A 57457-nucleotide genomic window follows, 5' to 3' on the forward strand; every position below is an offset into this window, starting at 1 on the left:
CCGGCACGACCGACCCAGTCTACGCGGGGATCGGAAACCCCAAGAACGTTTATCAGCCTAAAGGTGATAGCGGGCTGATCGTCAACGGGCGTGTCGCTGTGTCCAATGTGCGGCTCGGTAATACGGGTGCGAAGGCCACGTTCTCGCTCTGGGCACGCAATCTGTTTGCCGAGCAGCATGTCTACTTCAAGACACTGGGCGTGACGACGGGCTTGCAGGGTTACTTCAACGAAGCGCGCCAGTTCGGCGGCCAGGTCGATCTGGCGTTCTGAGAGCGGGTGCCACCGGCGCTAATGGTGCTGAGGATTTGAGGCCCAGGGCCGGGGATGCCTCGCACCTTGGTCTGCAAGGTCTTACCGGCCTTACAGATAGGCAAGATGCGGCGTCTGGGGGGAATTGGAACAATCCCGACCGATGTGATGGGCGAAAATGCTCTCGCCTGCTCCTTCGCCATATGCCTGCGAAAGCGCGGAGGCAGGGAAGGGAATGCAGGCCTGAGAGTAGGGGGCTACACGGCAACGCTGGCCCGGAAAAACCGCCCCACAGGAAAAACCAACTCGAAGGAAAACCCGATCGGGGAAAACAGGCCTAGGGCACGTCTTCCGACATGGCCTCGGCCTGTTCCTTGAGGCGATGGAAGCTGCGGCGGCTGAACGGGAGCATCAGCAGATAGATGATGCCAGCCGCTGCCAGAGCAAGCCAGGGGTCGGCCAGAAGGATTGCCGCATAGAGCAACGTGCCGAGCATGAGCGGCAGCACGAAGGGCGACGGGATCTTGAAGTTCTTGAACGACCAGACCGGCAGTGTCGAAACCAGCAGGGCAGCTGTCAGGATCAAGAAACCGGCTGCCAGCAGGGGGGAGCGGGCAAGGGATTCAAGAACTGGCCAGTGCATCCTGTCGGCTTCCAGCCCGAGAAAGATGGGAAACAGCACGACACCCGCGCCGGCAGGTGCGGGTACCCCCGTGAAGAAGCTGTAGGAGTATTCCGGCTTCTCCTCGTCATCGAGGCTTGCATTGAAGCGCGCGAGACGCAGCGCCATGCACACAGTGAACAGAATGCAGGGCACAAAAGCGTAGCGCCCGCCATTGGCCTGCAATGTCCAGAGATAGAGCAGGAAAGGCGGCGCCACGCCAAAGCAGACGAAATCGGAGAGCGAGTCGAACTCGGCCCCGAAGCGCGATGTGCCATGCAGCAGACGGGCGATACGTCCGTCGAGCCCATCGATACAGGCCGCAATCACGAGTGCCGCAGCAGCATAGGCGAATTGCTGCTCCAGCCCGTACCGCATCCCGCTCAGCCCGGCGCACAGACCCAGCATGGTCAGCAGGTTCGGGATGAGCCTGTTGAAAGACGGGCCGCGGACGCGCACGCGGCGCGGCCGGATACGCCTCAGCCGACGCTTCCTGCGCCGGGGAGGCAGGCCGGCCTGCGCGTCTGCAGACGCAGTCTCCTGCGCCGTGTTGGCCTGAGCGTGACCTGTCGTTTCAACAGGACCGGGGAGCGTGTCTGACACGGGGCTTACAGGCTCAGAGATGGGCGATGACGGTTTCGCCACCGACCATGGTTTGTCCGGTGCTGACAAGCGGCGTCACGCCCGGCGGCAGATAGAGATCGGTGCGCGAACCAAAGCGGATCAGGCCAAAGCGATCACCCGGTTCCACAGCGCTGCCCTCGTCCACATAGCAGACGATACGACGTGCAATCAGCCCGGCGATCTGCACGATGGCCATGTGACGGCCATCCTCGAGCGTCAGGCGAACTTCGTTGCGTTCATTGAGGTCAGAGGCCTTGTCGAGGCTGGCATTGAGGAACTGCCCGGCGTGATAGGCAATTTTCGTGACCGTGCCGGCTGCGGGCATACGATTGATATGCACGTTCAGCACCGAAAGGAAGGTTGCCACGCGCCACACAGGCTCACTGCCCATACCCAGCGCTGCGGGTGGCGTCGCGAGTTCGACCGATACCACGCGACCATCTGCGGGGGCCAGGGCCAGATCGGTGCGCGCCGGCGGAAAACGCTTTGGATCGCGGAAGAAGTAAAGGCAGAATCCGAACCCGCCCAGAGCCACATTGCCAATCAGGCGCGTGGCGCGCCAGGGCGTTGCGCGGCCGAGCAGGGTCAACCCTCCCGTCAGTGCGAGAAAGGGGAAGGCAGCGCGGTGAGGCGGCGCCAGAACGGATTTGATCGATTGAATCAGGGACATGGGCGCAGTCTTACGACACCTTAGTTTTGGGTCAAGCTTTGCCTGTTTTCGGCCCTAGCTGCCCGGTTTTTCACTCAGGCTGTCACAGCTGCTGGCAGAGCTCGCCAATGTGGTGACGCGCCTGCCAAAAGCGAGCTTGGCGCGTTCAGCCTCAACCGGCATGCCGGAATAGAGATCCTTGCACGCATTCACCAGATGCACGCCCCCCAGCCTGCGCCCCAGCAATCCCGTCGCCCGATCGGCCATGAGAGCCGCCTGCTCACCCAGCTTCAGCAGCGCCAGAGGGGCGCTGAGCGCGGTGGCCGTGCTTTCGGCGCGAAACAGGGCGCGTTGCAGGGCGCGATCGAGCTGGCTGGCCGAAAACGGGCTGCCATGACCGAAAGGCGACGTATCGTCCTTGGCGGCAAGACCTGTCCGGTTCGGGACAACAAGAATCAGCCGGCCATGATCGGCAAGGACCTTCCAGACCATGCGCAGCAGGGGATGGGGGTTGGCCAGTTCGAGCCCATGCACCATCACTACCAGATCGATACCCAGATCATCGAAGGGCAGGGCATCGGACGCCACAAGGCATGAAGGCACGGCAAAGCCGCCATGATTGTCCAGCGGCGCGCGCCGGGTCAGCGGCGTGTCCAGCTGGGCCGACGCCACCCATCGTGCCCGTCCGAGCCCACGCCATTGGGACAGGAGAGGCTGCGCATAGCCAAGACCCAGAACGCGTAGCCCGGTCGGGTCGGGCAGCAGGCCTGCCAGTTGCGCCATGAGCAGAGCATTGACCTGATCGCCGCGCCGGCTGGCATAAAAGCCGGCAGCATCGGGAGGGACGAACTGGGGTGGGCGCTTGGGCATGGGGACACGCTAGACCGAACCTCCCTATTGGGCCAGAGGGGCTGATGATGCGTTCTCGATCAGCGAGGCGTAATATCTCTCTTAGCTAACGCCGGAACACACTGCAGGAACAGGAAAGCTGCACCATGAGCCTACAGATCAAAGCCGTACCTTTCGCACGCGATAATTATGCCTGGCTTCTGACCGACCCGCAGACAGGAATCGTTGCCGTCGTTGACCCCGGCGAGTCCGATCCGGTCGCGGAAGTGATTGGTGACGGTCGTCTCGACCTCATTCTTCTTACCCATCATCACGCCGATCATATTGGAGGCGCCGAGGCCTTGCGCCAGAAATACGGTGCCCGTATCGCCGGCGCGGAGGCAGATCAGGCCCGCTTGCCACCACTCGATCTGTTGTTGCATGACGAGGACCGTATTGCTGTGGGTCATGATTTGGGGAAGGTCATTGCCACCCCCGGTCATGCGCGTGGGCATATCTCCTTCTATTTCCGCTCTGTCCCCGCGCTGTTCTGTGGTGACACGTTGTTCAGCCTCGGGTGCGGTCGCCTTCTGGAGGGGACGGCGGAAGAGATGTTCACCAGCCTTCACCGCTTCGACCCCCTGCCGGATGACACGCTCGTGTATTGCGGTCATGAATACACGCAGAGCAATGCTGCTTTTGCGCTGAGTATCGACCCGACAAACGAGGCGCTGCGGCAGCGTGCTGCTGAAGTCGAGGCGCTTCGTGCCGAGGGACGCCCCAGCCTGCCGGTGCGGCTTGGGCTTGAGCGCGAGACCAATCCTTTCCTGCGTGCCCCTGACAGCAGTGAACTGGGCAGGCTGCGCCAGGCGAAGGACCACTTCTAAGAGACGGCTTCCTTATGGGGAGGTCGAGTCAGACAACAGACCGCTGGTACGCTGGCGAAAGGCAGATCAGGTGACGACTTTCAATCTGAACGATTACGATTTTGACGCCATCATCTTCGATTGCGATGGGACAATCGCGGACACGCTCCCCGTCCACTTCCTGACGTTTAAGGAAGCGCTGGCGGAGCAGGGGCAGGTTCTCACGTCAGAGTGGTACTACGCCCGCACCGGGCTTTCGAGCAGCAAGCTGTTCGACGCGTATGAGAAGGCGTTTGGTGTGACACTCGACCGGGCGGCGCTGCTTGCCCGTTGCCGTGTGCTCTACGAAGCCCATCTTGATGTGCTGCGTGAGCACAGTTTCACAGCCGAGATAGCCCGCAGCCATTTCGGCCACGTTCCGATGGCCGTGGCCTCGGCCGGGCTCAAATCGATCGTGACCGCGACACTGCGTACGCTCGATTTGCTGGAACTGTTCGATTGCGTGGTGACGGTGGAGGATGTGACCCATCCCAAACCGGCCCCTGATCTCTATCTGCTGGCCGCCAGCAAGCTCGGTGTCACCCCCTCACGCTGTCTCGTTTTCGAGGACACGGAGGAAGGGCTTGAGGCTGCCCATAATGCCGGGATGAGGGCTGTCGACGTGCGGCCTCATCTTACCATTGATGAAAAATGATGATCCTGAGCAGGGTTGCGACAATAGCCAGTGTCACGACCCCGCCTGCCCAGAGCCCGACAAACCAGCCGAGACGGGCAAGGAAGGAGGAGGAAGGGGCTGGAGAAGCAGGCATTGTCATAACTCCTCTGGCGAAGTGGCAGGCTGACCAGAAATAGCCTGACCGATGTTTAGAACATCTGAGCCCGGGCGATGAAAAGCCCGGGGGGCAGGCCCCTCATGAGATCCATGCCCGTTCAGGACCGGGTTGATCTCATGAGGGTGACATTGAGTCAGGCCCGGCCCGGCGTCAGTGGTAATGATGATCGGCGGTCACCGTGCCGCGGAACACCCAGTAGGAATAGATCGTATAGGCCAGGATGATTGGCAGCAGGATCGATGCGCCGACCAGCAGGAAAAGCTGGCTTTCCGGCGGCGAGGAAGCCGACCAGATCGTGACCGTGGGCGGCACGATATAGGGCCAGACATTGATGCCCAGACCCGAGAAGCACAGAAAGAACCAGCCCAGCGCGCAGAGGAACGGCGTGAGGCGCGTTGCCTGCTTGCGCAGCGACAGGAAGAACAGTGCAGCGAGCACGATCACCGCGACGGGTACGGGCGCAACCCAGACGATTTCAGGGAAATCGGTCCAGCGATGCATGTAATTGGCGTGCAGATAGGGCGTCCAGACCGACACGATGGCGATCAGCACCAGCATGCCGAGGCCCAGCGGCGCGGAGAGGCGCTGCATGACCGCCTTCAGATCGGTTTCCGTGCGCCAGACCAGCCAGGTTGCACCAAGCAGGGTGTAGCCAACCGCCACGGCAAAGCCGCAGAAGAGCGGGAAGGGGGCAACCCAGTCCCACGCACTGCCGACGAAGGTGTTGTTCTCGACCTTCACGCCCATGATGAGCTCACCCAGAATGATGCCCTGCATGACAGAGGCAACAAGTGAGCCGAAGCAAAAGGAGCGATCCCAGAACCCCATGCCGAAAATGCCGCTTGCCTTCACACGGAATTCAAACGCCACGCCACGCAGGATCAGCGCGAGCAGCATGAACAGGATCGGCAGGTAAAGCGCGGGGAGGATCGTGCCATAGGCGACGGGGAACACGCCATAAAGCGTAGCACCTCCGAAGATCATCCAGGTTTCGTTACCGTCCCAGACCGGGGCGATGGTGTTGACCATGACATCGCGATGTTCCTTGCGATGCTCGCCGAGGAACAGGATGCCAATGCCCAGATCGAACCCGTCGAGACAGACATAGATGAAGATGGCCAGAGCCGCGAGGGTTGCCCAGATGATGGGCAACCAATAGGCGAGGGTATTCATGGTAAACGCTTACTCCGCCGGGTGGTGAGAGACTTGGGTGATACCAGCGGCACGATGCGGCTGATCGCGCGGGGGCTCAGGCTCGTTCGAGCTGGGTTCCTTGGCAAAATCGCGCAGCAGGATGCCGATACCGGCGGTAAAGACGATGAAATAGACGATGACGAAGGCCACCATGGACATTTCCATGTTCGGCAGTGTCACGGGTGAGACGCTGTCGACGGTGCGCAGCAGCCCGTAGATTGTGAAGGGCTGGCGGCCCACTTCGGTCGTGACCCAGCCGCACAGCAGGGCGATGAACCCGGCAGGCGTCATGAGCAAGGCGCCGCGCAGCAGGATCGGGTTGGTATAGAACCCGCCCTTCCAGCGCAGGAACAGCGAGAAGAACCCAAGTAGGGCCATCAGGCTGCCAAGAGCCACCATCACGCGGAAGGTGTAGAACACCACATACATCGGCGCGCGCTGGTCTTTCGGGAAATCCTTGAGACCCGGTACCTTGCCGTCGAGGCTGTGCGTCAGGATCAGTGAGCCCACCAGCGGGATACCGATCTTGTAGCGTGTCACCTCATGTTCCATATCCGGCACGCCGAACAGCAATTCGGGCGCACGGCTCTCGCTCTCCCAGTCGCCTTCCATCGCCGCGATCTTGGCGGGCTGGTATTTCAGCGTGTTCAGGCCGTGGGCGTCACCCGCCAGGATCTGGAGCGGTGCCACGATGGCAGCCATCCACATCGCCATGGAGAACATGACCTTAACGGCATCGGTCGGCTGGCGCTTCTGACGCTTGGCCTTGAGAAGATGCCACGCGCCGACGCCACCCACGATGAACGCCACGCAAAGGAACGCGGCGAGCGCCATATGGACGAGGCGGAACGGGAAGGAGGGGTTGAAGACGATGGCGAACCAGTCGGCCGGCAGGAAGCGGCCTGTTGCGGCATCAATCTTGTAGCCCTGCGGTGTCTGCATCCAGGAATTGGAAGCCAGGATCCAGCTCATGGAGATCAATGTGCCGATCGAGACCATGCAGGTTGCAGCGAAATGCAGCCGCTTGCCCACGCGGTTGAGGCCGAACATCATGACGCCAAGGAACCCGGCCTCAAGAAAGAAGGCCGTCATGACCTCATAAGCCAGCATCGGGCCAAGGATCGGTCCGGCCTTTTGCGAGAATTGCGACCAGTTGGTGCCGAACTCATAGGACATGACGAGGCCGGAAACGACACCCATGGCAAACACCACGGAAAAGACGCGCAGCCAGTATTTGAAGAGGTCGAGATAGACGGGTTTGTCCGTCTTGAGCCAGAGCCCCTCGAGCACAGCCAGAAACGCGGCCAGGCCAATGGAGAAGGCGGGAAAGACGATATGGAATCCGACGGTAAACGCGAATTGCAATCGTGCGAGGAAGAGAGCACTCATGTCAGGCATTGCAGGGATCCGCGGCCATCAAGGCCAGTCGTGAAGGGGAATGGTTAACTGCCACCGCCCATAAGGCGTCAGCTTCCCCTCCGGTTCATCAATAATGCCCTGTTATTATCGCGGAAATGTGATTTTGCAATAAAATGTCATCGGGACCGAGCGGAATGGGAAGGTCCAGATGGTCCGGTATCCTTGCGGTTTGTTCATCAAGCCCCGCCAGAAGGCGCGCGTAGTCCGGGTTATTCCGCAGGGCTTGCGGTGTATGAGCGACCCAGTAACGGGCGAAGCCCTGCAAGCCGGTGAGATGGGCCCATACCGTGCCTTGTCCGGCATCTGAAAGGGTTCCGCGGGCAACAACAGAGAGGGGGCCGAGCGTGAAAGATGCCTCCTGAATTAAAAAGCGTTCATAACCCACATATTGGTTCAAACCGGCAGGACGGTCGCTCAGATCGTGTCCATCACTCGTCCGGTGCAGTGCGGCGAGAACGAGGTGGAAATACCGCGCTTCAGGCAGTGCAGCGCGGAGGTCCAGCAGGCTGGGCGTCAGGCTGCCGCTGCCCCGCGTGGCGCTCAGCTTAGGTTCTACCCTGTCTGCGCGCAGGTCCAGGCTCCATGCCAGAGAGGGGTCGGCGCTCCGCCCGCCGGGCAGGAACCGCGCGGTGATATCGCGTAGCGTGAGCGTGTCGATTCCCGATATCGGTAGCCCCGATGCCGTCACACCTGCCGTGCGATAGATGATCACCTGCCGCGACGGGTCGAACCAGCCCGATCCACCACCAGCACTGAGCACGACATCGCCACCGGGGCGCAGGATTTGTGCACCCTCATTCGTGAATGACGCTGCTAACGGATGCCTCCAGCCGGGTGTGATCGTAAGGGATCGCCCGGTCCAGCCCTCTCCGGAAGCACGGCCTATCAGGGGGGCAGTCAGCACGATGCGTGACCCCCACGGGCGCCATTGGCGTGCTTTCTCCTGCCACTCAAATTGCCAACCCTCTGCCCGCGCCGTCGCGGACAGCTTCACGATCTGTCGGTCGATCTGACTGATTCGATAGGCGTCCAGAACCTGTATCGAGAGTAACAGGGACGTAACACCGATTATGGTGAAGAAGAGCCCTTTCCTCATCTCGGATTGGTCCGATGAATACTGCGCAATTGGAAGGTTCTGTAGTCAGGTTTCACAGTTGTCGCGAGAAACTGCACATTTTATCCCCAAAGCTGAGAACGGATGGAATGAGGAAAAAAAAAGAGTCTGTTCCGCGGGGCTATGAAAGCGGAAGGGGCTGTGTTAGATGCCCCCTCCGCACCGTTCTTTGCGCCACAAGGCACGAAAAACCTAGCTTTTGCGGCGATTGTCTCTTGATTCGCTTTCTTGCCCGCCCCGGCTGGATCCTTTCAGGATCGTACCGGTTCAATGTGGGTTATGCACGGTGTTCCGCACAGGATTCCCCCTGATCAGCGTCCCAGGTCCACAGAGTTATCCACAGGGTGTGGCATATCGTGTGCCGCACAAAGCTTGTCCCAGGACCTATAGATCGAGTCGATCAGAGAGTGCCTCCCGGCATTCGCAGGCAGGGCCTCTCCTATGGCAATGATGATTTCGCCCGGAGTCATCAACCAGCCACGGCGCGGCCAGTGCAGCCCGGAATTGGTCGCGACAGGGATGACGGGTACAGCGGCCTGCTTGGCCAACGCGACTACGCCGGGCTGAAGGGGAACACGCTCGCCAGGGACGGTTCTTGTCCCTTCCGGGAAGATGATGATCTGTCGGCCTTCATCAAAATGCTCCTGCGTCGCCTTCATGAGGGCGCGGAGTGCCTTTGCGCCCGCTGCGCGCTCGACAGGCACCATGCCGGACAGGATCAGCATGGGACCGATGAACGGTATGCGGATGAGCTCCTGCTTGATGACATAGGCCGGCTGTTCGGCAATGGTCATCCAGATGAAGCCATCGAAGAAAGACTGATGCTGCGAGGCGACAAGGCACGCCCCGGAAGGCAGGTTCTCGCGGCCGATGACGGTGATGCGTATGCGACAGATCAGGCTCAGACCGCGCAAGGTGAGCGATGACCAGAGCTGGGCATAGCGCAGGGCCAGCTTTTGGCGTCGTAGGGCGCGTATGGGCATGGCGATCACACCCATGATCAGGGTGAGGATGATGAAATAGCTCATGAAAAGCCAGGCGCGTATCCGGATCATGCACTCCCCCAGTAGCGTCTCGAGAATCCGATGTTCACTAGAGCATCACGAGGCAGGAGGGAAACGGCACCGCGCGGGATTCGGGGCCGGAATCGGTTTTCACCCGGATGGGTTCATGACTGCGGAGTGAGATTGATTCCCCGCGAGAGGCCCAGATGAGAGCCAATCCATTTGGTGTATTCGTGCAGCAGTAAGCTGAATGTTGCGCGATTGGGGCTGCGTCTCAGCGCCGGTGAGCGGACAGGGTAGGGGTGGAGCGTGACCTCCGGTGCGGCGCGATGGATTTCAACCATAGCCCGTCGGATATGGTAGCCCGCCGTAACGACCAGTAGTGAGCGGATATGGTTCTGCGTGGCCCATTGAGCCGTCTCCGACCCGTTGCCGATGGTAGACACCGCACGCCTGCCCAGTGTGATGCGCGACGCCAGTTCGGGTGTCAGCGATATCGGTGCATGTTCGCTGAGCTGGCTGAGTGTGGCATGGGGCCCAACCCCGGAGATCAAAAGCTTGCGCCCAACCCCCTTGTCCAGCAGCTGAAGCGAGGCCTCGATACGGTCACGCCCCCCGGTCAGGGCAACGATGCCGTCACAATGTACCGGATTGGATACGGGGTGGAGCGCATCGACGCAAAACCAGGCGAACCCCGCGCACCAGACGAGGGCCAGAACGAACACCAGAAACGGAACGGCCAGCCAGAATCTCATGGCAGCCGGCGCAACCACAGACGCACCGTACCCTGAGCCACAACGAAGCTTAGGGCAGCAACGAGCACCGGCACACAGGCGAGGGACTGGAGCAGAGCTGGAGGTATGGCTGCCGACAAGGCAAGCCATTGTTCATAGCTCTGGGGCCACGTTGTTGCACCGGCGTCTACCTGGTCCATGAAGGGCAGCAACAGGTGATAGAGTATGGCCAGTATTAGCCCGCCGAGCGCCGTGCCGATTACCCCACCGCTTAGCCCGAGCAGGGCACTGCGCCAGGCGATGCGTCGTGCGATCAGCCCGTCACGGGCGCCGAGGCCATGAAGGATTTCAATAGTGCGCCGTCGTGCAATCAGCGTCATGCGCACGGAAAGTGTGGTCACGCCAGCAGTGGCAAACCCGGCCAGCAACACGGCAAGCCACGCACAGGCCTGCAAAGTCTGGCCAAGAAGCATCAGGCGCTCGCCCCAGCGGGCATTTTCCTCGATGATGGCTGAGGGCGCGATCGTATCCAGTATGACTGGCAGATCGGTGACGGGGCCATCGCTGCGTCGCGTGATCGAGAGCACGACGGGCAGGTCTGACAGGCTGGCCTGCATCGTGCCAAGCCAGGGGCGAAGGATATCGCGCAGCCTTGCCTCGGGCAGAATTTCAACACTGGCGATGCCGGGATCGCTCTTCAATACGGTAATCAGCTTGCGCGCTGTGTCTGCGGCATCGCCCGTGAGATCCGGAATTTCGATCGTGACCTGTCGCGTGGCGCCGTGGTCCCATTCGCGAGAGAGAACGCGCGCCGCATTCCAGCCGCCCAGTGCAAGGGCTGCGATTGCCGCCACAGCAGCGATCAGGGGTATCAGCCCCTGGTCGCGCCGGCCCAGATGCAGCCCATCAGGAAGCTTGCGGCTCATCGATCCCTCTCCCGCAGGGAGTGTGGGGCAGAGAGGGAGAATGAGGCGGCAGAGCCATCGGAATGGTTGCTGACATCGCCGCCCGGGGGCATGGGTTGAAAGCCGGTGGGGTGCGTGTCCGGGGGATGCATCACCGGGGGCGGGACAGCTTTTTCGAGGCGGCCGTTACGCAGGCTGATACAGGGCAGCGGCATGGCCCGCAGCAGCGACTCGTTATGCGTGGCGACGATGACCGTCGTGCCTGCGCGGCTCAGAGCCCGCAATGCCTCGATGAGTTGCCAGCTTTGCGACTCAGCAAGGGCATTGGTCGGTTCGTCCGCCAGTAGCAGGGCCGGGCGGGTTACAAGAGCACGGGCGATGGCAACGCGCTGTCGCTCTCCCCCTGAAAGCTCATCCGGCAGACTGTCCGATTTGGCCCCCAGATCGAGCCAGTCGAGGATAGATCCGATCTCACCCCTTATCGCGCTGTCGGGTTGACCGGCCAGACGTAAAGGAAGGGCGATGTTGTCATAAACGTTCAGTTCGCCAAGCAGGCGCAGATCCTGAGGGATGAACCCGATGCGCTGCCTGAGCTGCGCCAACTGGCGGCGGCTGGCCCGGTCCGTTGCGACCCCGAGAATTTCGACTGTACCGCTTTCTGGCAGAGTCTCTGCATGGGCGAGGCGAAGCAGGCTGGACTTGCCCGCGCCGGAGGGGCCGGTCAGCCAGTAGAAGCTGCCTTGCTGGATGGTAAAATCGAGTCCCTCAAGGACCGGGCGCGCCATCTGGCGTTGCCCGGCCAGACGGCGACGGAGGGCATGGCGATAGCTGACGTTGTAAAACCGGATCATGAAAGCCCCGGTCGCGTCGTTACATGTTGCGTGCGGCGACGGCCGAAACCGTCGCACCGAGGGCGGCGATGGCCATCAGCATGAAACCATCGAAGACAAGGCCGCTTGCCGTCATCACATGGCTGCCGATGGCAAGATGATCGGGAATGCTCCCGACCACGTGATTCATGACATCCTGTGCCTGAGGGTCGGTCGAGGCGGTGCCAGTGGTGATAGCCGAAAGAGCCTTGGGCAGGGCCATCCAGCCAATGCCAAGCACGAGGCAAAGCGGTGCCAGAACCTCGGCCACCTGCTGCGCGAAATAAAAGGCGAAGTAGCAGACAGCCCAGAAAGCCGTACGCAGGACGGCAAGCCCGCTGCTGCTGCGTCCGCCTATGCCAAGCCCGTTTGTGCCACGGGGCTCGCGGTCGTCGCTCGGCTGGCCTAGGCGTGACAGGGACGGGCGGGGCGAAACTTCCATGGGGCGCTTCCAGCTTGTCGTGGTGGGCACGAATGAAGTGGCGTCCAGTCAGGGCTGGCCACATTGTCTGATCCTGAGGTAGCTGCCAGCGCGGCGAAATGCAATGATCAGCCTGAGATGCGGCCTTGCTTCCATATGAACATCAAGACCTGCACATGCCGCGTTGTGAGGGACCCCATAGCAGGCCGGATGGCATGAGCCTTCGACATGTCGCCATTCCTGCAACCACCAGACGATAGAGGAACTCTTTTCGTCCTGAGGGCGCTGGCGAACTTGATCACCCCCGCAAACTCATGAGACCAGTGCATTCATGACCCTGCAAGATGTGCCCCGCCCCGCAATCCTTCTCGTTGAGGAGTCGGATATACAGGCGCAAGCCCTGACGCTTCTGCTTGAAGAAGCAGGGTTTGTCGTCCGGCGCGTGGCCAGCGGTGAAGAAGCCCTGACCTGCCTTGATGACGGCCTGCCGGATCTGGTGGTGGCTGACTACCACCTACCTGGCATGAATGGCGGGCAGATGGCGCGTCAGTTCCGCATGAACGCCCAGACGCGCTCGATCCCCATCCTGATGCTGACCGAGGATGTCGGCCCCGGACTGGAGCGTGAAGGGCTCGAAAGCGGCGCGGATGCCTATATCTCCAAATCGGCCCATCCTGACCTGCTGGTGCTACGTATCCGTGCGTTGCTGCGAGAGGGCTCGGACTTTCTTCAGGCCGAAGAGGCGGGACGTTTCCGCCGGGCGCGTATCGTTATCGTCACGAGCCCAAATACAGAGGATTTCGAGGACGAGCCGAGCGACAATGCCAATTGGGAGCGCGATTCCTCCGGTGCGTCTCTGGGGGAGTTGCTCTGGCGCGATGGCCATACGGTCACCACGGTTACCGCCTCGGGCGAGCTGATTCATGGGGGCTGGCTCGGGGGCGAGGAGGGGCCGGATTGTCTGGTGCTCGACCTTACGTCGCGCCTGCTCGATGGCGTGAATTTCTGCCGCCGTCTCGATGCGCGCCGTCAGGATGTGCTCGAGGCCGGAGGAACTTCCTTCCGGATCCTCGGCATTGTCGATGCTGACCGGTTCAGGCGTCACTCTGCGGCAGATCTGTTCGATGCGGGGCTGGATGACCTGGTGCCCAGCGACATCGCCCCCGATGTTCTGGCGCTGCGCATCCGGGTGCTGGTGCGTCGCAAGCTGGCGCAGGACGAGATCAGGCAGCAGGAAATCAAGCGTCAGGTGCGCGAAGTGGCGCTTCAGACAGCGCAAAGCGAGGCCCGCGCCATCGCTGCCAAGGCCGCTATGGCCGAGGCGCTGGCCCACGCCAATTCAGAACTGGCCGATGCCAATGCGCGACTGATCGAGACACAGGCCAAGCTGGTGCAGACAGCCAAGATGGCCTCGCTCGGCGAGCTCGTGGCAGGCATCGCCCACGAGATCAACAACCCGCTCGCCTTCACCCTGGCGCATGAGGAAACCATCGCACGCGCCCTGCAGCGGCTTACGGAGTCCGAGGGGCCTCTTCTGCCAGCACAGCTCGCGCTGCTCGAGAAATGTTCGAGCCGTATCGGCGCGATGCGGCTGGGGCTGCAGCGCATCCAGAATCTGGTGCTGAGCCTGAGGCGTTTCTCACGGCTCGATGAGAGCGCTTTTCAGGATACCGACGTGGTTGAGGCAATCGATACCGCGCTCGCCCTTCTGGCGCATAAATTCGGCCGCGAGATTACGGTGGAGCGCCATCTGTCGGCCCCACGCATGCTGGTCTGCCAGCCGGCCCTTCTGCATCAGGTGGTCATGAATATCGTCAGCAACGCAGCCGATGCCATACGCTCGCGCGCCGAGGCCGAAGGGCTTGAGGCCGGGGCGCCCAGCGGCAAAATCGTGATCCGGACCGTTCTGAAGCAGGAGGGATCGGATGCAAATTACGTGATCAGCGTGGCAGATGACGGACCGGGTGTGCCCGCCGCCCTGCGCGCCCGTGTGTTCGAGCCGTTCTTCACGACCAAGCCTGTCGGTATGGGAACGGGGCTGGGGCTGGCGATTGCCTATGGCGTGATCGAGGCGCATGGCGGCACGATTGATATAGAGGACGCGAATCTCGAGGGTGGACGCGATGTGGGGGCCTGTTTCACGCTCTCCGTTCCGGTGCGCCTTACCCCTACGGGACCGGTGACGATAGGACGCAGCGCATGAAACGGACCGAAATGAGCGTACCATTCGGGAGGAGCCGTATCCTCCTGGTGGATGATGAAGCCGAAATTCTGGTCGCGCTGACCGATCTGCTGGAAGATGAATTCGATATTCTCTCCAGTACAGACCCGCTCGAGGCGCTCGAATTCCTGCGCAAGTCACCCGATATCGCGGTGATTGTCTCCGATCAGCGTATGCCCAACATGACGGGCGATGTGATGCTGAGCAAGGCGCGGGACTATTCCGATGCGCGTGGAATTCTCCTGACCGGTTATGCTGATCTGGCCGCCGTGGTTGCCGCTCTCAATCAGGGCAGGATCCAGTTCTATGCCCACAAGCCGTGGGAATCCGACTCACTGCGCGCGATGGTACGTGAGGTTGCAGCCCATCATCGCCTCGAGCGGGCATTGATGATGGAGCGCGTGCTTTTGCATGGTGCACTGGAATCAGTGCCGATGGATGTCGTGTTTTCCGAGGCCGATGGCACGGTACTGCGCCATAACATCGAGGTCGAGGTCACGCCGGATAGCAGGGGCGATATCGCTGAGGACTCCCTGTTCAACGATGCCCTTCGGCCCGATATCGCCGCCATGCGTGAGGAAACCCGAAGCGAGGGCGAGGTCTCGCGGCTGGTGTCGGAGCAGACGGCTGACGGGGTGAGGTGGCACGAGATCACGCGCCAGACCCTGCCCTGGCCGCGCAATGCGCTGGGTGTCCCTTTCCCGAGCGCGCAGCGCTGGCAGATGATGCTCGACCGCGACGTGACAGAGCGCCTCGCCATGGAGGAGCGCCTGCGCCAGGATGACAAGATGCATGCTCTTGGCACACTTGCCGGGGGGATTGCGCATGATTTCAACAACCTGCTGACCGCCATGCTGGGCTCACTCGAATTGCTGCAGGACATGACGCCTGCGGTAAACCCGACCGTGACCAAGCTTTTCGACAATGCCCTTGAATCGGCCCGCCGCGGCACGGTCCTTACCCGCCGTCTGCTCGAATTCGGTCGACCGAAACCCATGGCGCTGCGTCCGGTCAATCTGGTCGAGATGATCTGGAGCATGCACGACCTGATCGTGCAGAGCCTGAGCCGGGCAAGCGATCTGCGCGGCGAAACGGGGCGCTGTACGATCGATCTCTCTGCCGTGCCGCGTGATCTGGTCATGCCCCCCGTGATGAGTGACTCCGGTCAGCTTGAAATGGCCCTGCTTAACCTCTGTATCAATGCCCGCGATGCCATGCCGGATGGCGGTGTCATCAGCGTCGCGCTCAGCCATGAGGCTCATGCCCCTGAAGGTGAGCGCGTCGTGCTCTCGGTCGATGATCAGGGCTGCGGCATGCCGCCGGAGATCGTGCGCCGTATCTTCGAACCTTTTTTCACGACGAAGGGCCTTGGAAGCGGCACGGGTCTGGGACTTTCGACCATCTACGGGTTCCTGCAGCGCAGCGGGGGGGATATCCGCGTCGAAAGCACGCCGGGCGAAGGCACACGCATGATCATGCTTCTGCCTGTTAGCCATGAGGCTACGGCAGGGGCGCAGCAGGAGGCGGTCGAGGCTGTTTCGGGGCCGCGCAAGCTGCGTGTGTTGCTGGCTGATGATGAACCCGGTGTGCGGCTCGTTACGGCGCAATTCCTCTCGCAGGACGGTCATGAGGTGATCAGCGTTGCGGATGGCAAGGATGTGATTGCCTGCCTGGCTGCGGGTGAACATTTCGATCTGGTTGTGCTCGATCTGCTGATGCCAGGCATGGGCGGCCGCGAATGCGGCGCCATCCTGGCGGAGACATATCCTGCTCTGCCGGTGCTTTACGTCAGTGGTTATGCCGACCCCGAAAACCTCCCAGCCGATGCTTTCGTGCTGGGCAAACCCTTCACCCCGGTGGAGTTACGGCAGGCAATCGCCACCACGCTGCGTAACTGGGCATAGGGCGGGCTTGTCTCTCTGCGCGCAGGGCTTATGTGAAGAGGCATGCACACTCATTCCCCTTCCCCCCACGACCCTGTTGGCTGGCATGGCACCACCATCCTTTGCGTTCGTCGCGATGGACAGGTTGCCATGGCGGGTGACGGGCAGGTTACGCTTGGCCAGACGGTCATCAAGGGCAATGCCCGCAAGGTACGGCGCATAGGGCCCAAGAACTCGATTCTCGCCGGGTTCGCCGGGGCAACAGCCGATGCCTTCACCCTGCTCGAGCGCCTCGAAGCCAAGCTGGAGCGCTATCCTGATCAGCTTGAACGGGCCTGTGTCGATCTGGCGAAAGACTGGCGCACGGATCGCTATCTGCGTCGGCTGGAGGCCATGATGGCGGTGGCCGATGCCCATCGCTCCTTCACACTGACCGGCAATGGTGACGTGCTTGAGCCTGAGGACGGAATCATCGCGATCGGCTCCGGCGGCAATTACGCGCTTTCGGCCGCGCGTGCGCTCATCGATATCGAGGGGCTGAGTGCCGAGGATGTGGCCCGCCGTGCGATGAAGATTGCTGGCGATATCTGCGTCTACACCAATCATTCGGTCCGGGTGGAACTGCTGGGCGGAGAGTCGCTGTGATGGAAATTCCGAATTACTCGCCGCGTGAGATTGTCTCCGAGCTCGACCGCTTCATTATCGGTCAGAACGAGGCCAAGCGGGCTGTCGCTATTGCCATGCGTAACCGCTGGCGCCGTGCGCAACTGCCCGAAGGGTTGCGTGAAGAGGTCGTGCCCAAGAATATCCTCATGATCGGGCCAACCGGCTGCGGCAAGACCGAGATCGCCCGCCGTCTGGCGCGTCTGGCACAATCGCCTTTCCTGAAGGTCGAGGCCACCAAGTTCACCGAGGTCGGCTATGTCGGGCGTGATGTGGAATCCATCGTGCGCGATCTGGTCGAGGTGTCACTCACCATGCTGCGTGAGGCCCGACGCAAGGACGTGAATGCCAAGGCCGAGCTTGCTGCAGAATCCCGCCTTGTCGATGCGCTGGTCGGTGAGGGGGCCACGGCGGACACCAAGACCAAGTTCCGCCAGATGCTGCGTAATGGCGAACTCGAGGACAAGGAAATCGAGATTCAGGTGGGACGTGAGCCGGGCGCGGGTGAGATGCCCGACATGGCAGGTGGCACGGTCATGAATGCCGCTGCCTTTGGCGACCTCATGAAGAACCTCATGAACCGCTCGCCCCAGAAGCGTCGCCTGACGATCGCAGCCGCGCGTCAGCTTCTGATCCGCGAGGAGGCCGACCGGCTGGTGGATAATGACGCACTGACCCAGGACGCAGTGCGTCATGCGCAGGATCACGGCATCGTCTTTCTCGATGAGATCGACAAGGTCTGCGCCCGTTCGGGTGAAGGCGGTGGACGGGGTGGCGATATCTCGCGTGAGGGTGTGCAGCGCGATCTTCTGCCGCTGATCGAGGGAACGACGGTCACCACCAAATACGGGCCGGTGAAAACCGACCATATCCTGTTCATCGCATCCGGGGCTTTTCACCTGGCGAAGCCCTCGGACCTGCTGCCTGAGTTGCAGGGGCGTCTGCCCATTCGCGTCGAGCTAGCTGGTCTGACACGTGAGGACCTCAAGCGCATTCTGCTCGAGCCCGAACACTCCCTGCTCAAGCAATATGTCTCACTTCTCGGCACCGAGAATCTGACGCTCTCCTTCGAGGATGGCGCGGTGGATGCGCTCGCTGAACTGGCGACGGACATCAATGAGCGTGTCGAGAATATCGGTGCCCGTCGTCTTGCGACGGTCATGGAGCGTCTGCTGGAAGATGTTTCCTTCAGGGCGTCTGACCGGAGCGGGGATACTGTTGTGATTACCGCGCAGGATGTGCAGGAGCGCGTTGCGCCTCTGGCCCGCAAGGGCGATCTGAGCAGGTTCATCCTGTGAGCGGCGCGGTAACGGATCTCCCCTTCGTCCAGCCCGTGGATGGCACGGCGGCGGAGGCCATTGCATCGATCAGCGACGAACTTGCCTTGTTCGATGACTGGATGGATCGCTACGAATACATCATCGAGATGGGGCGCAACCTCCCGCCCTTTCCCGCTGCGTGGCAGAATGATGGTCATCGTGTGCCCGGCTGCCAAAGCCAGGTCTGGCTTGAGGCGCATGAGTCAGGTGGCCGCCTGTTCTTCGCTGGTGCGTCCGATGCGGCCATTGTGAATGGGTTGGTAGCTTTGCTGCTGCGCGTCTATTCCGGGCGTGACCGGGCGGAGATCGAGGCAACGGACCCGACATTCCTGCATGATCTGGGACTGGTGAAGGCGCTCTCGACCAACCGTGGCAATGGAGTCGAGGCAATGGCCCAGGCCATACGGGCCCGAGCCCGGGCCTGATTTCGACAGGGTAGAACGGCAATCAAGAAAAAAGGCCCGGGAGACCGGGCCTTTTTTACATGGAACAACCCGAACTGCGAGAGGCGGAGACCGCCCCCTAAATCAGTTCTTGCCGGGGGCCCCATCAGCGGGGGTCGCGGGTGCGGTCGCCTTGCTATCGTCCTTGGAGGCGGCATCAGCCTTGCACTTGGTGAACTTGCCCTTGGCATCGCGGCATTTCTCGGCCTTCGGCTTTTCGCATTTCACGAACTTGCCCGAGGTCGCATCGCGGCAGGGCTTGGCGTAGGCGACAGGGGCTGCGGCTGTGCCGAGCAGCACGGTCAGAGCGAGAAATCCACGGAGCATGATGAAATCCTTGGCTGAGGTTTCAGCAACACTCTGACATTATTTGTCGCTGCGCAAGAGCCGTACAGGCCCTTTGAAGCCAGACACAAAAAAACCCGCCAGAAGGCGGGTTTTCCTGTTTCCGAAACCGGGAAGGATCAGTTCGGCAGAGCGTAGGCGATGACGTAATCGCCCATCTTCGTGCCGAAAGAGCCATGACCACCGGCATAGGTCACGATGTACTGCTTGCCATTGGCAGAGTAGCTCATCGGGGTGGACTGGCCACCGGCGGGCAGACGGTCCTGCCACAAGGTTTCACCCGTCGTGACGTTGTATGCACGGATGTAGAAATCCAGCGTGGACGTCAGGAAGGCGACGTTGCCGGCCGTGGTGAGCGGGCCACCGAGGCTGGGAACGCCAACCTTGAGCGGCGGCAGCTGGATGGGCAGGGCGCTGTTGTACAGACTGTCACGCAGCGTGCCATTGCGATGCTGCCAGACCACCTTGTTGGTGCGCAGATCGATACCAGCCATGTAGCCCCACGGCGGACGCTTGCAGGGGATCGGCAGACCGATGCGTGTGGTGATCGGGTTCAGGAACGGGCTCAGCATGATGGCATAGGGTGCGCCATAGTTGTGCTGCAGGCCGGTCTCGCCGCCCGAACCCTTGGCGTCCTTTTCGGGCCAGAGCGGATTACCCGGACCGCGGGGAACCAGACGCGACACGAAAGGCAGGGCGATCGGGTTGGAGATGGCGATCTGACGCTGCGGATCAACAGCAAGACCACCCCACTCGAAGATACCCAGATTGCCCGGGAAGATCAGCGAGCCACGCTCGGACGGTGCCGTGAACGTGCCCTTGTAGTCGAGCTGATGGAACGCCACGCGGCAGATCAGCTGATCGAACACGGTGCCACCCCACATGTCCTTGCCCGTCAGCAGGGCCTTGGGACGCAGGGTCAGGTCAGAGAAGGGCTGTGTGGGAGCAACGTGATCGCTCTTAACCACTTCCTGCGGCACGGGAAGCTCGGGTGCAGGCACGATCAGCTTGCCGTCGCGACGGTCGAGAACGAAGATGTTGCCCGTCTTGGCCGGTGCGTAGATGGCCGGAATGACGGTGCCGTCCTTCTGGGTGATGTCCACAAGGCTCATCTGGGCCGGAAGATCCATGTCCCACAGATCGTGGTGCACGGTCTGGTAGCTCCAGGCCAGCTTGCCGGTATCGGCGTGCAGGGCGAGCACGGACGACGCATAGCGTTCGGCATCGGGGGTGCGGTTGCCACCCCACTGGTCAGGGGTCTGAACGCCGGTCGGGATATAGACCAGGCCCAGATTGGCGTCATAGGACGCGGTGATCCACGAGTTGGGCGAGTTGGCGACGTATTTGTGGTCACCGCTCGGCATTTCGTTCGGGTCGGGGTTCGAGGGGTCGAACACCCAGACGAGCTTGCCTGTGAACAGGTCGAAAGCACGCGTGACGCCCGAGGGCTCCTTGGTGGAGTTGTTGTCGGTCACGGCGCCGGAAACGATCACGACCTTGTCTGTTACGACAGGCGGTGAGGTCGGCTCGTAGCCGCCAACATGGTCATACGGCATGTAAGGCGTACGCAGGTCGATCTCGCCATTGTTGCCGAAGCTCGGGCAGGCCTTGCCAGTCTGGGCATCGACAGCGAACATGCGACCGTCATTGACGGGCAGGAACAGGCGCTCATGGCACTCATCAGGGGCCGGCGTGCCATCTGACGTGACGGCGCTGGCATCGGATTTGTGGTAGGTCACGCCACGGCAGGTCAGATGCTGGAAGCCCGGATTGACATAGAGATGGGGGTCGAACACCCACTTCGTCTTGCCGGTTGCGCCATCGACGGCCCACAGCTTCTGATGCAGCGAGCAGAAATACAGCGTGCCATTGACGGCGAGCGGTGTCGCCTCATTGGTGGCTTCACCGGGGTCGTTCGGGCCCTTGAGGTCGCCCGTGCGCATCGTCCAGGCCACCTTGAGCTTGCTGACATTGTCAGCGTTGATCTGGGTGAGCGGGGAGAAGCGATCGCCATACTGGGTGCGCCCATAGGCCTGCCAGTCGCCATCGGGCACCTGGGCGGCATCACTGCCAGCGGCGGCGATCTTTTCGGTGGGCAGATTGCCCGCCTTGTCACCCGGATCCTGCACGAAGGCCACGACCACGACAATCAGTGCGAGGACGACGCTGCCGAGCAGGGGCAGGGTGGCGAGGCGGCTTGTGGTGATCTGGCGGCTGACAAACGGCAGAAGCAGCCAGATGCCGAGAATGGTGATCACGTCGCCACGCGGCACGAGCGACCAGAAATCGATGCCGATTTCGCTGATCGCCCAGATGAGCGAGCCGAGGATGATCAGGGTATAGAGCCAGAACGCGGCTGGGCGCCCCGTCCAGACGAGATAGGCGGTCGCCAGAAGGGCAATACCGCAGACTGCGTAATAAGGGGTGTCGCCATAGCTCAGGAGCCAGACACCGCCGAGTGTCAGATAAATGCCACAAAGGGCAAATATCACGGCGGTGAGGGCTGCCCAGAACCGCGGCCGGGAAACCGTGTTCATGCGTCGTCCTATGTGTGGTTTCGTGTTCGGAAACGTTGCGAAAAGAGACCGCGTCGTAAAAGGCCCAAATGTTGATCTACGTCAAGAACGTCCCATATTGTGGTTAAGGTTCTGTCTAACCCAAAGTAAATGTTTTAGCGCGTTAAAATGGGTTGTGCAGGGCAGAGATATCCTTTAGGTGCCCCCTTTCGAACGCGCGTCCAGGCGATGGTAGGGCATGCCTGGCCGCTTGGTAACGCCCGCAAGCAATTGCGGGAGGTTGCCTGATATGTCGAGAGGAGAATGAAATGCCCAAGATGAAGACCAAGTCGTCGGTCAAGAAGCGGTTCAAGATCACCGCGACCGGCAAGGTGATGTGCGGTCCCGGCAACAAGCGCCACGGCCTCATCAACCGTCCGCAGAAAATGAAGCGCACCAATCGCGGCCCGCAGACCATGACGGACATGGATGCGAAGACCGTGAAGCAGTGGGCCCCCTACGGACTGGCTTGAGGAGCAGATAAATGGCACGTGTTAAGCGCGGCGTAACGACGCACGCCCGTCACAAGAAGGTTCTGGATCTCGCCAAGGGTTACCGCGGCCGGTCTTCCACCAACTATCGTATCGCTCTCGAGCGCGTCGAGAAGGCTCTTCGTTATGCCTATCGCGACCGTCGCAACAAGAAGCGCGATTTCCGCGCTCTGTGGATCCAGCGTATCAACGCTGCCGTTCGCGAGCAGGGCCTGACCTACAGTAAGTTCATCAATGGACTGGCAAAGGCTGGCATCGAAATCGACCGTAAGGTTCTGGCCGCCATCGCATTCGACGACGCAGCAACCTTCGCCGAGATCGTGAAGCTGGCGCAGATGGCTCTTGAGCAGTCCGCTCAGGAACAGACGGCGCAGGCCTGATCAAAGGCTCTAGCCTCCGGATTTCGGCTTCGGCAGATTTCCGGATTTGATAGAAAACGTGTCGTCCTGTATCAGGACGGCCCGTTTTCTTTTTTGACGATACCAGTTGACCGATGGGACAGGCGAATGATGGGCGATGATCTCGAAGCGCTGAAAAGCGAAACTCTCGAATCTCTGGCGCAGGCGCAGGATCACGCCAGCTGGGACGCCATTCGCGTTGGGGTGCTCGGCAAATCGGGCCGCCTTACTGTCCTGCTCAAGGAACTGGGCAAGATGACGCCCGAGATGCGCAAGGAGCGTGGTCAGGCACTGAACCGACTGCGCGATGCGCTCAATACGGCTGTTGAAGAGCGTGGTCAGGCCATTGCCGAGGCGGCGCTGGAGGCCCGGCTGAAATCCGAGCAGGTCGATGTGTCGATGCCTGCTGTCTCGACTCCGCTCGGGCTGCTCCATCCGATCAACCGAACGATCGAGGAGATGACCGCGATTTTCGGTGCCATGGGGTTCTCGGTCGCCGAGGGGCCGGACATCGAATCGCAATGGCATAATTTCTCGGCGCTCAATACGCCCGACCATCATCCTGCGCGGACCGAGCACGACACATTCTACCTGCCTGCATCCCATGAGGAGTCGCCGCCGCGTGTGCTGCGTACCCAGACATCGGGCGTGCAGATCCGCACCATGCTGACCGAGCCCCCGCCGATCCGCGTCATCGCGCCGGGGCGCACCTATCGCGCCGATCATGACGCCACCCACTCACCGATGTTTCATCAATGTGAAGGACTTGTCATCGACCAGGGCATCACGCTCGGTCATCTCAAGGGCTGTCTGATCGAATTTTTGCGTATCTTCTTCGACAAGCCGAACCTCCCTGTCCGTTTCCGCGCCTCCTATTTTCCGTTCACCGAGCCCTCGATGGAGGTTGATATCGGCTGGTCGCGCCAGACGGGTGAGATTGGCGGTGGGACCGACTGGCTCGAGGTTCTGGGCTCGGGCATGGTTCATCCGCGTGTACTGGCCAATTGCGGCCTCGATCCCGCCATCTGGCAGGGTTTTGCTTTCGGCATGGGCATCGAGCGTCTGACCATGCTCAAGAACGGTATTCCCGATCTGCGCTCCTTCTATGAGAGCGATCTGAGATGGCTGCGTCATTACGGCTTCTCCGCCCTATCCTCCGTCAGCCTCGCAGAAGGAGTCTGAGACCATGAAATTCACTCTGTCCTGGCTGCGCGAGCATCTCGATTTCACGGTCTCGCTGGATGAGATCGTCAGCAAGCTCAATGCCATAGGCCTCGAGGTCGAGAGCGTTGAAAATCCCGCCGACTCGCTGCGTGGCTTTCGTGTCGCCAAGATTCTCGAGGCCCATCGTCATCCCGATGCCGACCGGTTGCAGGTCTGTGTGGTGGCCGCTGGTGGGGATTACGAGAAGGTGCAGGTCGTCTGCGGTGCGCCCAATGCCCGCGCCGGACTCCATGTGATCTTTGCCCCGCCGGGGACCTATATTCCTGGCAGTGATATCACCATCAAGGCAGGCAAGATTCGCGGGCAGGAAAGCGGGGGCATGCTGTGTTCGCTTCGCGAGCTTGGTCTCGGGGCGGAAAGTGACGGCATTGCCGAACTGCCCGAGAATGTCGTGCTGGGTCAGCCCTATGCAGACTATGCGAAGCTCGATGACCCGGTGATCGATATCTCGATCACGCCCAATCGTGGCGATGCTCTCAGCGTGCGCGGCATTGCCCGCGATCTGGCTGCTGCCGGGCTGGGGCATCTCAAGCCGTGGCTGGTTGAAACGGTCGAGGGGCAGTTTGCCTCATCGATCAACTGGGACATCCAGTACGATACGGCATGCCCTTACATTGCCGGGCGTCTGGTGCGTGGCGTGAAAAACCGCCCGAGCCCCGACTGGCTGCGTCAGCGCCTCGAATCGATCGGGCTCAAGCCAATCAGCGCGCTGGTCGACATCACCAATTATCTTACCTTTGATCTGGGGCGTCCGCTCCATGTGTTCGATGCGGGCAAGATCAGCGGCAATACCCTGTCTCTCACCCGTGCAGCACGTGAGACGTTCCGCGCACTGGATGGGCGCGACCTCGTTCTCGGCACGGATGACCTTGTCATTGTCGATAGCGCTGGCGTGCAGTCCCTGGCGGGCCTGATCGGCGGCGAGGCGACGGGCGTCTCTGACGAAACGACGGATGTGTTCATCGAGGCCGCTCTGTTTGACGCGGTGCGTATCGCCCTGACGGGGCGCAGGCTCGGCATCCATACCGATGCCCGCCAGCGTTTCGAGCGTGGGATCGATCCGGCACTCGTTCTGCCTGGCCTGGAGGCTGCCACGCAGCTCATTCTGTCGCTCTGCGGCGGTGAGGCCAGTGAAATCACCAGCGCTGGCGCAGTTCCCGCCTGGCAGCGTGAGGCATGGCTGCGTTTCGATCGCCTCGAAACGCTGGGTGGTGTCGAAATCCCTTCTGGGGAAGCCACACGCATCCTTGAGCATCTCGGCTTTGCCGTGCGTGAGCAGGATGAGACACGCGCCTGTTTTGCGGTGCCATCATGGCGCAATGACGTGGCGACAGGTGTCACGCTCGATCAGGCACCGCATCTCGACCCTGCCCAGGCCCGGAACGCTGCGGCCTCGGTTCATGCCATCGAGGCAGAAAACGACCTGATCGAGGAAGTGCTGCGTATCTACGGGCTGGACTCGGTTCCCCCGCTGCCATTGCCGCTCAAGACCGCGATTGCCGCTCCCGCCCTGACGCCGGCACAGGCCCGTCTGGGCGATCTGCGTCGACTCTGCGCGTTGCGTGGGCTGGTGGAGACCGTTGGCTTCTCCTTCGTCTCGCATGAAGATGCCCTGCTGTTCGGTGGAGCGCCTGAGGGGCTGCGTCTGCTCAACCCGATCGCCTCCGACCTCAACCAGATGCGCCCCACGCCGCTGATCAATCTTGCCCGGGCTTGGCAGCGCAACGCGGCGCGTGGGCTGAGTGATGCTGCCCTGTTTGAGCTGGGCCCCTGCTTCCATGCAGATGGGCAGAAACTCGTGCTGGCCGGGCTGCGTGGTGGTGAGACGCCAAGGCGCCCCGGCATGCGGGCGCAACCCATGACGTTGTGGGACGCCAAGGCGGATCTCATGGCGGCGCTCGAGGCACTCAAGCTTCCTGCCGAGGCGCTGAGCGTGACGGCCGATGCGCCCGGTCATTACCATCCTGGCCGCTCGGGTGTTGTGCGTCAGGGTCCAAAGACGGTTCTGGGCTGCTTTGGCGAACTGCATCCCCGCGTAACACGCGCCATGGGCATCGACTCGACCCTCGTTGTGTTCGAGATCTTCCTCGATGCCGTGCCGCTGCCCAAGGTCAAGCGTCGCCAGCCGCCTGCGCTCTCGGCGTTCCAGCCTGTCAGTCGCGATTTTGCCTTCATCGTGGCACCAGGTGTGGAAGCTCAGGCCGTTCTCAAGGCCGCCCGTGGTGCCGAACGGGCGCTGATCAGCGATGTGAGCCTTTTCGATGTGTATGAGGGCGGGTCGCTTGAGGCGGGCCATCGGTCATTGGGCATCGAGGTCACGCTTCAGCCCGTCAAGGCGAGCCTGACCGATGAGGAAATCGAGGCTGTTTCCGAAAAGATCATTGCAGCCGTTGCCAAGGCAACCGGCGCAACGCTGAGACGCTGAGGCCCCATGCCCAATTCTGCCATCACCCCTCGCGTCATCTGGCTTCTGGCAGGTGAGGCCAGTGGTGATGTGCTGGGCGCCCACCTCATGCAGGCACTTCACGCGCGCGACCCGCATCTGATTTTCGTTGGAATCGGTGGTCCGCGCATGGAGGCTCTGGGCCTTGCCAGCCTGTTCCCCATGCGGGATCTGGCGGTGATGGGGCTGGTGGAGGTGCTGCCGCGTATCCGACAGCTTTCCCAACGCCTGAACGAGGCGGTCAATGACGTGGTGCTGCGTCAGCCCGATCTGATTGTCACGATCGACTCTCCCGGGTTTGCACTGCGCTTTCTTAAGCGCCTGCGTCATGTGACTGTACCGAAAATCCATTATGTCGGCCCGCAGGTCTGGGCGTGGCACGAGAAGCGCGTCCATAGTTTTCCCGAACTCTGGGACCGGCTGCTTTGCCTCCTGCCGTTCGAGGTGGAGTGGTTCGGTGAGCGCGGCGTAGCGGTCGATTTCGTCGGTCATCCGGTGCTTCAGTCAGGGGCCGATCAGGGGGACGCAAAGCGCTTTCGGCTGCGCCATGGCATTGCCGATGAGGCACCCGTGCTGATCCTGATGCCGGGCAGCCGTCGCTCCGAGGTGCCGCGTCTTTTGCCGGTTTACGGTAAGATGCTCGCCCTGTTGAAACACCGTCTGCCGGGTATCGTGCCGGTCCTGCCGCTTTCGCCGCTTGTTGCCCAGACGGTACGCGCTGCCGTGGCACGCTGGCCGGTCAAGCCGATCATCGTGACCGAGCTGCATGACAAGCATGATGCTTTCGCCGCAGCAGGCGCAGCCCTGACCAAATCGGGCACGTCAACGCTCGAACTGGCTCTGGCGCATGTACCGATGGCTGTGGCTTATCGCGTCAATCCGGTCACGGCGTTCATGGCGCGTCGCCTGATCAAGGTGAAATATGTGGCGATGGTCAATCTGCTGGCAGGGCGGGAGGTCGTGCCCGAGCTTCTTCAGGAGCGTTGTACGCCAGAGGATCTGGCGGATGCGTCCTATGCCCTGTTGACCGACCCGGCGCTGGGGGCGGCGCAGCGCGAAGCCTTCGATGCGGTCATGGCGCAGCTGCGGCCTCCGGCATCGTCGAGCCATAACGGTACCCCGTCAGACGCGGCGGCAGAAGCGGTTCTGCGTATCCTGAACGAACGCCGTCCGGTGACAGCTTTGGGGAGTGTCGCGACAACTGAGCTCAACGCGCCCTGAGACCTCTCAGGACGCGCCTGCGGTGGGTTCAGCGGCCTCAGCGTACCGCGGTGGGGGCTGTGGTTCCGTGAGGGGAAGGCCCCGTTCGCGCCGCCAATAAACCCCTCGGCAAGCGCCAGCCTTTTCATCAGACGGGGATAAAGGGGCAGTAATAGAGGCAGGGCTCAGTGCGCGCTGCCATAAAGCTGTTCGGGCGTAACTTCCGGCGCGGTCGTATCCCGCAGCCCCTCAGGGACGACTTCATGATAGAAGCAGCTGCGACGGCCAGTGTGGCAAGCCACGCCTGTCTGGTTCACGAGCAGCAGCACCGCATCGCGATCGCAATCCAGCCGGGCCGAAACAAGGGTCTGGCGCTGCCCAGAGCTCTCGCCCTTGCGCCACAGCCTGTTGCGGCTGCGTGAATAGTAGCAGACCTGACCGGTTGCGAGCGTCTCGGCCAGTGCCTCGCGGTTCATCCAGGCCAGCATCAGAACATCATGCGGCGCCTCTGCCGCCTGGGCGAGGGCCGTAATCAGCCCGTCCTCATTGAAACGCACCGTATCGAGCAGGGTGTCGATCGTCTGCTGATCGGGGGGGAGGTAGCTCATGATGCTTCGTCCTGAAACCAGTCGGGAATGATGGGTGTGAGGGTCACTCCCTCATGATGCACGGGCGTTGTCCAGACCTCGCGACGCAAAAAGGCAAGGCCACGCCGCCCGATACTGCTGCGCATCTGACCGATCTCGCGCCCCTCAGCCATCAGGATGGTACCGCAGGGGGGGAGGGGACCATCACCCTGCACGGGCAGCAGACGCTTTTTCACCAGCCCACGGTAATGGGTACGGGCGGTGAGTTCCTGCCCCATATAGCACCCCTTGGTAAAGGAGATGCCGTGCAGCCAGTCGAAATTCGCCTCGATCAGCAAGGTCTTCTCGCTCTCGCAATCCTGCGCATCGGGCAGGCCCAGCGAGAGGCGGTGGGCATGATAGGCGGTGAGATCGGCCTGATCGGCAGTGTCAGATCCCTCAGTGACACGGCGCCATCCTGCATCGGGATGTCTCGGGTCACGACGTGCGCCCTCGTGGGGGGTGTCATCCCAGAGGGCTTCCACGGAAAGAGCGGTCCGTTCCAGCGCCACGTCAGCCCTCAGGCGGAACCGCATCAACCGGCTGATCAGGAAATCGGCATGATCGGCGGGTACGTCGAGCAGAAGGCGCTCGTTCTCATGCCATAAAAGGAAATCCGAAAGGTAGCGGCCCTGAGGCGTGAGATAGCCTGTCCATATCAGAGCCTCATCTGAGGCAGCATTGACGTCGTTCGACACCAGTCCCTGAAGAAAGCTCACCCTGTCCCGGCCACTGAGGGAGAGAATAACGCGATCCGTGAGCCATGCTCTTGCCATTTTCATTCTCCAATTCGGACAGTATTGAATGGAGATGCGGGTTGCAGCCCGCTGAAACAAGAGAGAAAATGTGAAAGCGACGCATGCGTTATTCGTGCGTTGGCTCATCAACGCAAGTCATTCCCCTCAGGAGGGGATATCCTGGGAGGCGTGACTTTTGCCAGTTTCCGAGATCATTGACCCGGCAGATCCCGAAGCCGAAACGAGAAGACGCCGCCTGATTGAACTTGTCGGCCCGATCTTTGGCGTTGTTCTTGTCATTGTGGTCATTGTTGTTGTCACGCTTCATTCCTATCACAAGACGCGCGACGGGGTGATTGCGCTCACCCGCGATCTGTTGCGCGAGGAACAGAAAAACCTGACGCAGCAGGTTTCAGACTATCTGGCCCCCGCTCCGGCGACTGCAACGGTGGCGCGTGACCTGCTGACCGATCCGGTGACGGATGAGCCACCCCAGGTCTTTCTGAATTATGGCGCATCCATGCTGCGCAATGTCGAGCAGGTGGAGAGCTTCTATCTTGCCGATGATCGTGGCTCGTTCTGGTTTATCGATCGTGCGCCAAAGGATATCGCCGATGGCATGGAATGGGTGCATCTGCTGCGGGACAAGAATGTTTTCCGGCACTGGTATTATGACAGGAACAATGTGCTTGTCCGCACGAGTGACACGCCGGGCAAGAATTATGATCCGCGTCAGCGCCCCTGGTACAAGGGTGCCTTCGAGCACCCGGACCTGAACTGGTCCGACCCCTATCCCACCGTTGCCACAGAGCAGTTGATCGTCACTGCGGCCAGCGTCCTGCATACATCCGATGGGCATCAGGCCGTCTTTGCCATCAATATCTCGCTCAACCGCCTGACGGATTTCCTCGCAGCCATCAAGATTGGCAAAAGCGGGCAGGCGGTCGTGGTGGACAAGGAGGGGCGTCTGATTGCAGGCAGTCATCTGCTGGATGTGGCGCGAAAGGCGAACTGGCAGTTCGACAAGATGCAGCTCAACCCCGCTACGCAGCCGGTTTTCACACGCGCGCTCTCGCTGTTCCACATTTACGGGGCGGGCGTGCACCTCATCAAGGCACATGACACGCAATACGTCGCCATCATGGCCTCGCTGCACAAGATCAGGCCAGGATGGGTGTTGCTGCTGAACGCGCCAGAGGACGATTTTGCGGCCTTCGCTGCCGCGGCAGGGCGGCAGGGCTTCCTTTTCTCGATGGTGATTGTCGTGCTGGCCGGGCTGCTGGCAGGGTTTCTGGTTCGTCAGAACCGCCGGACCGAAAGTCTGCGTCGCCAGATCCGGTATGAACGCGCCCAGGTCAAGGCCGAGAGCAACGCGCTCAATGCCATGGCGGGGACGCCTCATCTCCTCGACCCCGGACACGACGCCCCGCTTCTGACACAACGCCTGGCCGAACTGGCCCGGGCAAGGCGTGTGAGCCTCTGGCGTTCGGTTGGTGAGGAGGAGCGCCTTTTGTGTGAAGACTCCTATGACCGGACGACTGATGCCCATAGTGCGGGCATGGAACTGGCCCATAGCGATCTCAAGAACTTTTTTGCCATGTTGATGTCGGGTGAGGTGATCGAGAGCGATCACGCCTCGGCACAGGAGGGGCTGCGCACCTTCCAGCGCATGGTCATGAGCCAGATCGGCTCGAAATCGGTCTATATCCAGCCCATTCTGGCCAGAGGTACGGTTATCGGCATGGTGGTGCTGGAAGACGCTGCCCGTCCCCATGCAGTCTCGCACATCATTGCGATTGTTGCCGAGATTGCGGCCGTCCGTTTTGCAAGCATGAGGGCCGATGAGGCGTCAGCCGGAAAGCCGGAGCAGACGCAACGCGAGGATTATGGTGCCATCACCACGCGACTGAATGAAGGCTTCATTGCCGCACCCGGCGAGAGCAGCGCTGGCGGTCTCAAGGCGGGGCAATATGCAATGGTCCCGGTGGCGACAGTCCTGTTCCAGGACTCGAAGTCGGAAGCAACTGTCGATCTGATCCCGATCGTCCAGACGCTGGTGGAGCGGTTTCAGGACGTCATCCAGCATGCCGGGCTGTTTTCGGCTCAGGTTCTGGGTGGCAGGCTCGTGCTGATTGGCGGGTGTTCACAGGACCCTGATCCCGATGCGGCACGGCGTGTTGCCGATGCACTGCTGGCGTTGCGTGAACTGGCGCTTGTGACACTGTCCGACGCCGAACTTACCCCGAGCTTCCGTATTGGTCTCGATGTCGGGCAGGCCTTCGGGGCGACGCTGGGTCAGGATCCGGGCGTGTTCAATATCTGGGGCGAGGCACCTCAGACATCGGAGCTGCTGGCCATCAGTGCACCTGACTCAGGGACAATCCAGGTGTCGGAGGCCGCCCATGCGTTGCTGCGCGACTACTATCTGTTCCGGCCACGCGGCATGTTCTACCTGCCGGGCCTTGGCATCACCAACACCTATGTTCTGGCAGCTAAGCGTTGAGTGACGAAATTCCCCTCTATAGGCGCCTGCTGCGCCGTCTGGGTGCGCTGACAAGGCGACAGATGCGGTTCTCGCTCATGCTCGTCGGGGCGAGCTGGGGCGTGGTACGTGAGGCGCTGCGCCCGACTTCGTGGCGCCGTACGGTACTGCATGAGTTCAAGAACACGCTGCGGCAGGCCGCGGGCGGTGGGCTGTTCAGTACGCTTTTCACGGCGGCGCTGACGGGGTTCGGCATTGTGGCGCAGGCGATCTACTGGCTGGGCATTGCCGGCATGGCCGATAGCACGGACTCTCTGCTGGCTACCGTGCTCGTGCGTGAAATCGCCCCGGTTCTCGTGGGCATCATCCTGCTGGGCCGGAGCGCCATGCTGAGCCTGACGCAGCTTGGACAGCTGACGCTGGGCGGTGAATTGCGAGCGCTTCAGGCTCAGGGGATCGATCCGTTCATGACACTGGTCATGCCACGTGCGCTGGCGATGATGCTGAGCTCCTTCACGCTGGGTATGGTGTTCAGCATCATCTCGCTGTCGGTAGGATACGGCGTCTGCCGCGTTCATTCCGTCATCACCATGCCGCTCTGGACGTTCCTCTACGATATCGTCGGGGCGATGAAGCCGATCGATTATCTCGGGATCCCCCTCAAGCTCACGATCAGCGGATTTCTGCTGAGCCTTGCCACGCAGCTGACCGGCCTCGATGCCACGCGCTCGGATACGATTGCGACCCTTCTGCCGCGTGGTTTTGCTCGCGGTATTCTCGTGATCATGGTCGTCAATGTCGTGCTCGGGGTGACAGTCGCATGACCGACGACCTTTCCGCCGTACTGGAATTGCGCGAAGCCCGCCCGGTTTTCGAAGAAAGCGGTCTGACTTCTATTCCCTATTCGTTGCGCCTGATGCCGGGCGACTGCATGCTGATTGCCTGTCGTGATTCCGAACGCACCACGCGTTTTGCGGATCTTTGCGCGGGCATGGCGCCGCTCGTCTCGGGACAGGTGCTGTGCCAGGGGCTTGATTGGGAAGCGCTGGCCGAGCCCCGGGCCTGGGCACTGCGAGGGCGTATCGGCCGTGTGATGCAGCAGGGAGCCTGGATCGACCTGTTTGGCACCGATCTCAATATTCTTCTGCAACAGCTGCATCATACGCGTACGCCGACCGAGGAACTGATCGATGAGGCAATTGCGCTTTCCAGACGATTTGGCCTGCCGGGTCTGCCGACATTGACCCCGGGACGGCTGAGCGTGGCTGATCGGGCCAAGGCGGCCTGTGTGAGAGCCTTTCTGGGAGAGCCAAAGCTGCTCTTGCTGGAAGATCCGGTGGAGCTGGAGACTGCTGATATGATGACTGCCTTCCTTGCCGAGCTGACAGCGGCACGTGAGCGAGGCTGTGGCGTGATCTGGTTTTCCCGCGAACCGGATCTGTGGCGTGGCTATCATGCTGAGGGAACGCAGCGATACAGGTTGCTGGATGAGGGTCTGTTACCAATGAAGCAGGTGGTCTGATGTTTCGTGTCCGTTCAAACGCCAACACTGACAGCCGCACCCGTCCTTTGTTGCGCATCCGCTATGCCGATGAATGGGTCGGTATGCTGGTCGTCGCGACGTTCGGCCTGTTCATATTCGCAATCATTGAGGCCGGTGTCCTGCGAGATTGGCTGACGCCCTCAGGCAAGCTGCATTTCAACCTGCCTGAGAGCGGTATCGCGGGCCTGGCTGTGGGAAATGACATCGAGCTTATGGGGATCCGTATCGGCTCGATCCGCGCGGTGAAGATCAACCCGCATGGTAATATGTACGCCATTGCGGATATCGACCCGCAATTCGAGCCCTATATCCGCAAGGACAGCCGCGCCATCATCCGTCATCGCTTTGTCGTGGCCGGAGCAAGCTATATCGAGCTTGAGCGCAGCAAAGGCCCGGCGATGGACTGGGAGTTTGCCGAGCTTGAAGCCACGGTCGAACCCAACCCGGCTGATATGATTACCAAGACCATCAGCGATATTCGTGCGGGCATGATGCCGAGCCTGCACAATGCCGACAAGATCATGGCTGACCTCGCTGCCGTGACGACATCCATCCGCAACGGTAAAGGTACAGTCGGTGGGCTGATGATGGATGACACGCTGCTTAAACATGCGGATGAGGTGATCAGAACACTTCAGGCCTCCATAGCGCAACTCAAGCCGATCGAGGCTCAGATATCAGGCGTTCTGAAGCAGACACAGGGCACGATGGATAACCTGCGTTCAAGCAGCAATGACGTGAAGAAAGCCACGCCGCAGCTCAAGGACACGATGGCGCATCTGAATGACGCAAGTGCCCAGCTTCCGGCACTGCTGACACAGGCACAGGCCACGACCATCAGCCTCAAGCGGCTGACCGACCAGCTGCGTGGTCTCTGGATCCTGGGCGGCAGCTCAGGCAAGGCCCCCGCGCGCAGGCTCCCCGCCGGAGATATCAAGCCATGAAGAGGTCGCGTTTCCTGTTCCTCCGGACATTGATGGGGGTAACGGCCCTGACGGGCTGCGGCGGTGTTGGCAGCAAGGATGCGGCACGTCCCGATCAGGATTATCTGAATGCTATGGAGGTCGGGCGCGACTCATTCGGCCTGACCCATGCAGATCAGGCTAAAACACAATTCGAGAATGCGTATAGCAGAGCCCTGCTTCGCGATGATGTCCTCGCCATACGTGATGCCGGTTATAATCTGGCTGTTGCAAACCTTGCGATGGGCGATGCGAAAGCAACGCTCGATACCGTGGGCCGGGTTCATGGTGACATGACGCTGCGCGGCGACGCCCCCAGCCCGGCGCTCGATCTCGTTGCCGTAGCGGCCTATTGCCGGCTTGGACAAAATGCTCAGGCAATCGATCTGGCGCACAGGATCAGCACTGACGACCCGGCACTTATGGAGAGACGCGCATTCCTGATGGGTATTGCTGCTGACGGAGTGGGGGATACGGGCCTTCTGGCGACCTCGCTGAATGTCCTGCCAGTGTCACCCAGACCGCCGAGGCTGGAACAGGCGGACAGAGCCGAGCTGACGTCACGTCTCGCACTGCGTCAGGGGCATTATGACCAGGCTGAGTCTGAGGCGATCAAGGCGATCGATCTGCGTCGCGACATGCAGGATTATCGCGGCATGGCCCGAGCGCTCGATGGTGCAGCGCGTGCAGCTCAGGCTGCCGGCAGGAGCGGGCAGGCAGCAGCATACCACCAGCGTGCTGCCGAAAGCCGTGCTCAGGTCAGTGACAAGAGCTGAGCACATCGCGACTGTCTCAGTAGGGAAGAGACGGCATCACAGTATTGCGGCGGGCTGGTTCGTCAGGCCCTTGCCATCCGTCTGGCGCAGGGAAATGGCCGTGAGGATCAGACAGGCCAGCACCCCGGCGACCGAGGCTGTGCCAAACCACATCATCACGCCATAGAGGGTTCCACCCTTGCAGCATAGATAAAGGGCCAGCAGGGGCAGGAATAGCCTGCAGGGATGGAGCATGACGCGGGGCAGGGCTGGCAGGGCCAGGATACGGCACATCTTGGGTTGCAGGAACCCATGTGCGGCGAGGGCGACAATCCAGAGCAGGATCGCAGAGGATAAGATCATGGGGTGACGAGCCTGCGATGGATGAGGAAAGCGATCAGTCCGAAACCCAGCACTGTCAGATCGACAGCCTTGTAGACATCGAGGCAGGTCAGGAAATTGGCGGTGTTGCGGGTCAGCAGATCGAGCGGCAGCAGTGCCGCCGAGAACGCCGCGAACAGGAAGAACTGCTCGTTCCAGCCGTACCGTGCCCTATTGGTGAAACTGCGGAAAACCCCGTGAAGCAGGGCAAGCGCCCAGACGACGAAGAAGGTGCGGATTTCCAGATGACTACGGTCGGGGAGATCGGCCCAGAGAAGGCGATTGGCCCAGAGATACGCCAGAGCGGCCAGGGGAAGCCCTGTCGTCACAGCAATGGTCAGAGACTCTGCCAGACGAAAGCCGAAGGTCCTCGCCTTTTTGGGCCGGTGCTTCATCAGGAAAATCACGAGCCCCCCCGACATCATGGCGCTACCGATTACACCGCTGATGAAATAAAGCCACCGCAGGGGCAGTGGCGCCCAGCGTATGAAATGCAGCCCACGCAATATGCCGCCGAGGCGATGAAGCGTATCCGGTGCCCGGACCGTCTTGAGCAACGTGCCGTCTTTCTCGGAGAATTCCAGATGATCTCGTGTCAGGGCGAAGGAAGCTGAATCCGCCTTTGTCATCGAGACCTTACCGTGATCGAACAGGACAAGCCCTATTGAACCACTGCCAAACACGTCCTCCGCCCTATGGAACATGGGGGCTAGCGGCGCGGTGACCGTCTCAGCTTCGTTTGCGTCTGGCGAGAGGGGCATGGTTGAGGCAGGGTGGGGCCCTTCGGGTGCAGGCCGTTCGGCTGTGCGATGCGATAGCCCTTCTGCCCTGGCGCGGCCATGCGACCCAGCGCCAGCCTGCGGGCGGCCATGATGGCCCGTGCTGAACATGGGGAAAAGACGGGGGGCATGGATGACGGCGCCCGTATAGGCCATCATGACCATAAAGGGCAGGAAAAGCAGGCCTGCAAGGATATGGGCGTCCATGAAGGCGCGGTTTTTCGAGGCAAAAGGTCTGAAAAGCAGAAGATCGCTGAAAATCGACCTGAAATGGATTACGATACCCGAGCCCACCGCCACCAGCAGGCCGATAGCGGCGATTTCGGTCAGCATATTGCCCCAGAAGGGGCCGTAATACAGCGAATGGTGCAGATCGAAGAAAAGCTGACCGCCTCCCGTCTGACGCGTCGCCACCGGAAACGCATCCTGAGGACGGTATGCAGACCCGATAAAGGCATGACCATCATAATGCTGGATCCGTATGATCGGATCGCGTGGGGTGGGCAGCGTGATGAAGGCATTCTGACCCTCGTCGCGCAACTCTGCAGCAATGGTTCCAACCTGATTGAGCGCCTCATCACTCATTGGCTGAGCGACATAATGGGATAATTCAGGCTGCATCCAGCGCGTCAGCTCGGTGTCGAACAGGGCAAGGCTTCCGCCCGTGAAGATCACCACCAGAATGACGCCGCCGATGAAGCCGACCCATTCATGAAGCCAGCCCATTCTGATGCGTAGAGTATCGCGCATCAGTGCGTTCCGAACTGTGAAACAAGAGTGACGAGGGGCAGCAGCCACGTCGTGAGAGGCATCTGACGTGCAGGAAGCGTTGTCACCCGCCGCGGGGGCAGGCTGAATGCCACCAGCACCGTGACAGGAAGGAGCGCGAAGACGGTCAGGAAGCCGACGATCATGAGCGGTTCGCCCCCATAATGCCTGAACATGGCCATAACGCCCAGGCTAGCAGCGTACCCTACGATCATACCAAGGACGAGGCGCCGGACCCATGAACGAATGTGTTTCCAGCCCTGTTTGTAACTGAGACTCTTTCGCATGTGCTTCCTGTGCAACAGCGCCTAGCTTCGCGACGCGATTATCGCAGGTCAGGACAAAGTTTAGTTGCGAGCGTTTCTTATTCGCGTCTATTTGGCCGCGTCATTTATCCCTTGTCAATGAGATTAGCCTCTTGAGCCTGCTCACCTTGTCCGCCCTGAACCCCGGAATGCCGCGTCCACGACGTCTGGCACTTTCTGCCCTGCTCATGCTGTCTGCAACCCTGCCGTGCCAAGCTTTCGCACAGGATCAGACACCCGCGCAGGCACAATCGCAATCGGGGGCGGTGAAAGACAGTCAGAAAAGCGCGAGAGAGGTTAACAAGGCGCGTCGCCAGGCTCTGACCAGCGATGAGCAGATCGAGGTCAAGGCGCAGCGTCAGAACCGTATGGAAGTGAAGTCAGGCGGTAATCTGGGTGCGCTGGGCAACAAGAAGGGGCTGGATGTGCCCTTCAACGTGCGCAGCTACACTTCGGCGCTGATTCTCAACCAGCAGTCCCAGACGCTGGGCGAGGTGCTGATGAATGACCCGACCGTGCGTACAACGCTCGGTTACGGCAATTTCTCCGAACAGTTCGTGATCCGCGGCTTCCCCGTCTATGGCGATGACGTGGCGATTGACGGGCTTTACGGCATCACGCCGCGCCAGCTCGTCTCGCCCCAGCTTTACGAACAGGTGCAGGTGCTCAACGGCGCCTCGGCGTTCCTCAACGGTGCCGCACCGGGTGGTACGGCACAGGGCGGCAATATCAATCTCGAATTCAAGCATGCCGGCGATACCCCCCTGACGCGTGTTACGGGCGACTACACCAGCTCCTCGATGGGCGGAGGCGCTGTCGATGTGGGTCGACGCTTTGGCCAGGACAAGCAGTTCGGGGTGCGGATCAACGTTGCAGGTCGTAGCGGTGTTGCGGCCATCGACCGGGAGAAGCGCCATCAGGTTGCAGTAGGTGGCGGTTTCGACTGGCATGACCGGGCAGAACGCACGCGTGTTACCGTGGACATGGCCTATGAGAACCAGGGCGTGAATGGCGGGCGCGGTGGCGTGTTCCTGAGCGGCGCGACCTCAGTACCGAAAGTGCCGGGCGCAGGATCGAATTACGGTCAGCCCTGGACCTACACGGAGCTGAACTACATCTATGGCAAGCTGAAGGTGGAGCATGATTTCAGCAAATATCTGACGGCTTATGCGCAGTTCGGCGGTCTGGGGGGCAACGAGAAGGGCAATTACGGTAGCACCTATGTCACCAACAGCCAGACCGGGGCGGGTTATAACGGGGCCATGTATGTGCCCTATGTGCAGACCAATGAAAGCACACAGGCCGGGCTGCGCTCGCACTTCAACACGGGTGGCATCAAGCACGAAATCAATGCCGGTGGGTCTGGCCTGTGGGAGGAAAATGCTTCCGCCTACGCTCTCGCTCTGACGAGGCAGGCCACGAACATCTATAATCCGACGCTTTATAATGCGTCGCAGCCCGAAACGTATATTGGCGGAAATATCGAAAATCCGCAGAAGAACAACACCACGCGTCTGTGGAGCCTTTTCTTCTCTGATACCGTCTCGGCATTTCATGACCGCGTCGCGCTGACGGCAGGCTTTCGCTATCAGTCGATCAAGACAGTCGCCTATAATTACGGCAACGGCACAACCTCTTACGATCAGGGAGCATTCACGCCCGTTGTGGGGCTTGTTGTGCATCCTACACGCCAGACGTCGATCTATTTCAATCGCATCGAGGGACTGGCACCCGGCCCTCAGGCCAGCGGCCAAGTTGTCAATCTGGGGCAGATTTTCCCACCTTACCAGACGGTCCAGTACGAGCTTGGGGCGAAATACGATATCGGCCGTTTCTCGACGGCGGTTTCGATTTTCCAGATCGACAAGCCCAACGCCTACAGCGTTGCTATTCCCGGCACGAGCACCAGCATTTTCTCGGTCGATGGGTTGCAGCGTAATCGTGGTATCGAGTTCACCGTCAATGGTGAAATCTTCAAGGGTCTGCGCTTCAACGGTGGTACCTCGATCATCGACGCGGATCAGCGTCGCACGTCGGGCGGGCTGTACAATGGCAACCGTGTGATCGGCGTGCCGGGTTACACGATCAACGGTAATCTTGAATATGATTTGCCGTTCATTCGTGGCGCGACGCTTACGGGGCGTGTGATCCAGACCGGCCATCAATATGCCGATAATCTCAACAAGATGCGTGTGCCAAACTGGACGCGTTTCGATGTGGGCGCACGCTACAGCTTTGTTGTGGAGCACAAGGCCATCACGACCCGTCTGGGTGTCGATAACCTTGCCAATACGCGTTATTGGGAAAGCGCATTCGGTGGTTATCTGCTTCAGGGCCTGCCGCGTACGTTCAAGTTCTCTGTCACCGCCGATTTCTGAGCGGGTCACGGGGCAAGCTGAGCCTCGCCCCCGGCCATCCGGGATGGCCGAATGACGATTGTTCCAGAGCCAGCCTTCGGGCTGGCTTTTTTCATGGAGCCTCGTTGTCAGTCAGATCGGGTGTGCGCTCTAAGCGGAGATGCGCGACTCACCCAGACGGTACCTGCTCGGCGATTTGAAATCTTCAGCAGACACAAGCCCCTGATCTGCCGCTCACTGAGCAGCGCCGCAGGCCATCGCGCTCATATCATTTATCACAGGCCAGCTCTCGCCAAAGTCCCGGATAAACATCAGGGATGAAAGGGGCCCACGCCCCTTCCCGGGGTGCGGGGCAGAGCCCCTGCGCCGTCGCATACAGAAAAGGCCGATCCCTTTGCAGGAACCGGCCCCTCCAAGCCGTACCGAACCAGACCGGTTCAGTGCCCTTCGGTCATCGGTTTCATGCCGAGGCTCGCCAGAAGCTTGCGGTCGCGATGCTCGGCGGGGTTGGGGGTAGTCAGCAGCTTGTCGCCGCAGAAGATCGAGTTGGCGCCGGCGAGGAAAACCAGGGCATGCGCTTCGTCGCTCATCAGTTCGCGGCCTGCGGCAAGGCGTACATGGCTGGCAGGCATGGTGATGCGCGCAGCGGCCACGACGCGGGCGAAGGTGATGGGATCAACAGCCTCGGCTTCAGCGAGTGGTGTGCCCTCGACGCGTACGAGCAGATTGATCGGCACGCTTTCAGGGTGTTGGGGCAGGGAGGCGAGGGTTGCGATCAGGCCTGCGCGGTCGCTCTCATCCTCACCCATGCCGACGATACCGCCGCAGCAGACATTGATGCCGGCATCGCGCACGTTCGAGAGTGTGTCGAGGCGGTCCTGATAGGTGCGTGTGGTGATGATCTTGTCGTAATATTCAGGCGAGGTGTCGAGGTTGTGGTTGTAGTAGTCGAGGCCGGCCTCTTTAAGGCGGCGCGACTGCTCGCCATCGAGCATGCCGAGCGTCACGCAGGTTTCGAGCCCGAGTGACTTCACGCCTTCGATCATGGCGCACACGGTGTCGAGGTCACGCTCCTTGGGGGAGCGCCAGGCTGCCCCCATGCAGAAACGTCCGGCACCGGCAGCCTTGGCGGCCCGCGCTTCGGTCAGCACTTTTTCGACGGCCATGAGGCGTTCGGCCTTCACGCTCTTTTCGTGCAGGGCGCTCTGGGGACAATAGGCGCAATCCTCGGGGCAGCCGCCTGTCTTGATGGAGAGGAGCGTCGAGATCTGCACGCGGGTGGGATCGAAATAGGCACGATGGGCCATCTGGGCGCGGAAGATCAGTTCGGGGAAGGGCAGGTCGATCAGTGCCGCAACTTCATCGCGAGTCCAGTCATGCCTGATCTCGGGTTTCCAGCCGGCCTGGATGTCGTGCCCGTGGGCGCGTATTTCACGAGGGAGGACCGGGTCGCGTGTCAGGGTATCGAGGGACATGCGGGGCATGGCTCCAAAACATTTGAAAAGGAAAAGCTCAGGCAGCGATGCCACAGCAAGGGGGCGCTTGTCACGCGCCTGCGCGAGAACTCTACCCAAAATGGCCGGGACATGTCATCTAGGCGTCATGAAACATTGGCGCATCGATCAGATGGACTGGGATGCCTTTGATGCATCCCGCGTGGACCCGGATCTGATTCCGGTCATCAAGGCTGCGGCGGTGGTCGAGCGGAACGGGCTCGATTACGCCGTGTACCTCGGTAATGTCTTTGTCGGTGACCCTGATTTCCGGCAGGCCGCCGACAACTGGGCGGTCGAGGAAGTCCAGCATGGGGATGCGCTGGGCAAATGGGCTATGCTGGCCGATCCGAGCTGGGACTATATGAAGGCGTTTGAGCGTTACCGGGCGACCTATCATATCGAGCAGGATGTCGACGCGTCGATCCGCGGGTCGCGCACGGGCGAGCTTATTGCGCGCTGCATGGTCGAAACCGGCACCTCGTCATTCTATACTGCTATGGCAGATGCAACGGATGAGCCGGTGCTCAAGGCCATCTGCAAGCAGATTGCGGCTGACGAATACCGTCATTTCAAGCTGTTCTATGACCACATGCACCGTTATCTCAAGCGCGAGAAGCTCAGCGTGTGGCAGCGGACAAAGATTGCGCTGGGGCGTGTGACGGAAAGCGAGGATGACGAGCTCGCGACCGCCTATTACACCACCAACATGCCTGCCAACACGCCCTATGATCACAAGAAATGTATCGCGGCGTACATGGCGCGGGCGATGGGCTATTATCAGCCCAAGCACATCAATCGTGTGACCAGCATGATCTTCAAGACCATCGGCTTCACGCCGCACTCGAAAGTGCAGGTGCTGATTGCCAGGGCGATGTATCAGCTGATCCAGTTCAAGGCGAAGCGCTTCCGCAAGGCTATCGCAGCCTCGTAACGAAAGCGTTTTCTCTCCTACCGAGAATTAAGCCCTCCCGAGCGGGTTTCGTGGTCTAATGTCAGACGAACGGAACCGACTCAATTGGAGGGCTACCCTTGTCGCTCACTTTCACACGCCTTCGCCTTATGGGGGCAGCACTCACTGCGCTCCTCCCCGTGGCCGCCAGCTTCTGTGTGACATCGGCAATGGCTGATCCCTATTCCCTGCCGATCGCGTCGTCAGGTCCGGTAAGTCTGCCCCCGGTTGCTGATGATGGCACGATTGCCGCCCGTCAGCTCGCAGCGCAGGTGGGTCTCCCCCAGTTCACGGCGTCCAGCTGGCGGCCGGGGCTTTTGCGGCACGTCGTGATGTTCCGCTACAAGCCGGGCACCACCAATGCCATGCGCGCTGAAATCACCTCGCGTTTCCTGAGGCTTGTGCAGGATTCACGCCGTCCCGACGGGTCTCACCCCGTGCGGTCGATCGAGATGGGTGTGCAAAACAGCGGGGAAGGCGTGGATGCAGGTTTGCAGCAGGCCTTCATTGTGACTTTCGCTTCAGAAGGCGATCGCAATTACTATGTTGGCAAGCCTGTCGTGATGGATCCGGCGTGGTTTGATCCTGCGCATGAGGCATTCAAGGAATTTGCAGGCCCGTCACTCGAAAAGGTGGTGGTTTTCGACTTCAACGTGCTGGCTTCTGCGACCCTGGAACCAACTTCGCGCAAGGCAAACACACGGACTCGCCGTTAAACAAAATCTGTCATAACGTTGCATGATGTGTCCCGCGCCAGAAATGGGCGGGATGGTGTTGAACCTGCTGAAAGTGATGGCTTGTGACCGGAAAATTCAAACGTACCACCTCGCTCTGGCTCGGAGCTGTCAGTGTCATCGCCCTGACTCATCAGGTCCTCCCTGCGGCACATGCGGCCGGTGCCGCTCCTGCAAAGGCCGACGCGTCGGTGAAGCCCTATGACCCGAGCTGGGGTTTCAACATGTCCGGCATGGACAAGGCCGTTCGCCCCGGGGACAATTTCTTTCAGTATGCCAACGGCACCTACCTGAAGAATGTCGTGATACCGGCCGATCGCTCGTCCTTTGGTCCGTTTGTCATCCTGGCCGAGACAGCGCATGAGCGTGTGCAATCGATCCTGACCGATGCAGGCAGGCACCCCGCTGCCGAGCCGAAGACGACCGAGGAAAAGCTCGGGGCGTTTTACGCGACCTTCCTTGACACGGCCAAGGCAGACAAGCTGGGGGCGGAGCCGCTCAAGGCTGATCTCGCCACCATCCAGGCTGTGAAGGATCCGTCGAGCCTGGCCCGACTGTTTGGTCAGGCAGCTTCCAACTTCCAGTATTCACCGTTCGGTCTGATGATCAACGCTGATGACAATAATCCCGAGCAATATGCATTGTCATTGCATCAGGGGCATCTTGGTCTGCCGGACCGGGATTATTACCTGAAGCCGGATTTTGCCGCGAAGAAGAAGGCCTATCAGGCCTATATTGCCAAAACCCTTGGCATGATTTCATGGCCGGATGCCGAGCAGACGGCCGCGAAGATCGTCGCGCTCGAAACCACGCTCGCGCAGTCGGAATGGTCGCGTACCGAACTGCGTGATCCGGTCAATGTGTATAACCCGATGACTGTCGATGAACTGGCAAAGAAAGCGCCGGGTGTCGACTGGACAGCCTTCCTGACGGGTGCCGGTATACCGGCGGACAAGCTTGGTGCGCGCCGCATCATCATTGGCGAGCCGACTGCACTGGCCGGTATGGCCAAAACCCTTGCCGGGGCTGATTATGGCACATTGCGGGCCTGGCTTGCTTTCCATCTGGCGGTCAATGCCTCGCCTTATCTGAGCCACGACTTCGTGCAGTCATCGTTCGATTTCTATGATCACGAACTCGAAGGGTCGCCGCAGCTTCCGGCTCGTTGGAAGCAGGCCGTGGAGCACACGGAAGATGCCATGGGCTGGGCGATCGGCAAGGTCTATGTCGACCGGTACTTCCCGCCGGCTGCCAAGGCACGTATCACCGAACTCACTCATGACGTGAAAAACGCCTTTGCAAACCGTCTGGCACATAATGCCTGGATGGCCCCTGCGACGCGTGAAGCGGCAGGGCGCAAGCTGCAGAATTTCGAAATCCAGGTCGGTTATCCGAACACGTGGCGCAACTATGACGGTCTGACGGTCAAGCCGGGCGACCTGTATGGTAACGGCGCACGTGCGGTGGCCTTCGAGTGGCAATACAACCTTGGCCATCTCGACAAGAAGGTGGACCGCAACGAGTGGTTCATGACGCCGCAGACGGTGAATGCCTATAACGATCCGAACCAGGTCGAGATCGTCTTTCCGGCAGCCATTCTGCAGCCGCCCTTCTTTGATCCCAAGGGGGATGCCGCGGTCAATTATGGCGCTATCGGCGGGGTAATCGGTCACGAAATGACCCATTCCTTCGACGATGAAGGGCGTCAGTACGACGAGCATGGCCGTTTGCACCAGTGGTGGACCCCTGATGACGTCAAGCGCTTCCAGGCGCTGGCCGAGCGTTTTGGCAAGCAGTATGACGCGTTTGAAGTACTTCCGGGCGTACATCTGAACGGCAAGCTGACGATGGGCGAGAACATTGCCGATCTCGGCGGTCTCACCCTGGCGCTCGACGCCTACCACGCGTCGCTGCATGGCAAGCCCGCACCGGTGATGCATGGCCTGACAGGTGATCAGCGCGTGTTCCTTGGTTGGGCACAGGTATGGCGCCAGAAGCTCCGTCCTGACTCGATCCGCAATCGCGCCGTTACCGATCCTCACTCGGCGCCTGAAGCGCGCGTCAATCTGCCCATGCACAACATTGATGCCTGGTATGATGCCTTTGGCGTGAAGAAGGGCGACAAGCTCTATCTCGCGCCGGAGGATCGCGTTAAAATATGGTGATTACTGAATCATCATCGTTAACCGGCAGGCTTGTCACCGTATCTGTGCGATGCGATGGCGAGCGTGCCATTCCTGAAAGGTGAAGCAGGCATAATGTTTGTCATGCGAGCGGCGAGGGAACAGTCTCCGACAGAAGAGACGACCGATCCGTTCACAATCCGGAAGTCTGGCGTCTCATGAGGCGCCAGCACGATTTGCACGATTTGCTTACGGTGGCCGCCGCCGTAGCCCGTGCACCAGCGGCTTATATCGCCCTGCCCGAAAATGGCGGGCATGTCATCGGGGCAACCTACGGGGCGCTACCCTTGATGCTCGACGCTCGCGATCCGCCTCAGCGCAGCTTCACGCAGGAGGTCTTGTCCCCCCTGGCTGAGCTGGCGCGCGCACCTTGGCACTATGCGTTCCAAATTGCCCTCCCGTTCCTGTTGCCCGACGGGCAGGGCGAGGGTGTCCTGTGTTTCCTCACACGTCACCTGCTGGACACCGAGGCGACCTCCTTTCGGGAGGGGCTGGATGCGCTTGTCAGGCAGATTGTTCAGGTTCTGGGGCGTCCCGCCCCAGGGGTAGATGAAGGTGCCACGGGTGAGGCGCAGCCCTCGGGCATCAGCCGTCTCCCGGTCACTCGTATGCCGGGGCGGCTTCCTTCCATCGAAGATATGCCGGGGATCGGCACGTTCGAGATACGCCACGGCAGCAACATGATCACGCTTTCGGCGGAGTTGTTGCGTATGACGGGCGTTCCGACTGGCACGCAATGCCCGCTGGAGGTGTTCGTACAATGCATGCCCGTCCCCGATACGGATCTGCTTCATTTCGGGGAGGGGGTCAGTGATGAGGTCGTCTTGCCGGAGACCGATTACGCTGTCAGGAACCTGACCGATCACACGCAGAGCTGGGTCAGACGACGCGCCGAGATAGAAGCAGATGCTCGCGGTAAACCCTGGCGTCTGATTGGCACGATCGAGGATATCACGCGCGATCGTATCGCGACCAACCGACTGGCTGCGATGGTCATGCTGGGCGATGCCCTGCGAAAGGTGGACACGCCGGACGACGCCTATCTTGCCGCGGCGAGTGCGCTGGGTGATGCTCTGGGTACCGATCGCGCCGGATGTGCCGTCGTGGAGCCGGGCGAGGGAGGATTTTTCAGTGTGCCGCAGGACTGGCACACCGCCTCTGTGCCGAGCGCCAGCGGTCGCTACCGCCGGGATGCCTTTCCGGCAGCCCTTGGCGTGCTCGACCAGGGTTTGTTGCTGGCGGTGCGCGATGCTCGCGAGAATGTCTGGATACCCTGCATCATGCCGCATTGCGGCGAGAGCGATCAGGTCCGGGCTCAGTTGCTCATGCCGATCATGGCACAGGGCAGAATGACGCATTGCCTGTTCGTGCAAAGCTGCACAGCGCGTGACTGGTCGGATCAGGAGCTTGCTTTCATGCGCGCTGTGTCTGACCGTGCGCAGGCAGCTGCGGCGTCGCTTGAGGCCAGAGCCCATCAGCTTACCCTGCATCAGGAACTGGCGCATCGACTCAAGAACACGCTCGCTCTGGTTCAGGCGCTCGCTAACCAGAGTTTGCGTGGTGTCGAAAACAGGTCAGCGGTGAAGGCTTTCGAGAAAAGGCTGGTTGCCCTCGGTTCTGCGCATGATCTGCTTATGCGGCAATCGTGGCAGCGTGGCGATCTTGCCTTGTTGGCCCGGGAAGTGCTCTCACGCATCGCCCCGATCGACCGCTTTCACCTTGCTGGCGATACGGTATCGATCGGCCCCAATACGGCCACTACACTTGGTCTCATGCTGCACGAACTCGGGACGAATGCCGCCAAATACGGCGCGCTCAGCGTCGAGGGTGGAAAAGTCAGTCTTGCGTGGCACATCACGCATGAGTCGGGTCGTGACACCCTGACCCTGCATTGGCAGGAAGAAGGGGGGCCCTCTGTCACGCCTCCTTCAACCTCAGGTTTCGGGTCACGCTTGTTGCAGGCCGGTTTTGGTCATCAGGGACGTGCGACCTTGCGCTATCTGCCAACGGGCTGTGATGCCGAATTCTCAGTGCCGCTGCGTCAGGCGCAGGAGAACTGATTCATCGTCGCAGGGGGGGGGGGGCATGTTCTGCTGGAGCGGTGCACATGCCAGTTCCCAATACGGCCTGACCGATCACGCCAATCATTTCAGCAAAGGAGCGCCCGGCTCTTGCCATTCATGTTATGAAGTGATCGAACACAGGCCTGATGCCTCAACCTCTTCCCGGTCGTAACGTGCGGCCAAAAGGACTTCTCATGACCACGATCTCCCTCGGCTATCTGGGTACCGCGCTCCATGCTGGTTGCGCCAGCGCGGTTGCTCGCGTGCTCGATGCGCATGAGGTGGAGGTTGATTTCGTGGACGCCGACGAGCGCGAACTTCCGTCCATGCTAGAGGAAGGGGCGATCGATCTTCTGGTTTCGGCTTGGTTGCCGCGCGACGCTGCGCTGCTGCAACACGGGATGCGCGTTCTGGGAACGCTCTATCGCCCGTATTACTGCTGGGCGAGCTTCAACGGCCTTTCCCCGATCGCGGCTCTCAACGCTCAGGATGTTGACCTTGTGGTGGCGGGCCGCTCGGACGCCGAACGCATGAACGCGCTGTTGGCCCAGACGCCCGGCCTCGACGGCGTGTCGGTAGAGATTTGCGATGATGCAGGGCTCCACGCTTTCGTACACACGGCGCATGAGGAGGGACGTCGGGTTCTGGTTTTCCTGGCTCAGCCCCATGCGCTGTTCAATCATGAGGCATTTCAGCCTGTGCAGGATCCGCGCCTGTCCGAGGAAATGGAGGCGTCTTTGCTGGTGCGTGAGGCCGTGGCGGCCTGTGCCGATCAGGACATGCTCGACGAGTTGTCTGAAATGACATTGGGCAACAAGGTCATGAGTGCGCTCGATTACGCCATTCAGATCGATGGCATGGACCCGGAAGAAGCTGCCGAGGCCTGGCAACGCGGTCGTCTCGTCGCACGCTAGAGACAGTTCGGCGCCGCGCGCCGATTGTCAGTTCTTGTCATGGGGTAGGGTGACCTGCCCCGTGAAGGCGTGATAACCCAAGACGATCAGAACCTGAATATTGGGTGTATTGTTTCTGTTTGAGTAATAAACTGAGCGATTTGCCCTTAGGCATTCATCTATTATAGGACTGTCTGCGAACAATACAGGCGCAGTAAACTATGTCCTCTTATCCAGATGCAGCTGAACTCCATGAGCGATTCAGGTTGTGCAGCGATGAGGACTGGCTGAAATTACTCGTTGCGTCGATCCATATGCCGGAGATCGACCATGTCCGTATGCCGGCTTTTCCTGCAGAAGCCTTGCAGCGGGAAATTCATGGTCATTCGGGAGAGGTCTCGTTGCATGAGGCCTATATGTTCTTTCGTGAGATCAAGGCTTTTGGCCATTTCACTGACCGACCCCTGTCAGCCGGAATGAAGGTGCTGGATTTCGGGTGCGGCTGGGGGCGTATCCTGCGCCTCTTCATGAAGGATATACGCCCGGAAAACCTTTATGGAATTGACTCGACAACGCGGTTCCTGATGGAGGCGCGCCGCTGTAATCCAGCGCTTAATTTCATGAGCTGCGGCATGGCCCCGCCTGTCCCGTTTGTCGACGGCTATTTTGATCTGATCGTTTCTTTTTCGGTCTTTTCACACCTCGATGAGTATCTGGCCGGGCAGTGGATTGCCGAGTTCCATCGCCTCCTTGCGCCAGGTGGCCTTGCGATCATCACCACGCAAAGCCGCCGGTTTATCGATTTTTGCGCGGAGCAACGCCTCAAGCGGGCATCCGGCATCAGGTTGGAGCATGGCTGGCACGAGGCCTGCGCCGACAGCTTTACGGATGAGGCACGGGCTCATGCGCGTTACGACGCTGGCCGGTTTCTTCATGCATCGCCAGTCAGGCGTCCTCATCCGGCGGCCCATTATGGTGAGGCGATCATCCCGCGCGCCTACATCATCCAGAAATGGGGGCATCTGTTCCGTATCATCGAGTTCCTTGACGATCCGGCGCGGGTACCGCAGGTGTTCATCGTCCTGCAAAAGAACAGAGCGCCATGAACGTCAAATCCCTGTCGTCTGTGCTACGCGTCATTCTGCGTCGCGCCATTGCCAGCAGTTCGGGTCGGGTGGCTTTTTGGCCCGTCATCGCAGCGGCCTTGTATCTCCTGACGCCAAATGCCTGTCTCGGGCAGGGGGCTACTGATGGTGGCGCTCTGCCAGAATTGGACATGACATCCTTGACGCCGGGAACAGGCTCTCCGGCAGCCATAAATCGGCCGCCGGGCGAAGGGCGTGAGGCGACTGGGCAGTCTGTCGAGACGATCAGGGTCGCGGCGCAAGGCATGGTGCCCCTGTCAAAACGATACCGGCGACTGGAGCGCATTTTTCGTCGGTTCAACTCCTTCCCTGAGGCGGATCGCGCAGGGTTGACGCTGCATCTGCAGGCTGTGCTCCAGCCCGGAGACCGAGCCGCACGGACAACGGGTATGATGATGAAGCTGGGAGAGCGGGTCATTCACCTGTTTCCCGGTCCGCCGCTTGGCACGGATGACGAAATCGTCGTGCCTCATGAGGCAGCACTCTGGGAGGCCGATCCAGCAATCTACGCACGGCTCAAGCCCGGTGAACGTCTGAATGTCGGCTTCTTCTTCACGGTGGCGCCTGCGGACAGGCAGCATTTCACCCGGCAGCAGGCCTTGAATTGGCTGGCGCAGCTTGACGGCTGTGTTGAGGATGAAGGGGGATTTCTCGTGGCCTTGTTGCTGCCCGATACGCACAGGCTGGGTGTCGATGTCGCGCCCGGTAGCCGTTTTATCGTGCGGCAGGGCGGTGTGGAGCGGCTGCTGGTCGATAATCAGGGCAGTACGCCTTATCCCTACGTCTTTCGCCCTCAGGACTTCAGGAAGGATGCCGAGTTCAGCGCAACCAGACCGCTCAGTCGGGTCGTGATGACCCTTCCTTTCGCCCTGCGCGGCGATCTGACAGCAAAGTAACGATTTGACAGGAAGCCGTTGCCTCCGCCATCACGCGGGTCAGAATAGTCCCTGGCCCTTGTGCCGGGGCAGGAGGGCCGCGGCACAGGTGCCAAGGCGTGAATGAAGGTACGGTCATGTCAGTTCATGCGTTCGTGTTTCCCGGTCAGGGCAGCCAGTCCATCGGGATGGGACAGGGCCTCTACGAGGCTTTTCCGGCGGCGAGAGAGGTTTTTCAGGAGGTTGACGATGCGCTTGGTGAGCATCTGTCCAAACTGATCTTCACCGGCGAAGCTGCCGACCTGACCCGAACCGAGAATGCGCAGCCAGCATTGATGGCCGTCTCTATGGCTACGGTGCGGGTGCTTGAAAGTGAAGGTGGCTTCAGGCTCGCAGACAAGGCGACCGTCGTGGCCGGCCATTCGCTGGGTGAGTATTCCGCCCTTGCCGCCGCAGGTGCGCTGGGTATCGCCCAGACTGCAAAGCTGTTGCGCCTGCGTGGACTGGCCATGCAGGAAGCCGTGCCTGCAGGCGAGGGTGGCATGGCTGCCCTGCTCGGCGTCGAGGCTGAACTGGCGCAGGAGATTTGCGCCGAGGCTGCCCGTCTGATGGTTGAGGGTGAGGCCGATCGTCACGAGACGATCGAACTGGCCAATGACAATGGCGGTGGCCAGATTGTCGTGTCTGGCCGGCTGTCGGCGGTCGAGCGCGCCATTACGGTGGCCAAGGCCAAGGGGGTGAAGCGCGCCGTGATGCTGCCCGTTTCCGCGCCGTTCCATTCATCCCTCATGGGGCCGGCGGCCGAACGTATGGCCGAGGCTCTGGAACGTGCCGAGATTGCGACCCCGGCCATTCCCGTCATCACCAACGTTACGGCGGCAAAGAATACCGATGCGTCGCGCGTTGCTTCCCTGCTGGTGCAGCAGGTGACGGGCTCTGTGCGGTGGCGTGAAAGCGTGCTGGCCATGGCGGCTATGGGCGTCACTTCGCAGGTCGAGTTGGGCGCGGGCAAAGTGCTGACCGGTCTGGTGCGGCGCATTGCGCCCGACATGACGGCCCGTAATGCCGGAACCCCTGAAGAAATCGAGGCGCTGCTGCGTGACCTCTGAAAGCGTGGAGAAGAAAACGATGTTCAGTCTTGAAGGCAAAACGGCCCTCGTCACCGGTGCTTCTGGCGGCCTTGGCGCTGCTATCGCCCGCGCGCTTCACGCGCAGGGCGCCGAAGTCGTGCTGTCCGGCACGCGTGAGGCAGCACTGGCCGAGGTCGCAGCCAGCCTTGGCGAGCGGGTGCATGTCTGTGCGGCCAACCTCTCCGTCGGTGCCGAGGCCGATGCCCTGGTGGGCAAGGCGGAAGAGCTGCTCGGCAAGCCGCTCGATATCCTGGTGAACAATGCCGGTCTGACGCGCGATGGCCTGATCATTCGCATGAAGGACGAGGACTGGTCGCAGGTGCTCACGGTCGATCTCGAATCTCCGTTCCGTCTGTGCCGTGCTGCGCTGAAGGGGATGCTCCGCCGGCGCGCGGGTCGCATCATCAACATCGCCTCCATCGTCGGTGTGACCGGTAATGGCGGTCAGGCTAATTACTCGGCTGCCAAGGCAGGTATGATCGGCATGACCAAGTCACTCGCGCAGGAGGCCGGCTCGCGCGGGGTCACGGTCAACGTCATTGCACCGGGCTTTGTCGAGACAGCCATGACGGCGGTTCTGCCTGAAGCACAGCGCGACAAGCTGCTCGGTTCGATCCCGCTCGGTCGTATGGGCAAGCCGGAAGACATTGCGGCTGCCGCTGTGTATCTGGCTTCGGAAGAGGCCGGCTGGGTGACCGGCATGACCATGAATGTCAATGGTGGCATGGCGATGCCATAAGGGCATCGGCCCTGCTCGCACGCAAAGCTTGGCGTGCGAGGGTAAACCATGCTAAGCGCCCGCTGCTTCGTCCGAAGCGTGGGCGTCTCGGCCCGCCGGGGCCCGATCTTCGGTCCGCGATCCGGAGTACTGGCAGATCATGCCGTCTCTGGAGTAAAGACGGGGACCGACTGGGTAACCAGACGGATGGTAAACAGTTTCGAACCGCCCGAATTGCCGGGCACACAGGAAGCCAGAACAGATGAGCGAAATCGCCGATAAGGTTAAGAAAATCGTTGTTGAGCATCTCGGCGTTGAAGAGAGCAAGGTAACCCCTGACGCTTCCTTCATCGACGACCTCGGCGCTGACAGCCTCGACACGGTTGAGCTGGTCATGGCGTTTGAAGAAGCTTTCAGCGTTGAGATTCCGGAAGATGCAGCCGAGAAGATTGCGACCGTCAAGGACGCCATCGACTATATCGAAAAGCAGAAGGCCGCCTGATCTGGCTGCATCGGGCCGCAATGCCCGATGCAATGATCTTCTCCGGCTCCCGATCTGTGCGGAGCCGGGACATACGACGAGATTGACAGCCGCTCCCCCTTGGCAGCCGCCGGGAGCTGGCGTTTATGACTGGAGCTTCGTCCGCCCATGATGGCAAACCTGTCGGCAATGAGAGAAAGACGCGTTGTCGTCACCGGTATGGGGCTCGTTACGCCTCTGGCAGTGGGCGTGGAACAGACCTGGCAGCGTCTTATCGCCGGACAGACCGGCATTGGCCGTATCACCTGCTTCGACCCGAGCGATCTTCCTGCCCATGTGGCTGGCGAAGTGCCCGAGGGCCCAACGGCAGAAGGCGGTCTGACGCTCTCGGACTGGGTCCCGACGAAGGACCAGAAAAAGATGGATCGCTTCATCCATCTTGGTATGGCGGCTGCCATTCAGGCCGTTGAGGATTCAGGCTGGAAGCCGGAAACCGAGGAAGATCGCTGCGCCACGGGCGTGATGATCGGCTCGGGCATCGGTGGTCTGCAGACCATCTATGACGCCTCCCTGACTGTTGCAAGCGGCAAGGCCCGTCGCCTGTCGCCCTTCTTCATCCCCTCGGCGCTGATCAATCTGATCTCGGGCCATGTCTCGATTCGTTATGGCTTCAAGGGCCCGAACCATTCGGCCGTTACCGCCTGTGCGACCGGTGTGCATGCCATTGGCGATGCCACACGCCTCATCATGCTGGGTGATGCCGATGTGATGATTGCCGGTGGTGCTGAAGCCGCTGTCTGCCCGCTTGGTATTGCCGGGTTCTCTTCTGCCCGCGCGCTGTCCACCGGGTTTAATGATACGCCCGAGAAGGCATCGCGCCCCTGGGATCGTGACCGCGACGGTTTTGTCATGGGCGAGGGCTCGGGCATTGTCGTGCTTGAGGAATACGAGCATGCCAAGGCACGCGGCGCAAAGATCTATGGTGAGATCATCGGCTACGGCCTGTCCGGCGATGCTCATCACATCACGGCACCGGCGGAAGGGCATGAAGGCGCTTTCCGTGCCATGAAGGCTGCACTGCGTTCTGCGGGGATTACCCCGGCCGATATCGACTACGTCAACGCCCACGGAACATCGACCATGGCCGATGACCTCGAGCTTGATGCGGTTGAGCGCATGTTCGGCGATGACGCAAAGCATGTTGCGATGTCCTCCACCAAATCCGCCACCGGGCACCTGCTCGGCGCTGCCGGCTCGGTAGAGGCCATGTTCTCCATGCTGGCCATCCGTGACAACGTGGCCCCCCCGACGCTGAATCTCGACAACCCCGCGCGTGAGAGCGTCATCGACCGCGTGGCGCACGAGGCCCAGCAGCGCAAGATCAACATTGCCCTGTCCAACAGCTTCGGTTTTGGCGGGACCAATGCCAGCCTGATCGTCAAGGGCGTCTGATTTGGTGATTCTGACCCCGTGAGTAAGGCCTGGCCCGTCTCGGCGCTCGTCGTGGTGCAGTGTGACGGGAGCTGACTCCGGGGTTTGGCCTGAAACGGTCCCACGTCAGGGATATCCAGCACCGGATGCCGGATGACCGGCATCCGTTCTTTCGGGAGTGAACATGAAGCGTGTCATTCTCTCCCTCGTCCTGCTTCTGCTCCTTTCCACGGCAGGAGGGGCCGCACTGATCTGGCATCAGGTTACGCAGCCCGGTCCCTTGCAGGCCGCCACGGATCATGTCGTCCCACATGGCGCAACAGCCCACATCACCCATGATCTGGCGCAGGCAGGGATTATCTCGCCCGGTACGCTGTCCGAACTGAGTTTCCGTCTTGCTGCCCGGGCAACGGCGTCTCATGGGGCCTTGCATGCCGCTGAACTGCATTTCCCGGCGCAAGCCTCAATGCTCGACGTGCTCTATGTGTTACGTCATGGGCAGCCAGTCCGGCATTTTCTGACCATCCCGGAGGGGCGTACAGCGCGGCAGATCGCGATAATTCTTCAACAGGCCCCATTCCTGACGGGAGACGTTCCGCCGCTGCGTGAAGGCGCAATCCTGCCTCAGACGGTTGCCTACGAACGCGACACATCACGCGCCCGTCTTGTCAGCCGTCTGGAAACGCTCATGAGTGAGACGCTTGGCCGTGTATGGGCAGGGCGTAATCCATCCATCGGTCTGACATCGCCTGAACAGCTTCTCATCCTGGCCTCGATTGTCGAGCGCGAGACGGGCATTGCGGCTGAGCGACCCAAGGTGGCCCGCGTATTTCTCAATCGCCTGGCGCAGGGGATGAAACTGCAATCCGACCCTACTGCCATTTACGATCTGAGCGAGGGGCTGGGCACGCTTGACCACGGCCTGACCCATGATGAGCTTCATCGAGCGGGACCGCATAATACCTACGTCATTGACGGTCTGCCTCCCGGTCCAATATGTTCACCGGGTCTCGCTGCGCTCGATGCGGTCGCCCATCCGGCGAGCGGAGATATGCTCTACTTCGTCGCAGATGGCACAGGCGGCCACGGCTTTTCGCGTGACCTGCACGAGCATAACCAGCGTGTTGAGACGCTCAAAACCCTGCGCGGAACCGCCAGAATGCCCTCAACCCAAGCTGCAACAACACAGCCCGATGGCCGCGGTGCGGAGGGGCCTTCTCAACATCGGCATTGAGGTGAGGGGCAGGTGCCGGAAAGCACTGCCCACAATACCCTCTCTCGCGGGGGGCGGGTTTCCGTTAAGGAGCGAGCCCCGCAGTGGAAATCCTGGCCACCCAAGTACGGTGATTATTTCGGTGCAGCGAGAGACTCGCTCTTGATCGCGCCATGTGACTGGCTGGCATAGGATTTGTGGCTGTCATAGTTGGCCGGGTAGGGGCTGCTGCCAGCGCTGCTGGTGGTTGCCGAGCTCGTTGCTGCGGCGCTACCGGTGGCGGGGGTGCTGCCTTGCTGCTGGACCACCTGCATCAGAACGCGGCGCAGGGGATCGGCCCCCGTATTGTTCACCCGCATTGAGATGACGATGTCTTCAGGGCCGACTGGCTGGTTATAGAAGGCGCGGTTCGAGCTACTGTCGATTGTCAGTTTCGAGCCCCCCAGCGAGGCCCCGGCAAACAGCCCGGAGGATTTCTGCAAGGCGAGGATATCGGTGTTCGAAGCGCCTGCCGAGCCACTCTCGATGCCACTGCCCATATTGGCAAATGAGGCCGAGGCCCCTGCGCTGAACTTGAACTGGCTGTCGAGCAGGGCCTGCAAGCCGCGATCAGACATGACGAAGAACATCAGTTCCGAGCTCTCCACCCCAAGCTGAATACCCATCGAGGCCGAACTCAGGGTGTAGAAAGCAGGATCGGACCATGAGCCACGCGCATCGCGCGAGAGCAGAAGGCAGCCGCCACCTGCGCCGCCAAATACGATCGACATGCGAAAGACCGATGGGCAGACCATCACAGCGCGGGCCTTGGCCAGATAACGCTGCGCCCGCGAATTGGGGTTAGTCCCCTGAAAAATGTCCTGAACAGCCAGCGTTGCCCGATCGACCAGCGCCTGCTGCTTCGATGCGGCCATGGCAGGCAGGGCGCTCAGGCCTGATGCCAGAAGTACCGTCGAGGCGACGAGTCGGCAGGGAAAAGAAACCATGGGGTAGGGGCCTCATATCTGGAGCCGGCAGGGCGAGCCCAGGCCGGGAACACCCGATCAGTAAAACAGGATCCGCGTACCTCGACCCGGGTACGACAGACCGTATTTCCTGAGCGGCAATTATGGCGTGAGAATGGTTCAGATCATGCGATGACGGCAAGAGACGATCAGAGCAGTTCCATCCCGGCTGCTTCTGCAATGGCCTCAGCCACGCCCGGAGCTGTGGCCAGAATGGGTCTTGCCCCGGTCAGGCCGCCATCGCGCAGGAAGGGCGAGACGCGCGCGCCGCTCTCTGCAAGCAGGACCAGCGCTGCCGCGACGTCCCACAGATTGATGGCGATTTCCAGATAGCCATCGCAGCGGCCCGAGGCGACATCGGCGAGGGCCAGAGCGCCGCAGGCACCAGTGCGTGGAGCGATGCCCAGCTCAAGAAAAGCCTGTGCATGACGGGCATAGGTTTCCGGCGAAACCTTGGCGCTCCAGCCCATTTCGATCATGGCGCTTTTCGGGTCTGTTACAGGTGAGGCGACAAGTTTGCGGCCGTTCATCCAGGCGCCCACGCCGCGCTGGGCTGTATAGATTTCGCCCAGAGCCGGAGCGTTGATTACCCCGGCTACGGGCAGATCGCCGTGCATCAGGCCGAGAGAAACGCACCAGCGCTCACGGCCACGCGCATAATTCGAAGTGCCGTCAATCGGGTCGATCACCCAGGTCAGGCCGCCCTGTCTGTGTCGACCGCCTTCCTCACCCATGAAGCCGTCTTCGGGGAAGAGCGTTTCCAGACGACGGGAGACCAGTGCCTCTACCGCCATATCGGCCTCGGTCACGTAATCCTGCATACCCTTGGTGGTGCCGGTCGGGCCGCCCGGTGGGGGGCGCATGGCCATGGCAAGGGCGGCGGCATCGGCAATAACCGCACGAGCGACTTCCAGACGCTGCGCAATCATGCGCTCGAGATTCGTACCAGAATCACTCGAATGGGTAACGCTCATCGCTGGGGTGGTCATGCAGATACTCCTTATTCGACACGTCGGGCCGCACGAAGGGATGCCGTCATGGCAGGGTCTTCAAGCGCCATGAGGCGCAGCGCGGCGCCATGGCCGAACAGCTGCATCAGGGTCTTCCTGCGGGCGGTCGCCAGCTTCGAGAGCGGGCTTTCCCGGATCATGGCACATTCCGGCAGGATGGTTGAGGGGCTTTCGGGCAGATGGGCCACGAACAGCCCGACATCCTGCGGGATCAGATCACGCGGAAAGGCCTGATCCACTGCGAAATAGAGCCGGTCGCACCAGTCACGATACTCATGCCATTTGCGGTCAGTCAGAAAATCGCGAGGTCCGGATTTGATCTCGATGCAATGCAGCATCCCGTCCTGCGTCAGCGCCATGATGTCGGCCCGCCGACCTGCTGCCGGCAACGAAAACTCGTTGATGCAGGCCCAGCGCATGGTGCGGCATAGCCCGAGCATGGCGCGCCGTATGGCAAATTGCGTTTCAGGCAGGGTGAGGGCTGATTGGGTATCGAGCGGGGGCGCCTGATCATCGAGCGCAGGACTTTGCGTATCGCTCACTTGCCGTTACTCATCATCAGCTACGCACTCACGTCCTTCTGGAGAAAGATTTGTCTGATAAACGCGAGATGTCGGACGGGGTTATGCCGCTCGTTGCCTTTATGCGCCGGGAGAAAGCGCTGAGTGCAGCAGGTCTTGGCGTTTTCCTGTTCCTGCTGGGGTATTTCTGCGGCCATCTTGATGAGCGGATGCACTTTGCGCTCGATCTACTGGCGCTCATTGCCTTTGGGGCAGCGACGTTTTTTGAGCGTCAGGCTGCGCCACGCATGGTGTGGATCCTGCTGCTAGTTGCTTCTGTGGTCTTTGCCCAGATGGATTTCCGCCTCTCCGGGCATCTG

The 57457-nt window shown here is 60.9% G+C and carries 54 protein-coding genes and 1 pseudogene (2 of these 55 only partly in view); 32 read left to right on the forward strand and 23 right to left on the reverse strand.

The window, feature by feature from the left end; all coding sequences use genetic code 11:
* Positions 1-272 carry the 3' end of a TonB-dependent receptor gene (locus P5689_RS12165; protein ID WP_285533347.1) on the forward strand. Its footprint begins 1963 nt before the window's first position, so only the last 272 of its 2235 coding nucleotides appear in the window; its start codon lies beyond the left edge, outside the window; its stop codon occupies positions 270-272.
* 316 nt (positions 273-588) lie between these two features.
* On the opposite strand, the gene P5689_RS12170 is transcribed toward P5689_RS12165, so the two are convergent.
* From P5689_RS12170 to P5689_RS12180, 3 genes and pseudogenes are all read right to left on the reverse strand, one after another.
* Positions 589-1422 carry a phosphatidylcholine/phosphatidylserine synthase gene (locus tag P5689_RS12170; RefSeq protein WP_035444177.1) on the reverse strand — a complete coding sequence of 278 codons (834 nt, stop codon included), beginning with the start codon at positions 1420-1422 and terminating at the stop codon, positions 589-591.
* Between the two features lie 106 nt (positions 1423-1528).
* Positions 1529-2209 (reverse strand): annotated as a pseudogene (locus P5689_RS12175) (phosphatidylserine decarboxylase); the annotation flags it as partial.
* Between the two features lie 51 nt (positions 2210-2260).
* Complete coding sequence (locus P5689_RS12180) at positions 2261-3055, reverse strand: methyltransferase (RefSeq protein ID WP_285533348.1); 795 nt, start codon at positions 3053-3055, stop codon at positions 2261-2263.
* A 125-nt stretch (positions 3056-3180) separates the two neighbouring features.
* Between P5689_RS12180 and gloB the strand changes: the two genes are divergently transcribed.
* Positions 3181-3900: a hydroxyacylglutathione hydrolase gene (gene gloB, locus P5689_RS12185; RefSeq protein ID WP_285533349.1), complete on the forward strand. Its 720-nt coding sequence runs from the start codon at positions 3181-3183 to the stop codon at positions 3898-3900.
* A 70-nt stretch (positions 3901-3970) separates the two neighbouring features.
* On the forward strand, positions 3971-4573 hold the full coding sequence (locus P5689_RS12190) for an HAD family phosphatase (protein ID WP_285533350.1): 603 nt from the start codon (positions 3971-3973) through the stop codon (positions 4571-4573).
* On the opposite strand, the gene P5689_RS12195 is transcribed toward P5689_RS12190, so the two are convergent.
* The 9 genes from P5689_RS12195 to P5689_RS12235 form a co-directional block, all read right to left on the reverse strand.
* The gene (locus tag P5689_RS12195) at positions 4554-4688 is read right to left on the reverse strand and encodes a DUF2474 family protein (protein WP_122039115.1); all 135 of its coding nucleotides are present in this window, start codon (positions 4686-4688) and stop codon (positions 4554-4556) included. The genes P5689_RS12190 and P5689_RS12195 overlap by 20 nt on opposite strands.
* A 174-nt stretch (positions 4689-4862) precedes the next feature.
* Entirely contained in the window at positions 4863-5885 is a 1023-nt protein-coding gene (gene cydB / locus P5689_RS12200; RefSeq protein WP_122039049.1) for a cytochrome d ubiquinol oxidase subunit II, read from the reverse strand.
* A 9-nt stretch (positions 5886-5894) separates the two neighbouring features.
* A complete protein-coding gene (locus P5689_RS12205; protein WP_023978129.1) occupies positions 5895-7304 on the reverse strand; it encodes a cytochrome ubiquinol oxidase subunit I in 1410 nt (469 codons plus the stop codon).
* Between the two features lie 88 nt (positions 7305-7392).
* On the reverse strand, positions 7393-8421 hold the full coding sequence (locus P5689_RS12210) for a hypothetical protein (RefSeq protein WP_285533351.1): 1029 nt from the start codon (positions 8419-8421) through the stop codon (positions 7393-7395).
* 329 nt (positions 8422-8750) lie between these two features.
* Positions 8751-9494 carry a lysophospholipid acyltransferase family protein gene (locus P5689_RS12215; protein ID WP_285533352.1) on the reverse strand — a complete coding sequence of 248 codons (744 nt, stop codon included), beginning with the start codon at positions 9492-9494 and terminating at the stop codon, positions 8751-8753.
* Between the two features lie 113 nt (positions 9495-9607).
* On the reverse strand, positions 9608-10198 hold the full coding sequence (locus P5689_RS12220) for a YdcF family protein (RefSeq protein WP_285533353.1): 591 nt from the start codon (positions 10196-10198) through the stop codon (positions 9608-9610).
* Entirely contained in the window at positions 10195-11103 is a 909-nt protein-coding gene (locus P5689_RS12225; RefSeq protein ID WP_285533354.1) for an FtsX-like permease family protein, read from the reverse strand. The genes P5689_RS12220 and P5689_RS12225 overlap by 4 nt, the downstream gene beginning before the upstream one ends.
* Positions 11100-11933, reverse strand: a complete 834-nt coding sequence (locus P5689_RS12230; protein ID WP_336718376.1) for an ATP-binding cassette domain-containing protein — start codon at positions 11931-11933, stop codon at positions 11100-11102. Before P5689_RS12230 ends, P5689_RS12225 begins: the two co-directional genes overlap by 4 nt.
* 19 nt (positions 11934-11952) lie before the next feature.
* A complete protein-coding gene (locus P5689_RS12235; protein WP_285533355.1) occupies positions 11953-12393 on the reverse strand; it encodes a hypothetical protein in 441 nt (146 codons plus the stop codon).
* 310 nt (positions 12394-12703) lie between these two features.
* Here P5689_RS12235 and P5689_RS12240 point away from each other — a divergent pair, with 310 nt between their 5' ends.
* The 5 genes from P5689_RS12240 to P5689_RS12260 are packed head-to-tail and all read left to right on the forward strand — an operon-like array spanning position 12704 to position 18883.
* On the forward strand, positions 12704-14575 hold the full coding sequence (locus P5689_RS12240; protein WP_023978121.1) for a response regulator: 1872 nt from the start codon (positions 12704-12706) through the stop codon (positions 14573-14575).
* Complete coding sequence (locus P5689_RS12245; protein WP_285533359.1) at positions 14572-16497, forward strand: response regulator; 1926 nt, start codon at positions 14572-14574, stop codon at positions 16495-16497. The genes P5689_RS12240 and P5689_RS12245 overlap by 4 nt, the downstream gene beginning before the upstream one ends.
* 42 nt (positions 16498-16539) lie before the next feature.
* Positions 16540-17121 carry an ATP-dependent protease subunit HslV gene (hslV, locus tag P5689_RS12250; protein WP_285533360.1) on the forward strand — a complete coding sequence of 194 codons (582 nt, stop codon included), beginning with the start codon at positions 16540-16542 and terminating at the stop codon, positions 17119-17121.
* Positions 17121-18437: an ATP-dependent protease ATPase subunit HslU gene (gene hslU, locus P5689_RS12255; RefSeq protein ID WP_285533361.1), complete on the forward strand. Its 1317-nt coding sequence runs from the start codon at positions 17121-17123 to the stop codon at positions 18435-18437. The genes hslV and hslU overlap by 1 nt, the downstream gene beginning before the upstream one ends.
* Positions 18434-18883, forward strand: a complete 450-nt coding sequence (locus tag P5689_RS12260) for a SufE family protein (protein WP_285533362.1) — start codon at positions 18434-18436, stop codon at positions 18881-18883. Before hslU ends, P5689_RS12260 begins: the two co-directional genes overlap by 4 nt.
* A gap of 102 nt (positions 18884-18985) precedes the next feature.
* Here P5689_RS12260 and P5689_RS12265 read toward each other — a convergent pair whose 3' ends face one another.
* Positions 18986-19228, reverse strand: coding sequence for a hypothetical protein (locus tag P5689_RS12265; RefSeq protein ID WP_051757689.1), 243 nt, complete (start codon positions 19226-19228; stop codon positions 18986-18988).
* Between the two features lie 137 nt (positions 19229-19365).
* On the reverse strand, positions 19366-21783 hold the full coding sequence (locus P5689_RS12270) for a glucose/quinate/shikimate family membrane-bound PQQ-dependent dehydrogenase (RefSeq protein ID WP_285533363.1): 2418 nt from the start codon (positions 21781-21783) through the stop codon (positions 19366-19368).
* Positions 21784-22070: 287 nt separating this feature from the next.
* Here P5689_RS12270 and rpmI point away from each other — a divergent pair, with 287 nt between their 5' ends.
* The 5 genes from rpmI (at position 22071) to lpxB (ending at position 27578) form a co-directional block, all read left to right on the forward strand.
* Positions 22071-22274: a 50S ribosomal protein L35 gene (gene rpmI / locus P5689_RS12275; protein ID WP_023978115.1), complete on the forward strand. Its 204-nt coding sequence runs from the start codon at positions 22071-22073 to the stop codon at positions 22272-22274.
* An 11-nt stretch (positions 22275-22285) separates the two neighbouring features.
* Positions 22286-22672 carry a 50S ribosomal protein L20 gene (rplT, locus tag P5689_RS12280; protein ID WP_062164227.1) on the forward strand — a complete coding sequence of 129 codons (387 nt, stop codon included), beginning with the start codon at positions 22286-22288 and terminating at the stop codon, positions 22670-22672.
* A 129-nt stretch (positions 22673-22801) separates the two neighbouring features.
* A complete protein-coding gene (gene pheS, locus P5689_RS12285) occupies positions 22802-23872 on the forward strand; it encodes a phenylalanine--tRNA ligase subunit alpha (protein ID WP_062165706.1) in 1071 nt (356 codons plus the stop codon).
* A 4-nt stretch (positions 23873-23876) separates the two neighbouring features.
* Positions 23877-26339 carry a phenylalanine--tRNA ligase subunit beta gene (pheT, locus tag P5689_RS12290; protein WP_285533365.1) on the forward strand — a complete coding sequence of 821 codons (2463 nt, stop codon included), beginning with the start codon at positions 23877-23879 and terminating at the stop codon, positions 26337-26339.
* A gap of 6 nt (positions 26340-26345) precedes the next feature.
* On the forward strand, positions 26346-27578 hold the full coding sequence (gene lpxB, locus P5689_RS12295) for a lipid-A-disaccharide synthase (protein WP_285533367.1): 1233 nt from the start codon (positions 26346-26348) through the stop codon (positions 27576-27578).
* 164 nt (positions 27579-27742) lie between these two features.
* On the opposite strand, the gene hisI is transcribed toward lpxB, so the two are convergent.
* Both hisI and P5689_RS12305 read right to left on the reverse strand, forming a co-directional pair.
* On the reverse strand, positions 27743-28165 hold the full coding sequence (gene hisI / locus P5689_RS12300) for a phosphoribosyl-AMP cyclohydrolase (RefSeq protein ID WP_023978110.1): 423 nt from the start codon (positions 28163-28165) through the stop codon (positions 27743-27745).
* On the reverse strand, positions 28162-28959 hold the full coding sequence (locus P5689_RS12305; RefSeq protein WP_023978109.1) for a folate-binding protein YgfZ: 798 nt from the start codon (positions 28957-28959) through the stop codon (positions 28162-28164). The genes hisI and P5689_RS12305 overlap by 4 nt, the downstream gene beginning before the upstream one ends.
* A gap of 157 nt (positions 28960-29116) precedes the next feature.
* On the opposite strand from P5689_RS12305, the gene P5689_RS12310 reads away from it, so the two are divergent.
* The 5 genes from P5689_RS12310 to P5689_RS12330 are packed head-to-tail and all read left to right on the forward strand — an operon-like array spanning position 29117 to position 34683.
* Positions 29117-31423, forward strand: coding sequence for a cache domain-containing protein (locus tag P5689_RS12310; protein ID WP_023978108.1), 2307 nt, complete (start codon positions 29117-29119; stop codon positions 31421-31423).
* On the forward strand, positions 31420-32226 hold the full coding sequence (locus P5689_RS12315) for an ABC transporter permease (RefSeq protein ID WP_035439481.1): 807 nt from the start codon (positions 31420-31422) through the stop codon (positions 32224-32226). Before P5689_RS12310 ends, P5689_RS12315 begins: the two co-directional genes overlap by 4 nt.
* A complete protein-coding gene (locus P5689_RS12320) occupies positions 32223-32924 on the forward strand; it encodes an ABC transporter ATP-binding protein (protein WP_285533372.1) in 702 nt (233 codons plus the stop codon). Before P5689_RS12315 ends, P5689_RS12320 begins: the two co-directional genes overlap by 4 nt.
* Positions 32924-33889 (forward strand): MlaD family protein, encoded by a 966-nt coding sequence (locus tag P5689_RS12325; RefSeq protein WP_023978105.1) that lies wholly within the window; start codon positions 32924-32926, stop codon positions 33887-33889. Before P5689_RS12320 ends, P5689_RS12325 begins: the two co-directional genes overlap by 1 nt.
* Positions 33886-34683 carry a hypothetical protein gene (locus tag P5689_RS12330; protein WP_023978104.1) on the forward strand — a complete coding sequence of 266 codons (798 nt, stop codon included), beginning with the start codon at positions 33886-33888 and terminating at the stop codon, positions 34681-34683. The genes P5689_RS12325 and P5689_RS12330 overlap by 4 nt, the downstream gene beginning before the upstream one ends.
* Before the next feature lie 36 nt (positions 34684-34719).
* Here P5689_RS12330 and P5689_RS12335 read toward each other — a convergent pair whose 3' ends face one another.
* The 3 genes from P5689_RS12335 to P5689_RS12345 are packed head-to-tail and all read right to left on the reverse strand — an operon-like array spanning position 34720 to position 36766.
* Entirely contained in the window at positions 34720-35025 is a 306-nt protein-coding gene (locus tag P5689_RS12335) for a hypothetical protein (protein ID WP_023978103.1), read from the reverse strand.
* On the reverse strand, positions 35022-36572 hold the full coding sequence (locus tag P5689_RS12340) for a PepSY domain-containing protein (RefSeq protein ID WP_023978102.1): 1551 nt from the start codon (positions 36570-36572) through the stop codon (positions 35022-35024). The genes P5689_RS12335 and P5689_RS12340 overlap by 4 nt, the downstream gene beginning before the upstream one ends.
* On the reverse strand, positions 36572-36766 hold the full coding sequence (locus tag P5689_RS12345; protein ID WP_152530166.1) for a hypothetical protein: 195 nt from the start codon (positions 36764-36766) through the stop codon (positions 36572-36574). The genes P5689_RS12340 and P5689_RS12345 overlap by 1 nt, the downstream gene beginning before the upstream one ends.
* Before the next feature lie 278 nt (positions 36767-37044).
* On the opposite strand from P5689_RS12345, the gene P5689_RS12350 reads away from it, so the two are divergent.
* Positions 37045-39273, forward strand: a complete 2229-nt coding sequence (locus tag P5689_RS12350; protein WP_408868576.1) for a TonB-dependent receptor — start codon at positions 37045-37047, stop codon at positions 39271-39273.
* 416 nt (positions 39274-39689) lie between these two features.
* On the opposite strand, the gene bioB is transcribed toward P5689_RS12350, so the two are convergent.
* Positions 39690-40727: a biotin synthase BioB gene (gene bioB / locus P5689_RS12355; RefSeq protein WP_083510944.1), complete on the reverse strand. Its 1038-nt coding sequence runs from the start codon at positions 40725-40727 to the stop codon at positions 39690-39692.
* 127 nt (positions 40728-40854) lie between these two features.
* Here bioB and P5689_RS12360 point away from each other — a divergent pair, with 127 nt between their 5' ends.
* The 12 genes from P5689_RS12360 (at position 40855) to mltG (ending at position 54584) form a co-directional block, all read left to right on the forward strand.
* Positions 40855-41679 carry an acyl-ACP desaturase gene (locus tag P5689_RS12360; RefSeq protein WP_023978098.1) on the forward strand — a complete coding sequence of 275 codons (825 nt, stop codon included), beginning with the start codon at positions 40855-40857 and terminating at the stop codon, positions 41677-41679.
* A 98-nt stretch (positions 41680-41777) separates the two neighbouring features.
* Entirely contained in the window at positions 41778-42413 is a 636-nt protein-coding gene (locus tag P5689_RS12365; protein ID WP_023978097.1) for a Dabb family protein, read from the forward strand.
* 83 nt (positions 42414-42496) lie between these two features.
* Entirely contained in the window at positions 42497-44596 is a 2100-nt protein-coding gene (locus P5689_RS12370; protein ID WP_285533377.1) for a M13 family metallopeptidase, read from the forward strand.
* A 176-nt stretch (positions 44597-44772) separates the two neighbouring features.
* The gene (locus P5689_RS12375; RefSeq protein WP_285533378.1) at positions 44773-46674 is read left to right on the forward strand and encodes a sensor histidine kinase; all 1902 of its coding nucleotides are present in this window, start codon (positions 44773-44775) and stop codon (positions 46672-46674) included.
* Positions 46675-46871: 197 nt separating this feature from the next.
* Complete coding sequence (locus tag P5689_RS12380; RefSeq protein ID WP_023978094.1) at positions 46872-47591, forward strand: glycine betaine ABC transporter substrate-binding protein; 720 nt, start codon at positions 46872-46874, stop codon at positions 47589-47591.
* A 200-nt stretch (positions 47592-47791) separates the two neighbouring features.
* Positions 47792-48676, forward strand: coding sequence for a class I SAM-dependent methyltransferase (locus P5689_RS12385; protein WP_285533379.1), 885 nt, complete (start codon positions 47792-47794; stop codon positions 48674-48676).
* Positions 48673-49611, forward strand: coding sequence for a hypothetical protein (locus P5689_RS12390; protein ID WP_285533380.1), 939 nt, complete (start codon positions 48673-48675; stop codon positions 49609-49611). The genes P5689_RS12385 and P5689_RS12390 overlap by 4 nt, the downstream gene beginning before the upstream one ends.
* A gap of 116 nt (positions 49612-49727) precedes the next feature.
* The gene (fabD, locus tag P5689_RS12395) at positions 49728-50699 is read left to right on the forward strand and encodes an ACP S-malonyltransferase (RefSeq protein WP_285533381.1); all 972 of its coding nucleotides are present in this window, start codon (positions 49728-49730) and stop codon (positions 50697-50699) included.
* 19 nt (positions 50700-50718) lie between these two features.
* The gene (fabG, locus tag P5689_RS12400; protein ID WP_285533382.1) at positions 50719-51459 is read left to right on the forward strand and encodes a 3-oxoacyl-[acyl-carrier-protein] reductase; all 741 of its coding nucleotides are present in this window, start codon (positions 50719-50721) and stop codon (positions 51457-51459) included.
* 241 nt (positions 51460-51700) lie between these two features.
* Positions 51701-51940, forward strand: a complete 240-nt coding sequence (locus tag P5689_RS12405; RefSeq protein WP_023978090.1) for an acyl carrier protein — start codon at positions 51701-51703, stop codon at positions 51938-51940.
* A 147-nt stretch (positions 51941-52087) separates the two neighbouring features.
* Positions 52088-53371, forward strand: coding sequence for a beta-ketoacyl-ACP synthase II (fabF, locus tag P5689_RS12410; protein ID WP_285533383.1), 1284 nt, complete (start codon positions 52088-52090; stop codon positions 53369-53371).
* Between the two features lie 163 nt (positions 53372-53534).
* Positions 53535-54584, forward strand: a complete 1050-nt coding sequence (gene mltG / locus P5689_RS12415; RefSeq protein WP_285533384.1) for an endolytic transglycosylase MltG — start codon at positions 53535-53537, stop codon at positions 54582-54584.
* 113 nt (positions 54585-54697) lie between these two features.
* Here the strand turns inward: mltG and P5689_RS12420 are convergent, their stop codons facing one another.
* From P5689_RS12420 to P5689_RS12430, 3 genes are all read right to left on the reverse strand, one after another.
* A complete protein-coding gene (locus tag P5689_RS12420; RefSeq protein WP_023979221.1) occupies positions 54698-55549 on the reverse strand; it encodes a lipid-binding SYLF domain-containing protein in 852 nt (283 codons plus the stop codon).
* 167 nt (positions 55550-55716) lie between these two features.
* Positions 55717-56541 (reverse strand): inositol monophosphatase family protein, encoded by an 825-nt coding sequence (locus P5689_RS12425; RefSeq protein ID WP_408868577.1) that lies wholly within the window; start codon positions 56539-56541, stop codon positions 55717-55719.
* A gap of 26 nt (positions 56542-56567) precedes the next feature.
* Positions 56568-57119 (reverse strand): MmcB family DNA repair protein, encoded by a 552-nt coding sequence (locus tag P5689_RS12430; RefSeq protein ID WP_336718395.1) that lies wholly within the window; start codon positions 57117-57119, stop codon positions 56568-56570.
* 50 nt (positions 57120-57169) lie between these two features.
* Between P5689_RS12430 and P5689_RS12435 the strand changes: the two genes are divergently transcribed.
* Positions 57170-57457, forward strand: partial view of a hypothetical protein gene (locus tag P5689_RS12435; protein ID WP_285533385.1) — the 5' portion only. Its footprint extends 39 nt past the window's final position; only the first 288 of its 327 coding nucleotides appear in the window; its start codon is at positions 57170-57172; its stop codon lies beyond the right edge, outside the window.

The sequence above is a fragment of the Asaia sp. HumB genome (assembly GCF_030263835.1).
GTDB classification, from domain to species: Bacteria; Pseudomonadota; Alphaproteobacteria; order Acetobacterales; family Acetobacteraceae; genus Asaia; species Asaia bogorensis.

Coding starts and splice junctions, on each gene's coding strand:
- P5689_RS12330 (WP_023978104.1), top strand. CDS start 33,886: ATGAAGAGGTCGCGTTTCCTGTTCCTCCGGACATTGATGGGGGTAACG.
- P5689_RS12425 (WP_408868577.1), bottom strand. CDS start 56,541: ATGAGCGTTACCCATTCGAGTGATTCTGGTACGAATCTCGAGCGCATG.
- cydB (WP_122039049.1), bottom strand. CDS start 5,885: ATGAATACCCTCGCCTATTGGTTGCCCATCATCTGGGCAACCCTCGCG.
- P5689_RS12225 (WP_285533354.1), bottom strand. CDS start 11,103: ATGAGCCGCAAGCTTCCTGATGGGCTGCATCTGGGCCGGCGCGACCAG.
- pheS (WP_062165706.1), top strand. CDS start 22,802: ATGGGCGATGATCTCGAAGCGCTGAAAAGCGAAACTCTCGAATCTCTG.
- rplT (WP_062164227.1), top strand. CDS start 22,286: ATGGCACGTGTTAAGCGCGGCGTAACGACGCACGCCCGTCACAAGAAG.
- fabG (WP_285533382.1), top strand. CDS start 50,719: ATGTTCAGTCTTGAAGGCAAAACGGCCCTCGTCACCGGTGCTTCTGGC.
- P5689_RS12240 (WP_023978121.1), top strand. CDS start 12,704: ATGACCCTGCAAGATGTGCCCCGCCCCGCAATCCTTCTCGTTGAGGAG.
- P5689_RS12350 (WP_408868576.1), top strand. CDS start 37,045: ATGCCGCGTCCACGACGTCTGGCACTTTCTGCCCTGCTCATGCTGTCT.
- P5689_RS12380 (WP_023978094.1), top strand. CDS start 46,872: ATGACCACGATCTCCCTCGGCTATCTGGGTACCGCGCTCCATGCTGGT.
- hslV (WP_285533360.1), top strand. CDS start 16,540: ATGCACACTCATTCCCCTTCCCCCCACGACCCTGTTGGCTGGCATGGC.
- P5689_RS12390 (WP_285533380.1), top strand. CDS start 48,673: ATGAACGTCAAATCCCTGTCGTCTGTGCTACGCGTCATTCTGCGTCGC.
- P5689_RS12215 (WP_285533352.1), bottom strand. CDS start 9,494: ATGATCCGGATACGCGCCTGGCTTTTCATGAGCTATTTCATCATCCTC.
- P5689_RS12220 (WP_285533353.1), bottom strand. CDS start 10,198: ATGAGATTCTGGCTGGCCGTTCCGTTTCTGGTGTTCGTTCTGGCCCTC.
- bioB (WP_083510944.1), bottom strand. CDS start 40,727: ATGTCCCTCGATACCCTGACACGCGACCCGGTCCTCCCTCGTGAAATA.
- P5689_RS12340 (WP_023978102.1), bottom strand. CDS start 36,572: ATGCGCGATACTCTACGCATCAGAATGGGCTGGCTTCATGAATGGGTC.
- P5689_RS12375 (WP_285533378.1), top strand. CDS start 44,773: ATGAGGCGCCAGCACGATTTGCACGATTTGCTTACGGTGGCCGCCGCC.
- fabD (WP_285533381.1), top strand. CDS start 49,728: ATGTCAGTTCATGCGTTCGTGTTTCCCGGTCAGGGCAGCCAGTCCATC.
- mltG (WP_285533384.1), top strand. CDS start 53,535: ATGAAGCGTGTCATTCTCTCCCTCGTCCTGCTTCTGCTCCTTTCCACG.
- hslU (WP_285533361.1), top strand. CDS start 17,121: ATGGAAATTCCGAATTACTCGCCGCGTGAGATTGTCTCCGAGCTCGAC.
- P5689_RS12420 (WP_023979221.1), bottom strand. CDS start 55,549: ATGGTTTCTTTTCCCTGCCGACTCGTCGCCTCGACGGTACTTCTGGCA.
- P5689_RS12245 (WP_285533359.1), top strand. CDS start 14,572: ATGAAACGGACCGAAATGAGCGTACCATTCGGGAGGAGCCGTATCCTC.
- P5689_RS12325 (WP_023978105.1), top strand. CDS start 32,924: ATGTTTCGTGTCCGTTCAAACGCCAACACTGACAGCCGCACCCGTCCT.
- P5689_RS12345 (WP_152530166.1), bottom strand. CDS start 36,766: ATGTTCAGGCATTATGGGGGCGAACCGCTCATGATCGTCGGCTTCCTG.
- hisI (WP_023978110.1), bottom strand. CDS start 28,165: ATGAGCTACCTCCCCCCCGATCAGCAGACGATCGACACCCTGCTCGAT.
- P5689_RS12305 (WP_023978109.1), bottom strand. CDS start 28,959: ATGGCAAGAGCATGGCTCACGGATCGCGTTATTCTCTCCCTCAGTGGC.
- lpxB (WP_285533367.1), top strand. CDS start 26,346: ATGCCCAATTCTGCCATCACCCCTCGCGTCATCTGGCTTCTGGCAGGT.
- P5689_RS12265 (WP_051757689.1), bottom strand. CDS start 19,228: ATGCTCCGTGGATTTCTCGCTCTGACCGTGCTGCTCGGCACAGCCGCA.
- P5689_RS12335 (WP_023978103.1), bottom strand. CDS start 35,025: ATGATCTTATCCTCTGCGATCCTGCTCTGGATTGTCGCCCTCGCCGCA.
- P5689_RS12270 (WP_285533363.1), bottom strand. CDS start 21,783: ATGAACACGGTTTCCCGGCCGCGGTTCTGGGCAGCCCTCACCGCCGTG.
- P5689_RS12210 (WP_285533351.1), bottom strand. CDS start 8,421: ATGAGGAAAGGGCTCTTCTTCACCATAATCGGTGTTACGTCCCTGTTA.
- P5689_RS12180 (WP_285533348.1), bottom strand. CDS start 3,055: ATGCCCAAGCGCCCACCCCAGTTCGTCCCTCCCGATGCTGCCGGCTTT.
- P5689_RS12230 (WP_336718376.1), bottom strand. CDS start 11,933: ATGATCCGGTTTTACAACGTCAGCTATCGCCATGCCCTCCGTCGCCGT.
- P5689_RS12205 (WP_023978129.1), bottom strand. CDS start 7,304: ATGCCTGACATGAGTGCTCTCTTCCTCGCACGATTGCAATTCGCGTTT.
- rpmI (WP_023978115.1), top strand. CDS start 22,071: ATGCCCAAGATGAAGACCAAGTCGTCGGTCAAGAAGCGGTTCAAGATC.
- fabF (WP_285533383.1), top strand. CDS start 52,088: ATGATGGCAAACCTGTCGGCAATGAGAGAAAGACGCGTTGTCGTCACC.
- P5689_RS12385 (WP_285533379.1), top strand. CDS start 47,792: ATGTCCTCTTATCCAGATGCAGCTGAACTCCATGAGCGATTCAGGTTG.
- P5689_RS12320 (WP_285533372.1), top strand. CDS start 32,223: ATGACCGACGACCTTTCCGCCGTACTGGAATTGCGCGAAGCCCGCCCG.
- P5689_RS12235 (WP_285533355.1), bottom strand. CDS start 12,393: ATGGAAGTTTCGCCCCGCCCGTCCCTGTCACGCCTAGGCCAGCCGAGC.
- gloB (WP_285533349.1), top strand. CDS start 3,181: ATGAGCCTACAGATCAAAGCCGTACCTTTCGCACGCGATAATTATGCC.
- P5689_RS12405 (WP_023978090.1), top strand. CDS start 51,701: ATGAGCGAAATCGCCGATAAGGTTAAGAAAATCGTTGTTGAGCATCTC.
- P5689_RS12360 (WP_023978098.1), top strand. CDS start 40,855: ATGAAACATTGGCGCATCGATCAGATGGACTGGGATGCCTTTGATGCA.
- pheT (WP_285533365.1), top strand. CDS start 23,877: ATGAAATTCACTCTGTCCTGGCTGCGCGAGCATCTCGATTTCACGGTC.
- P5689_RS12195 (WP_122039115.1), bottom strand. CDS start 4,688: ATGCCTGCTTCTCCAGCCCCTTCCTCCTCCTTCCTTGCCCGTCTCGGC.